The following is a 57,671-nucleotide window of genomic DNA, read 5'->3' on the forward strand; positions in this document are numbered from 1 at the left end:
CTTGCGATTGCTCGGCGTCGCCTTCCTCGCGCACCATAACGACACGCAGGCCCGTGCCAGATGTGGACACCTCAACATAGGTTTGATCCAGGGATATGATGTCTTGCGCCCACGGGTCGATGTGGCCCGTGGCTGGATTGCGGCAGTTGTCCAAGTCGGCAAATGTCAGCAGGCTGTCGGGGCGGGGCAGGTAACCGTAGCTGAGGCCCGTAACCCTGTCGTCATAGCAGGTTTCCATCCCCGCCACGTTTGCCATGCTGAGAATTTGCTGCACCTGTTGATAGGTGTAGCTGGCGGCGCTCTCTTTGGCATGGGGATACCGCACGGCGTTAAACATAGTCGGAAACTTGCCTCGCTTTGGCGAGATACGGCCATCGGCAAGGCGCTGTTCAAAGACGGTAAATATCAGCCAATTGCGCTCGTGTTGCGCTTGTTCCCAGATTGGCACGGTTGCTCTCATGCCGCCACCTCACACAGTATGCGCTGGCACAACAGGACAGCAGCGGCCCGTATGCCCGCCTCTGTCGGCCCCATTTCAGTCAGTACATGTCCGCTCGGGCGCAAATATGAGCTACCAGGTACCTGCACCAGAGCCTCAACTTGCACCTTCCACGAGACGCGCGGTATCGCTTCCCAGACGGTGACACGGATGGTGCCTGCGTAGCCTTCATTGGGGCGGTCGTTCACCCATTCGATTTTCATTTCGGTAATTCCTTTACGGTCGGGTCGCCTGCCGCTATCCTCAACCGCGTTCCAAAGCAGTCGATGATTTGACGGGCGGGGCGGCTGTTACAGGCCGCCCTGTTACGTTTGGGTGAGGTTGGGGTGAGGCATCACGCGGCCTCATCGGGCTGCAACCACGCGTCAATGTCACTGCGTCTGTAACGCACGTATCGGCCCTTTTGTATGAAACTCGGGCCAAAGTCCTTTTGCCGCCAGCGGGCAAGCGTAACTGGATGCTGGTCCAGCAGCTTTGCCGCCTCTTGTGTTGTTAGGAGTTCATCCATGTTGTCACCTGTTGATTTTGCGAATCGTGGTGACAACCCATGATGGGCATAAAAGGGCGTCTGTTTAGGGACAGACAATGCTTGTCCCTAAATTCTATTTTTGGTTGTCGCGGACCAATTTTTTTCGCGTTGCTGAATCTAGGTTCATTGCATCGGCCAGAAACGCGCCGTCATCATCATAGCCGTAGACGCCAGCCAACTGGGCCAATTGCTCGGGTGTTGCCGTCTTGAGCCTCGCAATCAGGCTCTTGCCGTTCGGCCCGTCGAGGCCAAAGACGGCCCAAGCGTCAGCCTTGCGGGCTTTGGCGGTTGAACGCTTGCGGGTGTTGCCGCTCTGCTGGGCGCGGCGGTTCAACTCACTTATTGCGGCCTGAGCCTTGGCGGCGCGTAACTCGGCGGCCTCTGGGGCAATGACATGTCCATTTCCCAGCCACCTATGCGCCGCCAGTTCTACCAATTCCAATTGGGCGAGAAAGTCGCCCTCGGCGGCCCAGTGTCGAAACGTTTCAATGCACTCGTAACACTGAAGGTGAAACGCGACGGCGGGGTTGTCATCGGCATAACGCAGGCTCTGGCGGTCGTTTGGGTCCAACCCAAGGGCTTTTATCTCTGGCACGGCCTCGGCGGCCAATGCGGTCAACACGGCCCGCGCATCCGATGCCAGAGCGTCGGCAGCCTCGTTCTCATCCTCGCCGCGCTGCGCCGCATACCAAGCGCGGTCCATATCAGGCACGAAGTGGCGCAAGCTGTCTAAGGCTGCTGTCATGTCATTAATCATCGTCTTCCGACTGTGCAAAGCTGTTTACCTTGGCTGTCACCGCCAAAACTAGCTCCAGTGCAAGGTCTACAGCGTGCAGTTCCGCGCACATTGCGTTATATGAATTTGCACTTATCAGCTTTGCTTCTGCTCGTTTCCAGCGCCCAGTGTTCTCTGAGGCAATTTCCAAAAATCGTGCATCACGTGCTCGGCGCAAAGCAGTATCACATAGTTGCCAGATTTGCCCCATTGAGTTCTCTAGGTCGCTCAATGATTTGGCGAGTCTGATTGGCTCAGTGAGACTGACGATGTCTGCAGCAGAAGGGTAGTCAAACTTGAAGTCCCGCTTGGTCCATTTCTCCTTTTCGAACGTATTCTTCAGGCTCTCTAACCAGTGAAGAGCGTCTGGAGCGTTCCCGGTTTTTAAGTGCTTGGCTACCAACTCAGCAGTCTGCTTTGAATTGGCGTATCGAAGTTTGACTGATATGTTTTCGTTCTCTTGGTCGATTATCACGATACCAATCCCTCTACATGCCCTTGCCAGCCGCGTAACACCTCGCCAGCCTCTTGGGCATAGTCGTATTGCTGATAGGCTTTATCAAGGTTCGTGCGCTGAACCTGATGCGCCAAGGCGGCCTCGCTGGCCTCGTATCCATAACCCTCGGCAGCGGCCCAAGTACGCATTGCTCGGCGCACGTCGTGCGGCTTTACCGTCGCATCAACGCCAGCCGCTTTGCGCCATGTAGGTAGAGCCTGCTTTAGCCGGGTCGTACCTCGCCCGAATACCGCGCCCTCTTGATTGAGAACGGGCCGTATCTGATCGTATGCCCAAGGTGTAAGAGGCGTCCAAAACTCGCGCTTGCCTTTCATTACATCGGCAGGCCAGACGATACCGTCTTGTCGAATCCAATCGCGCTGCAATTGCTGCAAGGCTCCTGTGCGAACACAGGTCATAAGAACGAGGCGGCCCGCAATAGCCGTAAGAGGCGTCAAAGTCTCGGCGGCGTTCCAGAGTGCCTTAATCTCATCCTCGGCCATAACTCGGGTGCGTGGCTTGGGTGTTGGTGCGGCTCTGCTGGCTTTGGGCAAAGTCACCTCTGTCAGCCCTCGGCTATCCGCCCAAGTCAGAAAGCTGTTGAGGGTGCGGAAAGTCAACGCGCCACTTGATGCGCTACGGTCGGTCGCGCGGTCCACAATCCGCATCAGGTCGGCGCGTGTTACATCACCTATTCTAATCTCGGCGGCGTCAGAATTGAGAACGTCGCGGCGCATCGCTCCAACGTAGCCCTCGCGGGTGCTGGCACTCCAAGCGTGCTTGGGACTGTCGAGCCATTGCGAGACAAGTTGGCCCAAGGTGTCGCCGTGTTTGGCCTTGGCCGTTGCTGTCTCGGCCTGCTGGCTGGGGTCGGCTCCTGTGCGTATCTCCAGCCGCATCTGGGCTGCCCTCTTGCGGGCCGCATCAACCGTCAACTCGCCCAGCTTGCCAATTGTCAGCCGCTTATACTTCCCAGTTCCGCGCACCTGATAATTGAGGAAAAGCGTCACGTCGCCATTGTTGGCTTTGCGTGCGCCAAAGCCCTTAACCTCAGTATCCCAGATTAGTTTTCCCGCTTCAGCATCCGCCAGATTGCGGGCGCTTAGTTTGATTGCCATGTCAGCACCACGTGTCAGTCACATGTCAGTATATGTGCGTTATCGGGGGCTAATGTAAATACCTCTATGTCATCAACTTCTATATAAAAACTTCTATATTCAATAGTTTATGCGGTAGATTCAATTATTTGCATGTCAGGTATGCGTTGACTACGAATCAAGGGGTCGGGGGTTCGAATCCTCCTCGGTCCGCCACTTGGTGATTTTCCCAAATCCTGATGAGACGCACTAGGTTGCATAAACCCCTGTGTTTTGTGGCTATAGCCACGCTGGTGGGTTTCGTTGGATTTTATCCGATCATACCAGTATACTTTCATTGAGTGGTATATTTTGTGGTATTTTCATGTCTGCGCTCAGCGGAAAGCTGACAAAGAAGCTGGTAGAGAATCTAGGTCCGGGTCGGCATGGCGACGGTTCTGGTTTGTACCTCGTTGTTGATCCATCAGGTGCACGGCGTTGGATCGTACGAGTTACGGTCAAGGGGCAGAAGAACCGTAAAGGCGCACCACTGAGAACGGATTTTGGTTTGGGTGGCGCTGATGTTGTCACTTTGAACCAGGCTCGAGAAAGAGCCCTCGAATATCGACGCATGGCAAAGTCCGGACTGAACCCTCGTTTTAACGCCCAGCGCGAAATCCCGACCTTCGAAGAGCTCAGCCGACAGGTCCACATCGACCGCCTGCCGACATGGAAGAATGCCAAACATGGACAGCAATGGCTCAACACCTTGCGCGACTACGCGTTCCCAAAGATCGGCCGTATGCCCGTGGACAGCATCGATCAGCCCGAAGTGCTGATGTGCCTGTCGCCAATCTGGACCGAGAAACACGAAACCGCAAAGCGACTGTCGCAGCGGATCAAGACGGTGCTCGATGTGGCAAAGTCCAAGGGCTTCCGCTCGGGCGAGAACCCGGTGACCGCGATCCGCGAAGGCAAAGTGCTGCCTACCGTCAAAGCCAAGGTGCAGCACCACCACGCTATGCCGTGGCAGGAGGTGCCCGCTTTCTATGCCGAGTTGCAGACCCGCTCGGCCATGGCCGCCAAGGCGCTGCAGTTCACCATTCTGACCGCTTGCCGGACTTCAGAGGTGCTGGAGATGAAATGGCCGGAGGTCGATGTGGATGCGCGCCTGTGGACCATACCTGCGGAGCGCATGAAAGGCGGGCAGGTCCATCGCGTGCCTCTCACCGGCGAAATGCTGGCCATTCTGGAGCCGCTGCGCGCATTGGCCTCTGACTATGTGTTTGAGGGCCAAAAGCGGCATCAGCCCCTGTCGAACATGTCCATGCTAATGCTGTTGCGCCGGATGCGGCAGGATGGCGTCACCGTGCATGGCTTCCGCAGTTCGTTCCGAGATTGGGCGGCGGAGGCTGCAAACGCGCCGCGCGAACTGGCAGAGGCGGCATTGGCACACCAGGTTGGATCAGATGTGGAGCGGGCTTACGCGCGGTCGGATTTGTTGGAGCGGCGGAGCGAGTTGATGGCGGCTTGGTCGCGCTTTTCAACAAATTTTGGGGTTTAGAGATGCGCATCCAAGTTTACTTCAGCTTGCGCTCTTTGCTCTTGCAGAGAATCTACCGGACCGACTTGAACTTAATTCGAAACGACAGCCAAGCTGCAAAACTAGTCTTTGAGTACGTGCATGCAATCGAGGTGCAGATTTGGGAGGAACGAGACGGCGATTTTATGAGTCTCGCTCAGGCGCAAGAGGCTTCGTTCAAAATCAGTCCACTTTTTGGTTTATCCGAGACAACCTTGAGAAAGTACATTTCGGAGTTGTGGAGACAGTCGAACATGGCAGATTGCCTCAAGATCGAAGTGGATAAGTTTGTGGATTACGATAGCCGACAGCTATGAAAAGCTAAATAAGAAAGGGTTTTTCCAAATTGGAAAAGTTCTCTATGAGTTGAATCAAATGTGTGAATATTGGGTGTCACCTTAAGAAAAACAAAAGGTGACCAATGACACAAGTTTTCGAAAAAGACCGCATCTACTTCCCAGAAGACCCCGAAATGCAATTACTGGGAAACCGCGAGAAGCTGGCTCAATGGCGCCACCGCATGTGCGGTCCGGCCTTTATCCGCATCGGTCGACGGATCGCCTATCACGGCGCCGATCTGAACGCCTGGCTGGCGGCCCGGCGCACCGATCCCAACAACGAGGCTGCATAATGAAAAACCCCAACTCCAAGCGCGGAGATGGGGCTTTTCCAGTGACATCAACTGCCACCCTAGCAAGTCAAGTTGATGCCACAGGATGCCCCGCGCCGACAAGACAAAACGAGCGCCTGTACTACTGGTCGCCCCTGAGCCATTCGGTTGAACGGGTGATCGTGCGGAAAGGACGGATCGAGCATGGTTGATATCTCCTTTTCCAAATCGAACAGTACCAGTCACGAAAAGGGTCCGGACACTGGCCCACTTACCCGAACCGATCATTGGGAAACTGCTGAGAACTACAGCGACGAGCTCTTTCGCCGTGGTGTCTACCGCGTCTCTGTCTGCCGGGATGGCATCCAATGGCTGTTTCAGCGCCAGAGACCCCAATTTCCGGCCGGGGGAGCGGCCTGGGATACGCTCGGGTATTGTGTGTCGAAATCCGGCCTGACCCGGCTCGTCCGGACGCATATCGGCTGTGACCTACCCGAACTGGATGCATTGCCCGCGCATTTCCAGCGGAGGTGTAGCGATGAGTAGGCGTCGATCTTCGAAGGGCAAACGGTCGGATGAGGGGCAATACATCCCTCTGTCCTACGCCATGATCAAATCTCCGGCATGGCGGGCGTTATCCGGACCTGCCGTGAAGCTCTGGTTGGAGCTTCACACCCGCTACCACGGTGGCAACAACGGCAAGGTTTTTCTGTCGATGAACGAGGCGGCGGAAACTCTCGGATTGGGGAAGGCCACGGTTCAGCGGGCTTTCGAGGATCTTCAGGACAAAGGCTTCATTGTGCTGGAGCAAGAAGGCAACTGGTATCACCGCCAAGCCCATGAGTGGCGATTGACGACCAAGCCGACACAGACCCGGTCCGGCAAGAAAGCCGCCACCAACGACTGGCGCTTATGGCAGCCCGAGAAAACAAAACGCGGTTCTGAGACGGACCCGTCAGCATCCTCAGTGGTTCCGTTTGAGAACCCAAAGACCTCCCCTGGTTCCAAATCAGAACCCGTCAGGCCAGTTTTTATCCGGTCCGTCGGTTCTGAAACGGAACACTAATACTAACCACTCCCTGTTACGCGAGGCGGACATGAGCAAGGCCCAGAAAGACAGTGGCAACGAACTTCGGACAATGAAATCCGAGCTTACCGATACGGAAACCAATGCGATTGCGGATTTGAAGGAGCGGAAGAAGTCACGCGTTCGGGCGCCGGACATCAAGTTGGACTTCGAGGAAGAAACGCGACGGCTCACGGTTGGGCACAAGGGAAAAGACCCAAAAGCGGCTTGTGCTTTGGCGATGCATGAGCTCGGCACCGTTGACTATCGGTTCTTCGAAGGTGTCATGGACCAGGTCGCAATTCTCGGACAACAGGACAGCTCTGTTTCTGAGACCGCATCCAACTTCGTTATGTCCGTTGTTGCCGGGGTAAGGCCCCAAGACGAGATTGAAGCCATGCTTGCGATCCAGATGGGCGCAATCCATCAGGCCACGATGATGATGGCACGCAGGCTCAATCACGTAAAAACTCTCCCGCAACAAGATTCAGCAGAACGGGCGCTCAACAAACTTGCGCGGACTTTCACCAGCCAGGTTGAAACCCTGAAAAGGTATCGATCCAAGGCAGATCAAACCGTGCGTGTTGAGCGCGTCGAGGTCAAAGAAGGCGGGCAGGCAATTGTTGGCAATGTTCAAAACGGGGGCAGGGTGAATGACAAAAAACGACGACAACCTCTTGGACCCCGCCAAAAGGCTGCGAAATGCGCCCAGATGTACTGCAACGGCAAAGTCCACAGGCCTGCGATGCCGTGCACCAGCCGTTCAACGCTGGAGTGTTTGCCGCATGCATGGGGCTAGAGGTGGGCATGTTGCTGGGCCAAGCCATCCTTCGTGGAAGCACGGAGACAGATCGCGAAAGGCCGAAGAAATGCGCAAGACGATCAATGCACTTATCCGCGCTGACAGGGCACTGCAGAAATTGATCGAGTGACCCGGCACGGCCTCGCAAGCAAGGCAAAGCAGTCGTTCGAGCGAAGTGCTTGGATGGCTGATTACGCAGTGTCGGGTTCTTTTGGCTGAAAATCGCAAAAACATGACCTCCAATCGAATGCAGAAATCCCAGCCTTTCCCTTAATCCTCATAGAAGCGAGACAAAGGGAACGTGAAGTTGGAATTCGTCATCGGCATTATCGTACTTGCCGGCGTGGTTCGCCTAGTCGCCGTTGTCGCGCGGCGTGACGATGTAATTGAGCCATTCGAACCCTCGACGCACAAGCCTAAGAAAACCCGTCCAAGCAGTCCCAATCGCAGCACCACACGACATACAAATCGCTTTGATGAGCGTGCTGCAACACACTTGCGAAAGCCGCGTATTATTTCCGGCTTGGCCTGGATTACGGATGGAGACACCATAACAATCCAAAAAACACAAATCCGCCTGTTTGGTATTGATGCACCGGAACTAACGCATCCGTATGGGCAAAAAGCCAAGTGGGCGCTGCACAAGCTATGCAAGGGGCAAACGATCCGAGCCGAAGTTACAGATGTAGATCATCACGGACGCACCGTCGCCAAATGTTATTTACCCGACGGCCGAGATCTTTCTGCGGAAATGGTCAAGATCGGCTTGGCAATTGACTGGCCAAAGTACTCCGGAAGAAAATACACGCATCTGGAAATGCCCAATGTCCGCAAAAGGCTCTTCCTCGCGGACGCCCGCCAAAAGGGTCACATGGACTTATGGTATCAGTATGAGGTTCGCCAGCGGAAGGGGTGAGTACATTCGTTGTACTCGCCATCCTTAAACCGTTCGACCCTTGCAAGATCACGCAACGAAGGTGTGCTTTGTCCGCACAGCAGACACTGATCGACTCACCCCGAATGACCGCTCTGCGGACTTTTCTGCCGTTCGAATTCTTTGACCCAAGGTCCGCTTTGTGCGCTTCGCGACCGAGCAAAAAGCATATGTTCGCTGCTGGGGTGAAGGTGTCTGGATTACGAAAGCGGTCATTGGCGGAGCGATTTTCGCGACATCCAACCGCTCACCCATTCCCTTTCATGGTCGCCGCAGACTTTTTCCTTTTGAACCGCTCTTTCATGAGCCGATCACCTTCCTGCGTTCCGTCATGCCAGGTGCCCATCCATTTATCGAAAGGCAGGGCTCCGTCGGCGTAATTCACCTCAAAATACTTGTGGTGCAGGTAATGTGCATAGGCATGCGTATTCATGGCGGTCCTGTCGCCCAGTTCGATCTTGTCGAACCCAATATGACCGATCACTGCCCCCGTTCCGCTGATCTGCAGATGATAGAGAATCAAGAGGGGATGAGAGGTCACGACCAGATGGATGAGCGTTCCGGACCAATACAGCAGATGCTCGAGCGGGTGCATCGACAGGGACGACCACGGACTTGGGTTGATTGAGTTGTGATGGACCGAGTGCACCCATTTGTAGAGGCGCGGCATATGGGTTAGCCGATGGACAAAATAGAAATGCGCCTCGTGCAGAAGCGGCAGAAGGAGCGCAAAGGCGGCAAGCCAGATCGGATTACTGCTCCATGCTCCCCATGGCCTGATGTTGTTTGCCCAAGCCCAGAGCAGGACCACCTCATAGGCAGTCCAGATGGGCAGACCGCTGAGGAATGTTCGCAATGCGTTGTCGATGCCCTGGTTGCGAAACCAGAAGACGTCGGACGGGTGGTCCGCCGGAAATCTCGCGTTGTATTTGAAGCGATTGCCCTGTCTGCGTTTGATGTAGAGGCGGAGCTCGAGCACACCGAAAAGTATCAGAATCAATGTGGCGTTCCGCAGGAGGAGAAAGCCAATCCAACCCATTTCAAAGGTTTGCAGGTTTTCTCGGCTCGGGGTGAGCCAGAGCCAGAAGACGGTGGCCAACGCGAAGAACAGAGCATTCCAGGGCAAGAGGTAGCCCGGTATCCATTTCAGAATGCGTGCAAGACTCCACGGTGTATCGAGCAGCGGGCCGACGATAAGCGGCGCATTGGGTCGCCAGTTTCCGCGCTTGTCTCGAGAGCCAAATTCCAGATCATCCATGGGGCCAGGCCTCACACGTTCTCGGAGGTGTAGATTTCAAAGCCAAGCGCGACGCGTTGCGCGCCGGCGTCTGCTCCGGCTTTCTTGGCCTTGATCAGCGTGGTGATCGTCTCGCGCGCAAAGGTTTCCATCGGGTGCGAAATCACCATCGTGAGCGTGCCGTCAATGAGGGCGGCGCGGGTCTCGTCGAAAAGCTCATAGCCGACTGCCACAAAGTCGTCCCGCGTCGAGGTATCGCGGAGTGCTGACAAGGCACCCGTGATGCCGCCCCCTGAAATGAACAGCCCACAGAGATCGGGATGTTCCTTGAGAAGCTTCTCTGTGAGTTCGCGCGCGGCGGCGGCAGACTCGTAGGTCGCAAGTGGTTCCAACAGTGTGAAGTCCGCATTGTGCTCGCGAAAGTAGGAGCGAAACCCGCTCTCATTCATTTCCTGATTTCGGTAGCGGAAGTTCCCAAGCAGGACTCCAATCTTCCCCGGGTCGCGTACAATTTTGTCAAAGGCCCAGGCGGCGGTCCGACCTACCTTCCAGTTGTCGAGGCCGATGAAGCTGACATTGCCTGTGGCGGAGAGCGGGGCAATGAGACTGGCGACGGGAACTCCGTTTGCCATGACCTTGTCGATGGCATCGGCGACGATGGGGTGTTGCGCGGCAACAAGGGCGACGGACTCGCAGGTTTCTCCCATGGCAATGAGCCGTTCCGCGACCCGCTCGGGCGAAAGGTCGTCAAGGTATTCCAGAGTGAGGTCTACGGTGTCTTGGCGCCCGGCCTCTGCAGTCATCACCTCGCCGAGGTTGGCATAAAACCGTCTCGATTGCTGTTGCAGAAGAATTCCGATTCTGTGTGTTTGGCGATGCGCGCTGACCGCATGTTGAATGGTTCCAACGCCATAAAAACCGATCTCCTGAGCCGCGCCCAGAACACGCTCGCGGGTCGGTGCACGGACCGACTCAGGCTGATTCAAGACCCGGTTCACCGTTGAGACGGAAACACCGGCGGCAGTGGCAAGATCCGGGATTGTAGGGCGTTTCACGAGGAGTTTCCATCTCATTTCGTTTCAAAAAGGACGTCTCATGAGCTGAAATGAGACGAAATGTGTAACATGATTTAGATATTCTTGATTTGATCCATGTCAAACTGTCAACAAAAAAAGAGTGAAATTGGCGGACCGCAGGTTGTGTCCGTTGCTCACAAGGGAGGGGACCACATGGACGATCTGGAATACGGAACCCGGGACAAGCGCGGCAACTGGACGCCGAACGCGACTCTTGAAATTGCCCCCTTCTGGCGCGGCAAGTGGGACCAGATGGGCCATTTCCTGAAGGACTACATCTGGCCATGGAACGCCTTCCACATGGCCACGGCGCTACTCTATTGGGTTTTCGTCATCCCCGATGTCGAAGTGATGAAAACGATCTCTTGGGGCTGGGCGCTCTATCTCTTCGCGGTCAACGCGATCGGGATCTTCCTGCTCTACGGCGCGATCGAGCTATTCTTTTACGTCAAGCGCAAGCAGGAAACCCGGTTCAAGTACAACGCCAAGTTCCCGTCCGAAAATCCGTCTGACGTCTTTTGGTTCAAGAGCCAGAACCTCGACAACTTCCTGCGGAGCTTCTTCGTCGGCATTCCGATCTGGACGGCGGTCGAAGTTGTTATGTTGTGGTGCTTCGCCAACGGCTACCACGTTTTTGGCTGGCTCGATTGGCAGGACAACTGGGTCTGGCTGATTGCGCTGACATTTCTTGTGCCTGCGATCCACGAGATCCACTTCTTCTGCATTCACCGGCTGATCCATACGCCAACGCTCTATAAGTGGATTCACTCGGTCCATCATAACTCGATCAACCCAAGCCCTTGGTCGTCCCTGTCGATGCACCCGGTCGAGCATCTGCTCTATTTCGGTGAAATCGTCTGGCACCTGATCATCCCGTCGAACCCGATCGTGATGATGTTTAACAGCCATGCTGTAGGCTATGGAGCGCTGAACGGGCATATCGGTTTCGACAAGCTTGAGATCACGGAAGATACGCCGCTCGATAGCCACGCCTACGCCCACTACCTGCATCATAAATATTTCGAAGTGAACTACGGCGCCGATGGCCTTGTGCCGCTCGATAAGTGGTTCGGCTATTGGCACGACGGCTCGAAAGAAGCCGACGAGGCGATGAAAGCCCGGTTCCGCGCCAAGAAAGAGCGGATGAAGGCGAAACAGGCACAAGCAACACTGGCTGAATGACTGTGTTCCGGGTGTGCAGAGGAGGCACGCCCGGCGACCTGTAGCCAAAAAACCGCCGCGACGTCGGCACCAAAGGGGAGGAGACCCAAATGAAACTGACCAAAGTCCTTGCAGTGACCGCTGCTGTTGCCATGAGCGCGACCTTCGCAGTCGCACAAGATGGCGGACCGAATATCTTTGTTGTCGGCGGCAAGCCCGACGATCCGTTCTGGTCGCGCGTCAAGCTCGGTGCCGAGCACGCGGGCAAGGTCGCCGAAATGCACGGCGGCTCGGTCACATGGCTTGGTCCGCAGAACTATGACAACCTCGGCCCGGATGCCGCGGAACTGATCCGTCAGGCCATCGACCAAGGCGCTGACGCCATTGTTGGCCCGAACTGGGTCCCTGAAGCCATGGACCCTGCTTTCCAGGCCGTCGTTGATGCGGACATCCCGCTGGTCATCTATAACGCCGGTGGCATCGAAGCTGCTGATCGTCTGGGCGCGATGAACTATGTCGGTGCCGTAGACTACAAATCCGGCGAGGCAGCTGGTATCTATCTTGCCGAAGCAGGTCAGACCAACGGTGCATGCGTGAACACGCTGCCGGGTGCGGCCAATATCGAAGCTTTCTGCAACGGCTTCAACGACGGTATGGCCTCTGCTGGCGGGACCAGCTCTGTTCTGCAACTGCCTGCGACCGCATTTGGCGACAGCACCGCAGTGGCACAGGCAGTGCGCGCGCACCTGCTGCAGAACCCTGACATCAACGCGCTGTTCGCGATTGGCGATCAGGATACCAACGCAGCAATCAGCGGCATCCAGCAGGCAGGCAAAGCGGGTGAAGTTCAAATCTGCGGAATGAACTTCAATGACTCGATCCTTGCTAACATCCAAGCCGGCACCCAGGCCTGCGCAATTGACCAGCAGGGCTACCAGCAAGGGTTCTTCGCAACGTCGATCCTGATCAACCACGTGCAGTACGGCACTACGATCCCAACCCGTGAGATTCTCACCGGCCCGGGCATCGTCGATTCCAGCAACGTTGATCTGGTGATCGCAGGCGTCGAAGCCGGCGCACGCTAATCCTCCCAAGTGGTCGCCCGGTCAAGGCTGGGCGGCCACACCAAACCTCAGAACCTCAGTCGTGGATCCCTACAGATGACGTCCCAGACACAAACCAGAGCAGCGCGCTTTTCGCTCGGCGCACTCGCCCGGCGCCCGGAGACCGGATCGCTGATCGGTTTCGTTGTCGTGTTCATATTTTTCGCTTCTCTTGGCGGTTCGGTTTTCATGGGCGCCCCCGGCTGGTCAAGCTGGCTGAACATAGCCGCCGAGGTGGGCATCATCGCCTTGCCGGTTGGGCTCTTGATGATTGCGGGTGAATTCGACATTTCGGTCGGTTCGATTGTTCCGGCATCGTCCATGATGACTGCGATGCTTGCCGGCCACTACGATCTGCCAGCGCTGGTTGCCATCTGCGGAGGTCTCGGCGTCGGTTTGCTGATCGGCTTCATCAACGGCCTACTGGTCACGCGCACAACCATTCCGTCGCTCATTGTGACCATCGGGGTCATGTTCGCGGTGATGGGGCTTACGCTTGGGTTTGCGGTGCTGATCAAGGGCTCGACCTCTGTGTCTTACGTGCCGGCACCTCTGGCAAAGACAATGCTCGGCCAGTTCATCAACTTCATGTTCAGCGTGACAATCTTCTGGTGGCTCGGGTTTGCGGCAGTCTTCTTCTACGTGCTGCACATTTCTCCCATCGGGAACTGGATCTTCGCCGTTGGTGGAGATCGGGAAAGCGCGCGCAATGCGGGTATTCCGACCGCCCGTGTCACCATCGGCCTATTCATGGCGTCGGGCTTTTGTGCGGCCTTCGTCGGTGTGGCCCAAGTCATGACCTACCAGCAGGCCCAGGTTGCCGGCGGTCAGGCGTTCATCTTCAACTCGATCATGTGCGTGGTGATTGGCGGGGTTCTCTTGACGGGTGGGGCAGGGTCCATCGTTGGCATTCTTCTGGGCACGATGACGTTTGCAGTCGTCAATCAGGGCGTCTTCTTTGCATCTCTCGATCCCAACGTCGGCTCGATCATCGTCGGTGCGCTGCTGCTGGCAGCGGTCCTGTCCAACGACACGTTCCGGGCACTCGCCCTGAGCGCCGCGGCGAAGAAAGGGTAAGGCAATGCTGACAGATCTTCTTCGACGCCCTGCTGCCGCATCCGTTCTCAGTTTGATCGGCGTGCTCGCGTTTTATGTGGTTGTCGGCGGGGTCGATCTCGGAACACTGTTCGGTGCGGCAAGCTGGGTCAACTATGCAGCCCGCATCGGCATCGTCGCGCTGCCGGTCGGTCTTCTGATGATCTCGGGTGAGATCGACATATCCATCGGCGCCATGATCCCCGCGGGTGCCATGACGACGGCGATCATTTCGGGGCATTACGAGCTGCCGATCATCTTCGGAATTTTAGGCGCAATTGGCGTGGGTGTGATCGTCGGCACCATCAACGGCGTTTTGGCGGTGCGGACGAATGTGCCGACGTTGATCATTACTCTGGCGACTTTGGTCGGCATGCAAGGCGTAGTGCTGGCTGGCTCAAAGCTGCTGACGGGCAGCGCGTCAGTACCTTTGACTGCCCCGGACTGGGCCAAGACGATCTTTGGCCAACTCATGTTTGGTGGCTCCCACCAGGTCGTCATTATCTGGTGGGTGATTTTTGCGGTCATCTTCTGGTTCATCCTGCATCAGAGCCGCTTTGGTAACTGGATTTTCGCAATTGGCGGCGACCGGGAGAGCGCGCGCAATGCAGGTATTCCAGTCGACCGTATGACCATCCTGCTGTTCATCGGAACAGCAACAAGTGCTTCTTTTGTCGGCATGTGCCACGCCATGCTGTTCAACTCGGCTCAGGTGTCGGGTGGCATGAATGACATCTTCAACATCATCGTCAGCGTTGTTGTCGGCGGTGTGCTTCTGACAGGGGGCTTTGGGTCCGTGCCCGGAATATTCGTCGGCACGTTGACCTTTGCCATCGTCAACAAGGGCATCGATTTCACCGCTATCGACCGCAACTGGTCGAACCTGATCATCGGGGTGATGCTGCTGGTGGCCGTCGGGATGAACGAAAGCTTCCGAAAACTCGCGCTGAGCGCCGTTACCGGCAAAGGCGGGAAATCCAAACAGAATGCGCCCCGAGGGGCAGCTAACGGGCAAAGTGCCTGAACCAAAATGTCGACCCGTCTGGAGGGACGGGCTTAATAGGGAGGAACTCGACATGAAACTAACCAAAACACTTGCAATGACAGCGACAGCTGTCTGCATGGCCACCGGCGCGTTCGCGCAGGATATCGCCGTGATCGCGGGCTCCATTGAAGATGCTTTCATGGACAAGATCCAGAAGGGCGTTGATGATGCGACCCACATGGTCGAAGCCAACGGCGGCTCTGTGCAGTATCTGCGCACGCAAAACTATGAAAACTTCGGCCCTGACCTTGTGACCCTGATCAACCAGGCTGTTGCACAGGGCGTTGACGGCATTGCGATCCCGGTCTGGGTTCCGGATGCTCAGATCCCCGCGCTTCAGGCTGCAGCTGACGAAGGCATCGTCATCATGCAGTACAATTCCGGCCTGCCGGTTAAGGATGACATCGGCGCTGTGAACTACTTCGGTTCTGACGAATACGCGGCCGGCTTCGGTGGCGGCAAGTATCTGGCTGAGAACGGCGCGACCCACATTCTGTGCCACATCCAGGTGCCCGGTGCGATCAACCTCGAAGAACGTTGCCGTGGTGTGACCGATGGAGCCACCGAAGCAGGTGCAACTGTGACCGTTCTGAACACGCCCGCAAACCTCGACGGTGACGTCACGGGTACTGCCGAGGCGCTGAAGGCGGAATTCATTGGTGATCCTTCGATTGACGCAATGGTGTCCTGTGCCGACTTCGGTGCAGCCGCGGGTGCCAATGCCGTCGAGCAGACCGGCCTCGACATTATGGTCTCTGCCTTTGACTTCTCCCCGGCATCGCTGGAGCGGATTCAGGCTGGTACCCAGACCATGGCCATCGACCAGCAGCCCTACCTACAGGGCTTCCTGGCCACGTCCATGCTGTTTGCGCATCTGAAGTTCGGCACCGAGATCTCTACGGATCCGGTCCTGACTGGCCCTGCAATCATCGATGCGTCCAACGTTGACGCAGTGATTGCTGGTGCGGCTCTGGGCGCACGTTAATCCAACGCGATCCTCGGCCGGTCAGATCGGCCGAGGATCATCCACTTTAAATTTGGGACATCGAAGCAATGGCTGACAGCACCACCAAACAAGACACAAAGGCGAACGGAGGCTTTTCATTCCTGAGCCTGTTCCGTCGTCCAGAGGCCGGTGCCGCCGCTGGTTTCGTCCTGATTTTCATTTTCTTTGCCTATTTCGGCGTGGATAAGAACTTTCTGACCGCGCTTGGGTCTTCGACCTGGCTCAACTTTGCGTCCAAGGTTGGGATCATTGCCATCCCAATCGGGTTTCTCATGATTGCAGGTGAGCTGGACATTTCAGTGGGCGCCATGATCCCCGCGGGAGGTATTGTTCTCGCCATGTCGGTTGAGATATTCGGCTTTAACATCTGGCTCGCTGTTTTGATGAGTTTTGCCGTGGCTGCTTTCATCGGCTGGGTCAACGGGATGCTTGTTACCCGGACACAAGTGCCGTCGCTGATCGTGACACTGGCGACTTTGTTCGTCGTGGCAGGTCTGAATGCATACATATCAAAGCAGATCGCTGGAACGACGCAGCACAGTTTGCCCGACGCCGGCGTCGTCTCAGAATTCCTGATGGGGGACTACCATTCCTTGATCTTGGGCGAGGGTGACGGTGCAATCACCATCTTTCGTAGTCTGCAAAGCTCCTTCTTCATCTGGATCGCAGTTGCAATCGCATGTTTCTACGTTTTGCACATTTCCCCTTGGGGCAATTGGATATTCGCTATGGGCGGTGACCAGGAAAGCGCGCGCAATGCCGGCATCCCTACCAACCGCCTAAAGATCGCTCTCTTCATGCTGTCAGCGATGGCTGCTGCCCTTGTCGGAATGACCGAGGCCGTCTTGGCGAACACTGCAAGTACAACGACTCAATTCGGGATGATCTTCAATACGATTATCTGCGTCGTGGTTGGCGGTGTTCTTTTGACAGGCGGTTTCGGTACCGTGACCGGTACGATCTTCGGGACACTCACCTTCGGCATCGTCTTCCAAGGGATCAACTTCACGGCCTTCGATAAAGACCTCAATATGCTGTTCATTGGAACGCTTCTGCTGGTGGCGGTCCTGATGAACGACACATTCCGAAACATCGCAACCAACGCGTCAACCACGAAGAAAAAGTAGAGGACCAAGTAGATGTCAGACAAAACACCTGTTCTGGAAATGAGAGGCGTCGACAAGAGCTTTGGGCCCATCGACGTTCTTCACGAAATCACTCTGAAAGTGAACGAAGGCGAAGTCCTTTGTCTGCTTGGCGATAACGGTGCCGGCAAGTCCACGCTGATCAAGACGCTGTCAGGCGTGCATGCACCCACCAATGGCGAGATGCGCATGGACGGCAAACCGGTCAGTTTCGCAAACCCGCGCGAGGCGCAGAGCATGGGCATCGCAACTGTGCACCAGTTCGGCGGAACCTATCCGTTGATGTCCATTGGCCGGAACTTCTTTGCCGGGGTTGAGCCCACCAAGGGTTTTGGTCCTTTTAAGGTGTTTGACCGCGCCAAAGCCAACCGGATCGCGGTCGAAGAGGTCCAGAAGATGGGCATCACCCGCATCACGGATGGTGACCGCCTTGTTGGCGGCCTCTCGGGTGGTGAACGCCAGTCCCTCGCGATTGCCCGCGCGGTGTATTTCGGGGCGCGCGTTCTGATTCTTGATGAGCCAACGGCGGCCCTTGGTGTGAAGCAAGCCGCTCACGTGCTGCGGATCGTGAACGAGGCCAAGCGGCGCGGTCTGGCGGTGATTTTCATCACGCACCAGGTCATGCACGCGATGGCGGTGGGCGATCACTTCGCGGTTCTGATCCGCGGTGCCATCGCCGCCGATTTCCGCAAGGGCGACAAGACCCGCGAGGAGATCGCTGACCTGATGGCCGGAGGGGAGTCCATGGCCGATCTCGAGGCGAACATCGAGGGCTACATGGAGACCCACGACGGCCACGTGCCCGAACCAGCACATTGATTATGGACCGGGCGCCAGGGCGTCCGGTTGCAGAGAAAACAACCTGACGGGCGGCATCGTAACCAGCCCGATATCTGTGGAGACTGACGTGACAACGAGAATAGCTGTAATCGGCGCGGGACTAATGGGTGCCGACCATGCCGGGATCGTGGCCCAGGACATGCCCGGTGCTGCGCTTCAGCTGGTGTGCGATATGGATGCGGGTCGCGCGCGGGCGGTCGCCGATACGCATGGGGCGGTTGATATCGCGACAGATCCCGAAGCGGCCATTTCGCGCGATGATGTGGACGCAGTGATTGTCGCCTCACCGGACGTCACCCATGCGCCACTCTCGAAAGCCTGCATTGCCGCCGGCAAGCGCGTGCTGTGCGAAAAGCCGCTGTCGCAGAACCCAGCCGAATGCATGGAGGTCATGGCCGCCGAAGAAGCGGCAGGCGCGCGCCATGTCATGCTGGGTTTCATGCGGCGCTACGATCAATCCTACGTCGAGATGCGCGCGGCGCTGCAAGACGGCACGCTTGGCCGCGCGTTGATGATGCACAATTTCCACCGCAACGTGGAAACGCCTGCCGCCGATTTCACCGGTGCCATGGCGATCACCAACTCGGCGCCCCACGAGTTCGACGTGGTCCGCCATGTGCTCGGCACCGAATACGCCAGCATCACCGCTCACCAGCCCAGGCGTTCTGACGACCGTGTCGCCCCCGTGGTGATGGTGCTCGAGACGACCGATGGCCAGCTTGTCACCATCGAGATCAACAACAATGCGGCCTATGGCTATGACGTGCGGGCCGAGCTTGTTGGCGAGGTGGGGAGCGTGGCGATGAATAATGTCGCCTACACGCGCACAGACATGAAACTCAGCAACGCCACCCGCTACGACGCCGATTGGCGCACGCGCTACCGCGAGGCCTATGTGCGCCAGAACCGCGATTTCCTGCGCTTCGTTGAAACCGGCGTCTTTCCCGAAACGGCCAGCGATTGCTGGGACGGATACTGCGCGGCGAAGGTTGCCGAGACGGGCGTAAAGGCACTGGAGACAGGCACCAAACAGGCGGTCGAGATGATCGCGAAACCGGAGTTCTACGCATGAAGCTGGGCTTTGTAACCGACAGTCTGGGTGGGATGTCTTTCACCGAGATGATGGACCACGCTGCACGTATGGGCGTGTCTGGTGTCGAGGTGAACACTTGCGGCTGGTCCACCGCGCCACATTGCAAAATGGACGACTTGCTCGGGAAGCCCGATGCTCAACAGGCGTTCAAGGCCGAGTTCGACCGGCGCGGCCTTGAGGTCATCAGCTTCAACGCCAACGGCAACCCGCTGCATCCGACCGATCCCAAACAGGGCGAAGACCTGAAAAAGACCATCCGTCTTGCGGGTGAGATGGAGGTGAAGACCGTCTGCACTATGTCGGGTCTGCCTGCGGGCTCGGCCAAGGACATGATGCCAAACTGGGTCGTGTCGTCCTGGCCACCTGAGACGCAAGAGATCCTGCGCTACCAGTGGGAAGAGAAACTGATCCCGTTCTGGACCGAGGTGGTCCAACTGGCCAAGGACAACGGCGTCGAGAAGATCGCACTCGAACTTCACGGCAACCAGTGTGTCTACAACGTTCCCTCCCTGAGAAGACTTCGCGAGGCGGTCGGGCCCATCATCGGGGCGAACCTCGACCCCTCGCATCTTTTCTGGATGGGGGCTGATCCGCTCATCGCCGCCGAAGCCCTTGGCGAAGCTGTTTACCATGTCCACGCCAAGGACACCTTCCTGAACGCCCCCGTGCAGGCCACCACAAGCCTGTTGGAGAACGGCTCGCTCATGGACATCCCGGCACGCAGTTGGTCCTACATCACGCTTGGTTTCGGTCATGGCGAGGAATGGTGGCGGCAGTTCTGCTACCGGCTGAAGATGGGCGGTTATGACGGTTGGCTGTCGATCGAGCACGAGGACGTCCTGCTCAACTCGCTCGAGGGGCTGGAAAAGTCCGTCGAGCTTTTGAAGGGCGTGATGCCCTCCGCACCTGCTGATTTTAAACCACAAGACATCTGAGGAGAGATGCCATGGCCGATTGGGTAGATGCCTGCGCCGCAGACGATATCGACGAAGAAGATGTAATCCGCTTCGATCATGGATCGCGGACTTTCATCATCGTGCGGGACCACGAGGACAATTACTACTGCACCGACGGGCTGTGCACCCATGAGGACGTGCATCTTTCTGACGGCCTCGTTGTCGAGGCGACGATCGAATGCCCTAAACATTCGTCGATCTTCGATTGCACCAATGGCGAAGTGGAAACGCCGCCCGCCTGCGAAAACCTGCACACCTATCCCACCAAGGTCGAAGGTGGCCGGGTGTTCGTGGAGATCTGATCGATGCCGTTCCAACTCGCCGCCTGCGCGGAAATGCTCTGGCAGGACAAGCCCATCCATTGGCGTGCAGCCCGACTGCACGAGATGGGCTTTGGCGTGGGACTTTGGAACTGGCCAGCCTGGGATCTGGACGCGCTGGAGAAGACAGGTGCTGTCTTCACGATCATGAACGGCTACCTCGAAGGGCGTCTGGCCGATGCGGAGGGGGCCGACGTGCTACTGAAATCTGCGCGGGAGACAGCGCAGGTTGGAAAGCGGTTGGGCGCACACCGGCTGAACTTGCACGGCACCGGCCTTGGCGACCTGGGGATCCCCATTCAGCAGATGGCCCATGTCGCACCCGGCATGTGGCTACGCGCTCGCGATACGCTGCACCGCATTTGCGATCTGGCTGAAGAGGAAGGTGTGACCTTCACGCTGGAAAACCTTAACCTGCGTGAACATCCCGGCTGCCCATTCAATTCGACGGCGGATGTACTGTCGCTGGTAGCCGCCGTGGACCGGCAGCAGTTACGCATCAATCTCGATCTCTACCACACCCAAATCGGTGAGGGCGACGTGATCCGCCACGCCAAGGCCTGCCTTCCGTGGATCGGTGAGATTCAGGTGGCCGACAATCCAGGCCGGTGCGAGCCGGGCACGGGTGAGATGAATTGGCCCATGATCGCGCGGGCTCTGGCTGACATGGGCTATGTCGGTCCGGTCGGAATGGAAGCCTTCGCAAAGGACAACCCGGAAGACGCATTGGCCTCCTTCCGGGCTGCGTTCACGGTGTAGATGATGGAGCGGATTGTCATCATCGGCGCAGGGGAGTGTGGCATCCGAGCTGCCTTCAGCTTACGCGAACAGGGCTTTTCCGGCACCGTCACGCTAGTGGGCGACGAGCCTGCGCTGCCTTATGAGCGACCGCCGCTTTCCAAGGGTAAAGACGGCGCATTGAAGCCGATCCGGCCAGAGGAAGCCTACGCCGAGGCGGGAATCGATCTTCTCAGGGGCATGCGTGTGGATCGTATCGACCCAGCGTCACGATGCGTCTTTCTTCAGTCAGGCGAGAGCCTGACCTATGATGCGCTCCTGCTCGCAACTGGGTCACGTGCGCGGCTCTTCCCGACGATGGAGGGATGCCTGACGCTGCGAACCGATGCGGACGCAGATGCGATTTTTCAGAGCGTGAAACCCGGATCGACGATGGGGATCATTGGTGGCGGGTTCATCGGGCTGGAACTTGCCGCGGTGGCCAGCGGGCTGGGCGCGGAGGTGACCGTCTTCGAGGCAAGTGATCGTCTTCTGGCCCGCGCTGTCCCTGCAAAAATCGCGGGTATGGTCGCCACCCGGCACCACGCCGAAGGCGTCACGATCCGCACGGGCGTTAACGTGTTAGCAGCGACTGGCTCGACGGTTTCGCTGTCGGACGGGGAGACCCTGATATTTGATCAGGTTGTTGCAGGCGTCGGGTCAGAGCCGAATACCGAACTGGCCGAAGCCGCCGGGCTGGACGTCGATAACGGCATCCATGTGGACCACAATTTCAGAACATCCGATCCGCACATCTTTGCAGCAGGGGATTGCTGCAATTTTGACTGGCGCGGCGCGCGCATTCGTCTGGAAAGTTGGAAAGCTGCACAGGACCAGGGCGCCTTTGTCGCGAGTGCGATGTTGGGCAACGCGGGCAGCTATGGAAGCGTGCCGTGGTTCTGGTCTGACCAGTACGATCTCACGCTGCAGGTCGCTGGGCTATTCGATCCGGCCCTGGCGATCACCCGGCGACCAACCGAGGACGGTCAGTGCATCGTCTTCCAATGCAACGCACAGGGGCAGCTTTTGGCGGCGGCTGGCATTGGACCGGGTAACAGCATCGCCAAGGACATTCGTATTTTCGAGAAACTGATCGAGCGCGGTGCGCCGCTCGACCCCGGCCTGCTGGCCGACGCCTCACAGAATATCAAACGGCTGCTTCGGGCAGCCTGAACGACAAGGAAGACAGCCATGTATCATAACCGCCCCCACGTCGAAGACATTCGCGCCATGAAGAAGCGCGGCGAGAAGATCTCCATGCTCTTCGTCACAACGCCCGAGGAAGCCGCTGCAGCCAATGCCGCCGGCATTCACATGCTGTCGATCGAGGGCAAGTTCTTCGACGCCGAGATGCGCGAAGCTGCCGGTGATTGCTTTGTGCAAGTTGGGCTCCCTTATGGCGGCTGGGGCCGTTTCGAGGGCCGCCCAATCGCCACCGGTGAGGACTACCTGCGCGCCGCGTTCCACTATGCCGGGATTGGTGGCGATGCGTACTATTGCTCGGCCAGCTACGACATACAGAAGCTGCTCTGTGACAATCACCTGCCCGTCGTCGGCCATATCGGTCTGATCCCGTCCTACATCACCTGGACTGGCTGGCGTGCAGTCGGAAAGACGGCGGATGAGGCCGAGGCACTCTGGCGGCACACCCAGATGCTGGAAAAGATCGGTGTCTTCGGGGCGGAACTGGAGGTCGTGCCAGATCGCGTTGCAAAGTTCCTGACGGAAAATTCGTCTCTCATCATGTTGGGTATGGGCGCGGGCAAATATGCCGATGCACAGTACCTCTTCACCGAGGATGTCTGCGGCTACGGCAAGAACCACAAGCCGCGCCACGGCAAGGTCTATCGCAACTTCGCGCCTGAATTTGAGCGCTTGCAAAACGAGCGCATCGCGGCGTTCAAAGAATACAAGGCCGATGTGGATAGTGGCGGATACCCCGCTGCCGAACACACCGTGCCGATCAAGGATGACGAGTTCGACGCCTTCATGAAAAAGGTGCAGGGCTGATGCTCAGGATCGGTTGCGTCGGCTACGGCACGGGCGGACAGCATTTTCACACGCCGTTCATCGCGGCGGCGGAGGGTTGCGCTTTGGCGGGGATCGTCGCGCGGGCTGAAGCAACGGTCGCCAAGGCGCGCGCCGACTGGCCCGATGTGCCGATCTTCCCGAGCCTGACCGCGATGATCGAGGCTGGCGTGTGCGACGCGGTGACGATCACTACACCGCCGCAGACGAGGCGGGAGCTGGTCCTCGAGGTGATCGCGGCCGGACTGCATGTGATCGCCGACAAACCCTTCGCACCAAATTACGACGCCGCAATGGAACTGGACGCGGCGGCGAAGGCTAAGGGCGTGACGCTGGGCGTCTACCAGAACCGCCGGTTCGATGCTGATCTACAGACCCTGAAAAAGATCATCGATGATGGTCGGATCGGCAAAGTCTGGCGGATCGAAAGCCGTATGGATCAGGATAGCGCCGAAACAATCGAACGGGGGCCGACAGGTGGACTTTTGCGAGACCTTGGCAGCCATGTCGTCGATCAGATGGTCTACCTTCTAGGACCTGTTGCGTCGGTCGATGCCCAACTTGATGCGTTCGATTTCCCGGAAGGCCTCACTGATGTCAGCTTTACCCTGACGCTACGCCACACAAGCGGTGCACACAGCCACGTTTCGGCCTGCAAGATGAACTTTATCGACGACCGTGAACTGCGCGCCATCGGTGATAAGGGCAGCTATGTGTCCAAGACCATCGACATTCAGGCGCAGGACATTTTTGCGGGCAAGCGGCCCGCTGATGATCTGGCGGCCTGGGGCTACGAGCCCGAGGCGAACTGGGGCACGCTGCGCACCGAAAAAGGTGCAGAGCGCATGCCGTCCGAACAGGGTCGTTATCACGACTATTACACGGCATTTGCAGCCGCTGTACGAGACGGCACCCCGCCTCCCGTGACCGCTGAGACCGGCGCACGCACCTTAGCCATTCTCGATGCCGCGCGCCAAAGCGCCGCCGAGGGTCGGTCCATCTCACTCTGACAGGCAAGAAAGACGAGCCACATGTTGAAAGTAGGACTACTAGGGGCAGGAAGAATTGCGGGCGTTCACGCCACCGCCATCTCAAGCCACACGGACAGCACGCTGGTTGCCGTTTCGGACTATGTCGCGACCAATGCCGAGACCTTGGCGGCGCAGTATGGCTGTGCCGTGCGCACGACGGAGGAGATCATCGCCGACGGCGAGATTGACGCTGTGCTGATCGCCACGTCGACCGACACCCATTCCGACCTGATCGAGGCCGCAACGGCTGCGGGCAAGGCGGTGCTTTGCGAAAAGCCGGTGGACCTCAGCCTAGAACGCGCGCGCGCATGTCAGGCTAACATCGCGGGCCACGGCCAGCCGGTGATGATCGGGTTCAATCGTCGGTTTGACCCAAGCTTTGGGGCGCTGAAGGCGGCGCTGGATGCGGGCGAGATCGGCAAGCCCGAGCTTCTGTCCATCACGTCGTTCGATCCGGCCCCGCCACCTGTGGCCTACATCAAGGTCTCGGGCGGGCTGTTCCGGGACATGATGATCCATGATTTCGACATGGCGAATTTCATCATGGGCGAAGCGCCTGTTTTGGTCATGGCAACCGCCTCCTCCATTGTCGATCCTGCGATAGGCGAGGCCGGAGATGTGGATACCGCCGTGGTCACGCTCACCTATGTCGACGGACGCATTGCCGTCATCAAGAACTCCCGCCGTGCGGTCTATGGCTATGACCAGCGGGTCGAACTGCTGGGGTCCGAAGGCCTTCTTCAGGCCCAGAACATGCTGGAAAATACCGTGGTCAAGTCGACAACTGCCGGCGTGACCGGGGCAAAGCCGACCTTCTTTTTCCTGGAACGCTACATGCCCGCTTATGCCGCCGAATGGGCCGCCTTCGTGGCGGCCATTACTGACAAGAGCCCCATGCCGGTGACCCTCGACGATGGTGTCGCGGCGCTTGCCATGGCCGAGGCGGCGACACGCTCGGCCAAGACCGGCGCACCGGTCGGCTTGGTCGATCTCTGACAGGCCAAACCAAAAACTGAAAACGAAGAAAGACTGATACGACATGAAGACCGGCCTCGCCCTTCGCGTTCGCTGCAAATCCCGCCGCGGGATCGTCTCGGCGATCTCGACCTTTCTGGCGGAGCAGGGATGCAACATCACCGACAGCGCGCAATTCGATGATGCCGAAACGGGATCCTTCTTTATGCGTGTCAGCTTCAGGTCGGAAGAGGGCAGTGGCCTCGACGATCTGACCGAGGCCTTCGCCCCCGTCCGCGACAACTTTGACATGGATGCCGAGTTCTTTGACGAGGCGACAAAGCGCAAGATAGTCATCATGGTGTCCCGCTTCGGGCATTGCCTGAACGATCTGCTGTATCGCTGGCGGATCGGGGCGCTGCCGATCGACATCGTGGCCGTGATCTCGAACCATATGGACTATCAGAAAGTCGTGATGAACCACGACATCCCGTTCCACTGCATCAAGGTCACCAATGAAAACAAGCCAGATGCAGAGGCGCGGATCATGCAGGTCGTCGAAGACACCGGCGCAGAGCTGATCGTGCTGGCCCGCTACATGCAGATCCTGTCCGATGCGATGTGCCGCAAGATGTCCGGGCGGATCATCAACATCCACCACTCGTTCCTGCCGTCGTTCAAGGGGGCCAATCCCTACAAGCAGGCCTTCGAGAAGGGTGTGAAGCTGATCGGGGCGACATCACATTACGTCACCGCCGATCTCGACGAAGGTCCGATCATCGAACAGGACACGATCCGTGTCACACACGCGCAATCGCCAGAGGATTACGTGTCGCTTGGGCGCGATGTCGAAGCGCAGGTCTTTGCGCGGGCCATCCATGCCCATGTGAACGGCAGGGTCTTCTTGAATGGAAACAAGACGGTGGTCTTTCCGCCGTCGCCGGGCTCCTACGCCTCGGAACGCATGGGTTAGGAGGCAGACATGTCCAAGACACTTGATCTTATCACAATCGGCCGGTCCTCGGTTGACCTCTACGGAGCGCAGATCGGCGGGCGTCTGGAGGATATGGGCTCGTTCGACAAGTATATCGGCGGATCGCCCACCAACATTGCCTGCGGGACGGCACGGCTGGGGCTGAAGTCAGCGGTGATTACAGGCGTCGGTGACGAACACATGGGGCGGTTTATCCGCGAGCAGCTGGAACGCGAAGGTGTGAATACAGCGGGCGTCAAGACTGACCCCGACCGGCTGACGGCGCTCGTTCTGTTGGGCATTCGAGATCAGGAACAATTCCCGCTCATTTTCTATCGCGAAAACTGCGCCGATATGGGGCTGACCGTTGATGACATCGATCCCGACTTCATAAAGAGCGCCCGTGCCATTGTGGCGACGGGTACGCATCTGAGCCACCCACAGGTCGAAGCGGCGATCATCAAGGCGCTGGAGATTGCGCGCGAGGCGGGTATGCAGACCGCACTCGACATCGACTACCGCCCGAACCTCTGGGGGGTTGCGGGGCACGGAGAAGGCGAAAGCCGTTTTGTCGAAAGCGCAGCGGTGACAGCAAAACTGCAATCAACGTTGCATCTGTTCGATTTGATCGTCGGCACCGAAGAGGAATTTCATATCGCGGGTGGGACAACCGACACCATCACGGCCTTACGGGCAGTGCGGGCGGTCTCAAAGGCTACTCTTGTCTGCAAGCGCGGCGCGGCAGGCGCGGCCGCCTTCACAGGCGGCATTCCTGACAGTCTCGATGACGGTCAGGCCGGGCCCGGGTTCCCGATCGAGGTGTTTAACGTGCTTGGGGCAGGGGATGGCTTCATGTCTGGCCTGCTCAAAGGCTGGCTCGATGGGGAGGATTGGCCGACAGCATTGAAATACGCCAACGCCTGCGGGGCGTTCGCTGTTAGCCGTCACGGCTGCACCCCGGCTTATCCCTCCTGGGAAGAGCTTCAGTTCTTCTTCCAGCGCGGTATCAAGCGTCCTGATCTGCGCAATGATGCAGAGCTCGAACAGGTGCACTGGGCGACCAACCGTGCGGGCGACTGGTCGTCGGTCAAGACATTTGCCTTTGACCACCGCCTCCAACTTGAAGAGATGGAGGGCTACACGCGCGAAAAAGGGTCTGCGTTCAAGGAATTGTGTCTCGACGCGGCTTTGAAGGTGCAAAACGGTCAGCCGGGTTACGGCATCCTTTGCGACAATCGCATCGGGCGATCCGCGCTTCACCGTGCCACTGGCTCAGGTCTTTGGATCGGTCGCCCGACCGAGCTTCCCGGATCGCGGCCAATCGACTTCGAGCCCGAACTGGGCGAAGATCTTGGTCGCCTGCGGGAATGGGCGCGGGAAAATGTCGTCAAACTACTGGTTTTCTGCCATCCCGATGATGACGAGAAGGCTGCGAAGATGCAGATCGCGCGGGTCAAGCGGCTGTTCACCGCAGCGCGGCGAAACGGGCTGGAGTTCTTGCTTGAAATCATTCCGTCGAAGGTTGGCCCGGTGGACGACACGACCTCGGCGACCTTGATCCAGACCTTTTATGACGCGGGCGTCTATCCTGACTGGTGGAAGCTGGAGCCGTTCAAGACAGACGCGGCCTGGGCCAATGCCACAGCCGCTATCGAGCGCAACGATCCGCGAACGCGCGGCATCGTGGTTCTGGGACTCGACGCCCCCGAGGCGGAACTGGCTGCCAGTTTCGCGCTGGCCGCTAAACAGCCTCTGGTCAAAGGCTTCGCCGTCGGCCGAACGATATTCGGTGACGCTGCCCGCGCTTGGCTGTCGGGCAAGATGACAGATGATGAGGCCATCTCCGAAATGACAGAGAACTACGCGCGCCTGTGCGGCATTTGGGACAAGGCCCGCAACCAAGCCACGGAGGACGCGGCATGACAACAACGATCCGACTGACCGCCGCGCAGGCGCTTGTTCGCTATCTTACGGCCCAACTGACCGAAAACGGTGAGCCGTACATCGCAGGTGTCTGGGCGATATTCGGTCATGGCAACGTGGCGGGACTGGGCGAGGCGCTTTATGCCTCGCGCGATGCGATCCCGACATACCGTGGCCATAACGAGCAAACCATGGCCCATGCCGCGATTGCCTATTCCAAGCAACTGGCGCGCCGCCGTGCCATGGCGGTGACGTCGTCCATCGGGCCGGGAGCCACGAACATGGTGACGGCCGCGGCGCTGGCCCATGTGAACCGCCTGCCGGTCCTGCTGTTGCCGGGCGATGTTTTTGCGAACCGCGGCCCGGACCCGGTGTTGCAACAGATCGAGGACTTCGGCGACGGGACGGTGAGCGCGAATGATGTCTTTAAGCCTGTCAGCCGGTATTTCGACCGGATCACCCGGCCCGAGCAACTTTTGACGGCCTTGCCGCGCGCCTTCCGCACACTGACCGATCCGGCGGAGTGCGGGCCGGTGACGCTGGCTTTCTGCCAAGACGTGCAGGCCGAGGCCTATGACTATCCTGTCAGCTTCTTCGAGCCGACGACCTGGCATCAGCGCCGCATCCGCCCAGATGCAGATGAACTCGCCCGCGCGGCCCGCGCGATCATGGCGGCAAAGCGCCCGGTGATCGTTGCTGGAGGAGGCGTACACTATTCTGGCGCAACCGACGCGCTCGCGGCGTTTGCCGAGGCGCACAACATGCCGGTGGCCGAGACCCAGGCCGGCAAGTCCGCGCTGCCCTGGGATCATCCGTTGAACCTTGGACCAATCGGCGTGACGGGTGGGGAACCTGCCAACGCCATCTGCGCGGAGGCCGATCTGATCCTCGGCATCGGCACGCGGTTCCAGGATTTCACGACTGGCTCTTGGGGGCTCTTCGCCAATCCAGCGCGCCGCATTATTAGCCTGAACGTGCAGGCCTATGATGCGATGAAACACGGCGCGCTTCCAGTGCTGGCAGATGCCAAGGTGGGTCTCGCTGATCTGTCATCAGAGCTTGAGGGACAGCCCTTTGACACCGATGCTACGTCGCTGAAATCCAGCTGGTTCGCGAAGGTTGATCCGATCACGGCGGCGCCGGATGCCTCAAGTAGCGAAGCGGTAGGCAATCAAAACAGCAATGCCCTTCCAACCGATATGCAGGTCATCGGGGCCGTCCAGCGTGCAGCGAACGAAAACACCGTCGCCATGTGCGCGGCGGGCACCATGCCGGGCGAGTTGCACAAGCTCTGGAAAGCGGGACGGCCAGGCTCATACCATATGGAATACGGGTTCTCCTGCATGGGCTACGAGATTGCCGGGGCCATGGGCATCAAGATGGCGCAGCCTGAGCGCGATGTAATCTGTTTCACCGGCGACGGCACCTATATGATGGCGAATTCCGAGATGGCGACGGCGGCCATGATGGGCATTTCCTTCACCGTCGTGGTAACAGACAACCGCGGCTACGGGTGCATCAACCGGCTGCAAATGGGCTGCGGCGGGGCGGAATTCAATAATCTGCTCGATCACGCGATTGGCGGTGAAAATTCCAACATCGACTTTGCCAAGCACGCTGAGGCGATGGGGGCCGTGGCCGTCAAGGTCTCGAGCATCGCGGAACTGGAAGAGGCGCTTGCAAAACGCGAGGGCATCAGCGGACCCTACGTGGTCGTCATTGATACCGATCCCTATCCCTCGACTGAACCGGGCGGCACTTGGTGGGACGTGGGCGTGCCGGAAGTCTCGGACCGGCCAGAAGTCAATGCGGCCTATACCGGCTACGTCGAGAACAAGAAAGCGCAGAGGGCAGACTAGTGACCGTCAAGATCGGTATCTCCCTGATAGCCTGGCAGAACGATGACTTGCCGGAGCTTACCGCGACCTTCACCACCGAAGGGGCGATGGAGGATGCCGCGCGCATTGGATATGCGGGCGTCGAGCGGGGTCGTCGAATGCCTGCCGACACCGAAGGGCTACGCGCCTATCTGGACCGGTATGGCGTGGCGCTGTGCGGCGGGTGGTGCTCAGGCAACCTGATGGTCAACGATCTTGCCACCGAGCAGGCCGCGATCCGCGAGCAGGTCGAACAATTCGCCGCACTCAGGGCCCCATGCATCGTCTATGCGGAGTGCTCAAATACCGTCCAAGGGGATCAGGGCACGCCCGTCTCGCGCCGGCCAAAGCTCTCTCGCGATGACATCATGGCCTATGGTGCCAAGCTGTCTGATCTGGCGAAATGGTCCGCAGACCAAGGGGTTGTTCTGTGCTACCATCACCACATGGGCGCCATGGTGCAGGACGCCGAAGACATCGACTGGCTGATGTCGGGCTCCTCCGAGGATCTGACTCTGCTTTTCGACACCGGTCACCTGCATTTTGCCGGGGCCGATCCCTTGGCGGTGCTGGAAAAATGGGGGCACCGGGTTCATCACGTCCACTTCAAGGATGTTCGCCAGCCGGTGCTGGACTGGGTGCGCACTGAGGACAAGAGTTTCTTGGATGGCGTTGCGGCGGGCGTCTATTCGGTGCCGGGCGACCCCGAAGGCTGCATCGATTTCCAGCGCATAACCGACAAGCTAAAGGCGATCGATTACTCCGGCTGGATTGTCGTCGAGGCCGAGCAGGATCCGGCCAAGGCGCCGCCCTTTGAGTATTCCAAGCTTGGATATGAACACATCATTGAAATCTGCGGCCGTTCTGGCCTGACTATAGGCTAGGGAGGCCCACATGCCCGATCTTCTTCGAAAACCCTTCGGCACACGTGGCAAGGTTCACCAGATCACCCCGGAAAGTGCGGGCTGGCGCTATGTTGGCTTCTCGCTCTATCACCTCAAAGCGGGAGATAGTGCAGCAGAGGCCACGGGCGATCGTGAGGTCATCCTCGTGATGGTCGAAGGCAAGGCTGCGATCACCGGCGCTGATCAGGCTTGGGGCGTTTTGGGCGAGCGGATGGACGTCTTTGAGAAAACCCCGCCACATTGCCTGTACCTGCCAAACGGCACCGAATGGGAAGCAAAGGCCGAAACCGATTGCGTTTTGGCTGTTTGTTCCGCGCCGGGGCAGGGGCGGCACCAGGCGCGGCGGATCGGTCCGGATGGCATCACCCTGACCGAACGGGGCAAGGGGACTAACACGCGCCGCATCAACAACATCGCCATGGAGAACGAGGACTACGCTGACAGCCTGCTGGTCACAGAGGTATTCACGCCGGCAGGTCACTGGTCCAGCTACCCGAGCCACCGTCACGACGAAGATGATTTTCCGCGCATCACGTATCTAGAAGAGACCTATTATCACCGCCTGAATCCGGCTTCTGGCTTCGGCATTCAGCGCGTCTACACCGACGATGGCGGGTTAGATGAGACGATGGCAGTCTCGGACGGTGACGTGGTCCTCGTCCCGCGAGGCCACCACCCCTGCGGCGCGCCCTACGGCTTCGAGATGTACTACTTGAACGTAATGGCCGGTCCTCTGCGCAAATGGCGGTTTGTGCCCGCGCCCGAGGTTGAATGGATCATGGAAAGCGATGGTTAGTGATCTGGAGGTGTGGTCACTAACCGCAACGCGGTGTGTGACTGTAGCCGAAAATGTGGCGCTCAGGGTCGGTTATGGGGCTGACTTTGCGATAGCCAATGGCAGCCATGTGCGGTTCTCGCCCGTTCACGTACTTTGCAGCATCCGTCAATTTGGGCTCGAAGCAGTCGTTTGCTGCACTTTGCGCGAGCGTCTGTTATATTACGTCTTACCGGTCGTTCTGTCATACTCGAACCTGAGGCTTTGGAGCGTCAAATTCTATGTTCAGTGTGGTATATTTGGTGGTATGGATCTTGTAGATAATGTTATTATTAATATTTAACACGTAGTTACGAAAAATATATAGTTGCTCCTCAGTCCGCCATTTGGTTAAGTGTCAGGCGACACAGAGTTCTGCTTCCAGCCACAGAACCTTGCCATTTTCGCCTCACTTCCTTCGTCCTGCATTCAGAATGAATTCGTTGATCCCGACTTTCGTTCGGGAAGTTCAGAGCTGATTTGCAGATCAGACGCAGAAGGCGCCTGTTCCTGTTGATCTGCCGCGTGGTGAACGCGGATGGGGCGCGCGGCACTTTTATTCGACAACAGTGGTGCGGCCCGCAGGCGCGGCCGGGGGCATGGAATTGTCTTACGGGATCATCATGCCCCAGGCGCTATCCGAAGGCGGTGAAGGTTCCGCATTCAATCTGCTTTGCCGCACAAAGCGGTTCCTTGCAGCGGACCTCGCGTTGTCGTCTTTGTTTTTGGAACGGAAGGATCATCGAGTTTGGCTCGGGCCTCAGGGCAGGTTTTCCTTGAAAAAGATGTCTAGTTTCAGCGGATCGGGGGGCGCTTGTGGTTCGGACAGGGTGCGGATGGCCCGATCTATCAGGACATCCGGGTCCTGGTCGAATACCGCATCCATTGTTCCGTCCAACAGGGCCTGGCGCGTGTCGGCGGTCAACCCGTGCCCGACGAACACGACATCTTCGCGGCCCTGTTCACGCAGCGCCCGCGCGATCCCGCTTGAGGACCCCCCGACATTGTAGATGCCGACCAGTTCCGGTTCCTGCTCAAGCAGCGATTTCGTGTGGCGGTAGTTTTCACCGGCGTCGTCATGACCCTCGCGTAATCCGATCAGGCGGAGCGCGGGAAACATCTCGTCAATTGCGCTCAGGAAGCCGGCCTCGCGATCGCTGTGGGCACGATAATTGCGGCTGCCTGCGACAAGCGCCACTGACCCCTCGCGCCGTCCCGCCAGCCGCCCGACAAGCCAACCGCCCGTCCGCCCGACCGCGTGGTTGTCAAGCCCGACATGGGCGACGCCCGACCGCTCGCCAAGGTTTGACACGATCGTAACCAGCCTGATGTGTCGTGCCGCGACTTCGGCGGCGGCCGCGCGCACCTCGGGGTGTTCGATGGCGAAAAATGCAATCCCATCCGCCCAGGAGGCGCATTTTCGCAGACCCTGCGCCAGGGCTCCGGCGTCAAAGCTTTCAATGAAATAACACCGAAATACGGGGTCGCCTGGCCCGGACTTCCCGACGCGGTCGCGTACCCGGTCCCCCAAAAGACGCAGGTAAGGGTTCATTCCGGCGGGCAGCAAAACGGCGATGTTCAGCCGTCGGACCGCGCCGATGCTGGCGGCTTCGTCCGCGCCGAGATAGCCGACTGCGCGTGCCGCCTCTAACACCCGGTGGCGCGTTCGCTGGGCCACGCCCTTGCGGCGGTTGATGACACGGTCCACTGTCGCCAGCGACACGCCCGCCCGCGCGGCGATGTCCACAAGAAGCGGCTTGTCCTGCTTGTCCGTCACGATCGTGAGACCTCAAAAACCATCAATTCAATTGTCTGGACCGATCATGCCTGACATTACTAAATTCGTCAAAGCCGCCGTGTTTGACGAGGGATCGCGTCGGTCGTCATTAAGTATACCTCAAAACACGTCATAGGCTCTGGGAGGAGAAAGATGAAGAAACCGTTCAGTCCAAACCGCCGCTCTGTCCTTGCCCTGGGGGGCGCGGCGCTTGCGGCGCCGTTTATCGGTCGCCCGGCATGGGCCGCGTCGACCCTGCGCTACGGTCACAATAACGAGGTCGCCTCGGTCGCCGGTGCGCAGGCCGATTGGTTCGCCGAGGCCTTGGGCCAGACATCCGGCGGCGAAATCGAAGTGCAAGTCTTTCCGAACTCGCAACTTGGTAAACTGCAAGAGCTTGCCGAGGCTGTGTCGCTTGGGACCATCGCGTTCTCGCATAACACTGCCGGTGCGCTCGGGTCGCTCTATCAGCCCTTTGCCGCGCTGGACACGCCCTATCTGTACCGCGACGTTGATCACCTGATGGCGGTGACGGATGTGGAAAGCCCGGTGATGCAAGAGCTGAACAAGGGCCTGATCCAAGCCGCAAATGTTCGCGTGATCTACGCGCATTACTTCGGGCGCCGCAATCTGACCTGCAACAAGGCGGTCATGGGCCCCACTGACCTGCAAGGCACCAAAATTCGCGCCGTGCCTTTCCCGATCTACACTACCGCTGTCGAAGGCATGGGCGCGGTTGCTGTTCCCGTCGACTGGTCCGAGGTGCCGACCGCATTGGCCACCGGCGTTGTTCAGGGGCAGGAAAACCCGGTCAACGTGGTTCTGAACGTCAAGCTTTACGAAGTACAGAGCCATCTGATGCTGACGGGTCATATGTCCAATGCCGAAGTCGTCGTCATGAACGAGGACGTATGGCAGGGCATGTCGGCAACCGAACAGGATGCCGTGCGCGAAGCCGCCAGCCTGACCCGCGAAAAGGCGACCAATGCCATTCTCGACAACGAAGCCGGTGAAACCCAGCAGCTGCGCGAATTGGGCATGACCGTGATCGGCGAAGAAGACGGGTTGGACATCGCGGGTTTCCGCGCTGGGGTGTCGCAACTGGTCGATGAGCGTTTCGGCGCAGAGTACGGGGACCTCTACGCCAAGATTGCGGCGGTTGGTTGATGCCGTCCGAGGTTTCAGCGTTGCGCGCCGCCATCGGGCGGGTGGCCGGGTTCGGGGTGGGGCTTGGTCTGACCCTGCTGGCCCTCATGGCCAGCCTTGTGGTCCTGCAGGTGGCTGCGCGCAACTTTCTGGACCTCGGGTTGCCCTGGGCCGATGAACTGGCCCGGTTTTCCGGGATCGGGCTGGTGTTTCTGACGGTACCGGCACTGGCCGGACGCCAGGTTCTGGTGTCGGTGACCCTGCTGCCTGACCTTCTGAAACCGTCGGTGGCCCGTTGGCTGGCCCTGCTGGCCGATATCGCCACGCTCGCGTTCGGCGTGTTGCTGCTGTGGAGCTTTGCCGAGTTCCTGCCCCGTGCCGGGAAATTCCTGACGCCCGCCATGCGCGTCCCGAACTGGTTCTATTACGCGCTCGCCCTGGCCGGATCGGCGTTCCTGACGCTGGTCGCCCTGGAGCGCATCGTGGCGACGCTGCGCGGTCATGCGCCGTCAGCACCCTATGGCGAGGCTTCTGAGTCCGAGGCGCTGGAGACCACATGACCGCCCTTCTTCTGACCATCTTTGTCCTCCTGCTGGTTGCGGGCGCGCCGATCGCGGTATGCCTTGGCCTGTCCTCGGCGATTGTGATCGTGACGCAGGGGCTGCCGGTCTCTGTGCTTGCGCAGCGCAGCCTGAATGCGCTGGACAGTTCGCCGCTTTTGGCTGTGCCCCTGTTTATCTTTGCCGCGTCGCTTTTGAATGCGACCGGGGTGACAACCCACCTGTTCGACCTTGTGCGCATGGTCCTTGGGCGCATTCGTGGCGCCGTGGCCCAGGTGTCGATTCTGGTGTCGCTGATATTCTCGGGTGTGTCCGGCGCGGCGCTTGCCGATATCGGGGCCCTGGGCAAGATTCAGATCGACCAGATGACCCGCCAGGGTTACAAGCCAGAATTCGCCTCGGGTCTTACGGTGGCGGCTGCAACGATCGGGCCGATCTTTCCGCCTTCGATCCCGATTATCATTTACGCCAGTGTCGCCAATGTTTCCGCCGTTCAGCTTTTGCTGGCCGGGATCGTCCCGGCGTTGCTGCTGACGCTGTTTTTGATGATCCAGGTTGCAATTGTTGCCCGCACCAAATCGCTGCCGCGCGATGACATCGCGGCACGTCCCGCAGATGTTGCGAAAAAGGCTGCCATTTCCTTTCCCGCGCTGCTGGCACCGGTATTGCTGATCGGGGGGCTGATGTCGGGGTATTTCGGGCCGACCGAGGTTGCAGGCGTCACCGTCGCCTATGCCATTGTGATCGGCATCTTCGTCTATCGCAGCCTGACCCTGCGTGGCCTTGTTGCGGCATTGCGGGACACCACCGTTGCCACTGCCAATATCCTGTTCGTTGTGGCGACTGCGGCTCTGTTTGCCTGGGTCCTGACGCTTGACCAGGTGCCGATGAAGGTCTCGGGCCTGCTTCTGGGCCTGTCCGAGAACCCGCTGGTACTGCTGTTGCTGGTGAACTTGCTGTTGCTGGTTGTCGGCATGATCCTGGAATCCATCGCGGCGATCCTCATTATCGCGCCCATCGTTGCACCGGCGCTGACCATGGCAGGAGTTGACCCGCTGCAGCTTGGGATCGTGTTCGTTCTGAACCTGATGATCGGGTTGCTGACGCCACCGGTGGGCATGTCCCTTTATATGATTACCATTATCACGAAGATGCCCATTACCCGCGTCATCGCCGGAGTAATGCCCTTTTTCCTTCCGCTACTTCTGAGCTTGCTGGTCGTAACCGCCGTTCCGGCTTTGTCCACTTGGCTCCCTAACATCTTGATGAATTGAGGTCCCCATGAGCAACCTTCTCGGTCCCATTCGCCAATTGGGTATCGTTGTGGACGATATCGAAGCGGGTATGAAACACTGGTCGAACGTCATGGGCGTGGGCCCCTGGTTTTATAACCCAAAGGTGCCGATCGTGGATTACACCTATGACGGTCAAAGCTATGAGCCGCATAATTCGGTCGCGCTGGCCAATTCCGGCGAGATGCAGGTCGAGCTGATCCAGACGCGCAATGACGTGCCGTCGATGTATCGCGACTATATGCAAAAGGGGCTGCGCGGGTTGCAGCATGTCGCCTTTTGGACGACCGAATTTGACGCTGATCTTGCCATGATGCGGGCGCGCGGCTTTACCGTGAAAATGTCGGGTTGCGTCGGTGAAAACGGACGCTTTGTCTATTTCGCGCAAGAACATCACCCCGGCACCTGTATCGAGTTGTCCGAGGTCATGGGCCCCAAGGGGCGCATGTTCGACATGATCCGGGCCGCATCCGTTGGCTGGGACGGCGCCGATCCTGTCCGGCCGTTCCCGGACCTGTCGGTTATCTGACATGGACCGCGTCACCGCAGATTACCTGCTGGAAACACCTTTTCCCCTGGCCGAGGTCGCCGCGATGATGGCGGGCGAACAATCCTGCGGCACCTTCGTCCGCGTCGCGGGCGAAACCGACGAACTGCGTGTGCGTTCAGCGGCCGAGGTTCTGAGTATTGAAGAACTGGGTGAAAGACCCGCGCCCGCGCTTGCCTCGGCCTATGTCGACCGCAAAGGCGCAGCCGGACCGGTCCGGCGCGCCCATGTGCGCATCGCCTTTCCCGTCGGCAACATCGGGCGCAACCTGCCGACCCTGGCGGCCACCGTGTCGGGTAACCTTTATGATATCGGTGAAATTACCGGGCTGAAGCTGCTGAATATTGAGGTGCCACCGGCATATCGGGCCCGGTATGCTCATCCTGTTCAGGGTATTGCGGGCACGCGCAGCAGCACAGGCGTTGCTGGCCGTCCGATCTTTGGCACCATTATCAAGCCCAATGTAGGCATGACGCCCGACGCCATCGCGGCGTTGGTTTCGGACCTTTGCGCTGCGGGTGTGGATTTTATCAAGGATGACGAAGTCTGTGCCAATCCTGACATCGCCCCGCTGGCCCAGCGGGTGCCGCGTGTCATGGATGCCATCAAACGGGCCGAGGATGTTTCGGGTCGTCGCGTTATGATGGCCTTCAATATCACCGACGAAGTGGATGCGATGCGCCGTAATGCTGACCTGGTGGCCGCGCATGGCGGAACCTGTGTCATGGCTTCGCTCAACTGGTGCGGCCTGTCGGGGATGGAAAGCCTGCGCAACCACACCGACCTGGCCATCCATGCACACCGCAACGGCTTTGGCGCCATGAGCCGCCACCCGGCCCTTGGAATGGCCTTTCCGGCCTACCAGGCGCTGTTCCGGCTGGCCGGTGTCGATCATATGCATGTTCACGGGATTGGCGGAAAATTTGTCGACAGCAAGGACGAGGTGACCGAGGCAGCGCGCGCCTGCCTTGACCCGTTGGCGCAGGGGGCGGATGACCGGGTCATGCCTGCGTTTTCCTCGGGTCAATGGGCGGGTACTCTGCCCTCGGCCATGGAGGCCGCACAAAGCGCGGATTTCATGTTCATGTGCGGCGGCGGTATCCTTGCCCACCCCGATGGTCCTGCGGCGGGCATCGCCTCGCTTCGCGACGCTTACGCGGCACTGGCCGCTGGCGAAGACCTGGCAACCGCAGGCAAACGCCACGCAGCACTTGGCCGCGCGCTTGGCTTTTTTGGCAGGCGCTGATGGGCGCGCGCATGGTTTTCATAGGCGACGATTTTACCGGAGCCTCTGACAGCCTGGCGTCCTATGCGCGCCGGGGACTGCGCACCCGGCTTGTCACCGGACATGCCGCGCCGCGTGACGGCCTGGACGTATTGGGCATTGCCACCGACCTCAGGTCGCTTGGCCCCGCGCAAGCAATTGCCGCGCTGCGCAATCTGTGGCCCATGATCCAGGCCGAAGACCCCGAGATCATACATTTCAAGGTCTGCTCGACCTTCGACAGCGCCCCTGAGGTCGGCTCGATCGGGGCCGTGGCGGGTGAAATCCGGGCAATGTTCCAGCCTGAAACGGTCGCGGTCCTGGGCGGACAACCAAGCCTGGGCCGGTATTGTGCCTTTGGCAATCTGTTTGCCCGGGGACCGGATGGGCAGGTGCATCGTATTGACCGCCACCCGGTCATGGCGCGCCACCCCGTGACCCCGATGGCCGAGGCCGATCTGGGGCGTCATCTGGCCGCGCAGGGGCTGGACCTGCCGGTGCGCATAACAGTGCCCGACCTGGCAGACCCGGCCCATGTGGCGGCCCGGCTTGGCGAAGGTCCCGCGTTGCTGGATACCATGTCGCCGCGTGACCAGGCCCGGATTTGCAACGCATTGGATCGCCTGACCGGGCGAAAGCTCATTCTTGGGGCCAGTTCGGTTGCCGAGACCTTGGGCGGTGACATCGTGGACCTGCCTGTGGTCCCGGCGGCATCGCGCAAAGGCGGGACGTTGATATTCGCCGGGTCCCGGTCTTCGGTCACGGCCGCGCAGGTTGCGGCGGCCAGCCGGTTGGGCCGCGTGGCCCTGTCGCCGGAAATTCTGTCCGATGCGGGCGCCGCGCGGCGGATTGCCGAAAGTGCGGGGCCGGAAGCCGATCTGATAATCCATCTGGACCCGCAAGCCGACTATGGCCACGACCCGGCCACGCTTGCCGATGCCTGCGCGGACTTCGTGCATGATTTCGTGGCCGCACGACCCGTGCGGGCGTTGGGGCTTGCTGGGGGCGACACATCCAGTCGCATCATTGCACGCCTTGCCTTTGATGCGCTTGAGTTCCATCGGGACCTTGGACAGGGCGCTTGTGTCTGCCGCGGGCGACACGCGGATCGCCGGTTCGACGGCCTGCCGATCATGCTGAAAGGCGGGCAGATGGGGGCCATTGATCTGTTCGACACTTTCGCAAGCCAAAGCCGGTAGCAACCGCGTGGGAAATCGCCGCGGCCATGTCTCATCAGGCCCGGCGGCGCACTCTGCCGGCCCCCCCCCGGGCTTTGGCCCTGGACCGTCCGGGCGCTTGCGGAAAGGCGCGCCCGCGCCGCGTAATGCGCAACGTCCAAGGGTGCCCAAATGGGGCACCGGTTCGGACTCAGTTGCCGCAACGACCCTGTCCAAAACCACCAATTCGCAACTTTGGTCCTGTGAGCGGCGCGATTTCGGTATATTTTCCCTGTTCAACAGGTAGCAATACAGCGCCAAACCCAATAACTAAGGCGCACGAGTCCATCAGGCAGAAAACAGATCCGTGTTCGACCTACCTGCGCAGCGCGCTTATCTCTCCGAAAAATATGACCTTGATCCGTCCCCCGAACTGGCGGCAAGCATGGGTGACATCTACGCGCGCATGGCGCGTGTGGTGACCCCGGCCGACTGGGCGATCTATGCGCCCTATGTCAAGGCGATCAATGATCTCAAGCGGCAGCGGAACGCGGTCATCCTGGGGCACAATTACATGACCCCCGAGATTTATCACGGGATATCGGATTTCGGCGGCGACAGCTTGCAGCTTGCCATCAAGGCGACAGAGGTTCAGGCCGATGTGATCGTGCAATGCGGCGTGCATTTCATGGCCGAGACCTCCAAGATCCTGAGCCCCGAAAAAACCGTTCTGATGCCCGATATGGAGGCCGGTTGTTCGCTGGCCGAATCCATCACCGCCGATGGCATTGCCGAGATGCGCCGCCGCTATCCCGGTGCTCCGGTCGTGACCTATGTAAACACCACGGCCGAGGTCAAGGCGGCCTCGGATATCTGTTGCACCTCGTCGAATGCGGCGCAGATCGTCGCGGCGCAGGACAGTGACACCGTCATCATGACCCCCGACCAGTATCTTGCGCAGAATGTTGCACGCGACGTGCCGCACAAGAACGTGGTCTGGTGGGAAGGGTCCTGTATCGTTCACGAGCAATACAGCGCCAGCGATTTGCGTGACTTCCGTGAATGGAACCCGGGCACGCGGCTGATTGCGCACCCGGAATGTCCGCCGGACGTTGTGGCCGAGGCCGATTATTCCGGCTCGACCAGCGGGATCATCAGCTATGTTACCGAGGAAAAGCCTGAAAAGGCGTTGCTGATCACCGAGTGCTCGATGGCGTCAAACATTGCCGACGCCTTGCCCGAGGTCGATTTTGTCGGCCCCTGCAACATGTGCCCCTATATGAAAAAGATCACGCTGGAAAAAGTGCTGTATGCGCTGGACACCATGACCGGCCAGGTCGAGGTCGACGCGCAGGTTGCCGACAAGGCCCGCCTGTCGGTGCAGCGGATGATCGACCTGTCGCGCAAGCTGGGTCTTTGATCGCGGCGATGCAAGGTGTTTCCACCTCTCGGGTCGTGATCGTCGGCGGTGGGTTGGCGGCGATTTACACCGCCCTCAAACTCGCGCCGCATCCCGTGGTCATGATTTCGCCCGAACCTTTGGGGGCGGGGGCAAGCTCGGCCTGGGCGCAGGGCGGTGTCGCTGCGGCGATGGCCCCGTCCGACAGTCCCGAAGCGCATGCCCAAGACACGATGCGGGCCGGGGCCGGGTCCGTTCTGGCCGAGGTTGCCGAGTTCGTTACCCGCGCGGCGCGGGATCACATCCTGGACCTGTCCGATCTGGGAACCGGGTTTGACCGTTCGGCCGATGGCGGGTTCGTGCAATCGCACGAGGCGGCCCATTCCGTGGCGCGGGTGGTGCGGGTCAAGGGCGATCAGGCCGGTGCCGAGATCATGCGCGCCCTGATGGCCGAGGTTCAGCGCACCCAGTCGATCCAGGTGATCGAGGGCGTTCAGGCCGTTGGCCTGCAAAGCGACGGAACCACAGTCAGCGGCGTGTTTCTGGCGCCCGCTGGGGCACCGGATGCGCCATCCGTTCTGCTGTGCGGGGCGGCGCATGTCCTGGCGACGGGCGGATCGGCCGGGCTTTATGCTCATACCACGAACCCGGCCCGGATACGGGGGCAGGGGATCGGCATGGCTGCCCGTGCCGGGGCACAGATCGCCGATGCCGAGTTCGTGCAATTCCACCCAACAGCCATTGATGTGGGCGAAGACCCTGCGCCGCTGGCCACAGAGGCCCTGCGCGGCGAGGGCGCGGTTCTGATCGACAAGACCGGCGCCCGTTTCATGCCCGCTATTCACCCCGACGCAGAACTGGCCCCGCGTGACATCGTTGCGCGTGCAGTGTTCTTGCGGACCCGCGACGGAGATGCGCCCGCCCTGGACACGCGGTCCGCCATAGGGGCTGAAATTGCCCGGCAGTTTCCCGCCGTGACACAGGCCTGCATGCGCAACGGGATTGATCCGGCTTTGCAGCCCATTCCGGTGGTTGCGGCGGCGCATTACCACATGGGGGGCGTTGAAACTGATCTTGCGGGCCGCAGTTCGCTAACGGGGCTGTGGGCTTGTGGCGAGGCCGCTTCGACCGGATTGCACGGTGCAAACCGGCTGGCATCGAACGGCTTGCTGGAAGCGTTGGTTTTTGCCCGGTCCTGTGCCCGCGACATAGCCGGAACAATCGCACAGGCCGCCACGGCGCCCGAGGTTGAAATTTCCCTTTCCCCACAGGGGGAAACCTCGCCGCTGCGGGCCGTACAGACCCTGCGCCAGATAATGACGGAACATGTCGGCGTGGTGCGTGATCGGGCCGGGCTGCAAACGGCGTTGCGCCAGATTGCCGGGCTGGAGGCCGAAAACCCAGGCCCCCGGACCTTTCTCAACATGACGGCAACCGCCACCCTGATCGCCGCTGCGGCGCTGCTTCGCGAAGAAAGCCGGGGCGCTCATTACCGGTCGGATTTCCCGAACCTCTATTCTGATCGCGGTCGCCGTTCGAGCCTGACACTGAACGCGGCGATGGCGGTTCGAGACACTATCGCAAAGGAACCCGCATGACCCATCCCGCCCTGCCAAACCTGATCCTCGAACCCCTGGTTCGGGCGGCGCTGATGGAGGATCTGGGCGCCAATGGTGATATCACGACCCTCACCGTCGTGCCGCCGGATGTGACCTATTCCGCACGTCTGAATGCGCGCGAGGATGCCGTGGTATCGGGCATGCAAATCGCCGAACTGGCCTTTCGGCTGGTTGACCCGACGCTAAAGGTGACCTGCCACGTCGCGGACGGGCAGCGGTGCCATGTCGGCCAGACCCTGATGGATATTCACGGCAATGCGGCGTCGATCCTGTCCGCTGAACGCGTTGCACTGAACTTTGCCGGACGGCTAAGCGGTGTGGCAACGGCAACGGCGGCGATGGTGCAACAGACGCAAGGGACCGACGCCCGGATCACCTGTACGCGCAAGACGACGCCGGGATTGCGTTTGGTCGAAAAGCAGGCCGTCCTGCATGGCGGGGGCTTCAATCATCGGTTCTCGTTGTCGGACGCCATTCTGATCAAGGACAACCATATCGCCGCCGCAGGCGGTGTCGCTGAGGTTCTGCGCGCCACCAAGGCCCGCGCATCGCACATGATGAAGGTCGAAATCGAGGTTGACCGGCTGGATCAACTGGCCGAGGTGCTGACGGTCGGCGGTGCGGATGTTGTTCTGCTGGACAATATGTCCAACGACACCCTGACGCAGGCGGTTGAAATGGTCAGCGGGCGATTGGTCACCGAGGCCTCGGGCAATGTCACGCGGGACAGTGTGGCGGCCATTGCGGCGACGGGCGTCGACTATATCTCGTCCGGGGCGTTGACCCATTCCTACCGGACTGTGGACCTGGGTCTCGACTTCTGACCGGGTGGGACCGGTTGGTGCGGTCTAGCCGTTTTCGCGAGGTGAGCCCAGCCAGCAGGGCGTGATCAACCCCTTTCCCTTGACCCAAACGGGCCCGCGTTCTTCGCATTGGAAATGGGGTTTGATGGTCTTGGCAAGCTGGGGAGTGATCTGAACGCGGCCGGGCTTGCCATTGCTTTCCATACGCGAGGCGATGTTGACGGTATTCCCCCAGACATCAAAGAACGGGCGGTCACCTCCGATAACCCCGGCAATGACCGGCCCTTGATGGATGCCGACACGCAAGGAAACTTTGGGGTCGAGGTCTTCCGAAACCCTGGCGACTGCGGCAACCATGTCCAGCCCCAACAGGGCCATTCGAACCGGGTGCGCGTCGGTGTCTGGCGCTGACGGGTCCAGGCCGCCCGCCACCATATAGCTGTCGCCGATGGTCTTGATCTTTTCCAACCCATGTTTCGCGACCAGCTTGTCAAATTCAGAAAACACCTGGTCCAACAGCGAAACGGTTGCGCGGGCCCCGTTGTCTGCCGCAAATTCCGAGAAACCGGAAAGATCGGCAAACAGGATTGTTGCGCTTTCATACCTGTCGGCGATCAACTGGCCGGGATGGGTTTTGATCCGTTCAACGATGCGATGGGGCAGTAAAGCGTCCAACAACTGTTCGGAAACCTCGAACTCGCGCTCCAGCGCCTCTTCATACCGTTCGACCGCCACATTGGCCGAATAGGACGTGAAATAAAGCGCGGAAACGATGCCGGCAATCAGCACCATGAACAAGACATCCTGGGGGCGTTTTGTCAGACCGTCCTCAAGCGGCAGGTGCCGCAGGTCCCAGACGGTGTCGCCGGGCGGGACATTCAGGGGAACGAACAGGGACACATAGACAAACAGTATCGCGCTGAACACCGTCACCGCCGTGATCCAGCGCCAATAGGCCGACCCCAGAAAATAAAACAGCAGGGGCGGCCCGACCAGAAGCAGCAGGTGGTCATCGCCATTTTTGCCCCAGCTCAGATCATGGGCCAGAAACACGAACAGCCAGACGGTGATATAGGCGACCTTGATTTCCAGGCCGAACCGATCCAGCGCGAGTGTCAGCAGGACGGCGACCCCCAGACCCAGATTGACGCAGGCCAGATAGCGCCAGTCAGGCCCCAGTTGAAACTGGTATATCGCCGTCAGGCCGAACCCGACCGCCGCAATCAGCGCGGCAATGTTGACGACGCGCATTTTGCGCCCGGTCTTCATGTCATCGACGGTTGGACCAAAATCCAAAATATGTCTCGGCAAAGCCCCGCGCCCCCTCGCGCCAACTCTGTCAGGTCTTACGATACCCTAGCCGGTTTCAGCGCCCGGCACCGGGATGCTGCTGGTTCGTGGTATCGCCAATTTTATATGGTCCGGTTTGAACCGGTTCCGGTAATGGGTCCTGCGACGCCGTGCCGGTGTCTGGTGCGCTTGGCAAAAGGATTTCGGGCGGGGCATCCTGAAACGCGGCAAGCTTGCCCTGCATGATCTTGGGTGATTTCCGTTCCAGGTAATAGGCGATGGTTTCCACCCGAATGCGAACCGAACCGGCGGGTTTGGTTTCGTCAAGGTCCTGAAACACGAAGAAAAGCGTTCCAAGCGATTCCGCGATTGCCTGAACCGGTGAATAGGTCGGCTGATCCATCCCGCATTCATAGCTGGAAAACCGGATGCAGCATGTGATCCACGGCATAAGAGAGCCATAGCGCGCCGCCCACAAAAGCTCGTTCGTGTTGGCGCTGTGCGAGGTTTTCCAGATGTCCGAGATGTCAAAAGGGTTGCGGATGCGCCCGGCCTGGATCAGGTCCTTGTACAGCCAGTCCAGAACCTGGCGGTGCAGAGGCAGATATTGCCCCCAAAGGATTGGATATCCAAAGGCCTGCAGCTCGTTTTCGATGGCGTGTCCAATGCCTGAATCCATGTGATAGGGACGGCCAAGCGCAAGAATGCAGGGCCGGTTGCCGGTGGCACAGGATGCCAGAACTTCAAGGCTCTGGTCGCGCATTTCGCTGTCAAAGTCGTGCAATGCACCATAGGCCCGATCGACTGCGCCCTGCATTTCGGCCGGGGTCAGACCGTCCAGAATATCCCTGAACGCGTTGAACAATTGCCGGGCCGCCAAGGCGGGCTCGGCCAGCGACACCGCGGGCGAAACATAGGTCACTCCCTTTTCGCCGAACGTATCCTTTTCGCGCTGGAACCCCGCTCGGGTGCTTTCGGGCCCGGCGATCACGCGCGGGCAGGCCATGTTTTCGCGGACATTTCCGCGAAGGAAGGAAGGCACCGTCAGGATGATCGGCGAAAAAAGGATGTCGATCGGGCGTTTGAGCCCATCCAGCAACTCGCCGTAATGTCCGATCATGCACTTTACCGGGTAACAGCAATCAACCGCCCCCCGGCCTTTGCCATATCTGAGCTGCTGTGCCTCGGATGTTTCCGACGAATAAACGATGTCGCGGCGGCCAATTCCAAGCTCGACAAAAAGCGTCGTCCAAAAGCGATGCGTCGACCATTGGTTCAGAACCCGGGGGATGCCGATCCGCAAGGCCCGCTTTTGCCCTGCCGCCCTAGCGGAAGGCGCCTTGGCGAACGCTTTCTGCAATATTGGGATGCGCATTCAGGTCCTCGTCGATTTGTTTTTTCCGTTCCTTCATCTCGGCCGCGTCCTCGATCAGACCCTTGGAACAGGAGTTTCCGGTAATGACACGCTGCCAGCCCTCGGACAGCGGCACCTTGCTTTTGGGGCGGCCCTTTCCGCCCGGCACCTGCACGTCGATAAAGGCGCGGCTGCAGTTCATTGCGCACCAATGGCAGGTGGTCTTCGCATTGGTCGTGCTGACGTAATCCAGGTCTTCAATCCGGTCGAACCCGACAAACCGGGATGCGCCGTTGTGCTTCCCGTGTTCGGCAGCCAGCAGCGCGGCCCCCAGCGCGCCTGCCTCGCCCGCATGGGGGTGAACGATGATCTCGGCGTCGGGTATCTTGTCTTTGATGAAATCGATCTGGGCTTTCACCACCGCAAGGTTTCGGTGCGTGCCGCCCTGCAGGATGAACTTTCGTCCCACGGATTTCAGGTTCTGAAACTGGCCCGCATAGACCCAGACATTCAATGGCAGCACGGCGGCCAGGCTGGCCATGATCTCTTCGGCAGACCAGCCCTTGCGCTGTTGGTTGACAATGTCGGACTGCAGGAACACCCCGCACCCCATCATCAGGCGCGGCATCCGCGTGGCGCCAAACGCCTTGTCCGCATAGTCTTCCAGGGCGATGTCGTAGCGTTCGGCCACGCCCTGCAAAAAGGCCCCGTTTCCGGATGAGCATTGCGAATTCAGCCTAAAATCGACAACCGCCTGTTGTCGAAGCAGCATGATTTTGACATCCGTTCCACCCACGTCGCAGATCGCATCCGCATCAGGGTCCACATGCAGCGCCGCCGAGGCATGGGCCACCGTTTCAACCACCGGGACATCGGCGCCCAAGATGTCTTTCAACAGGTCCTTGCCGTACCCGGTCAACCCCAAGGCGCCGACGCCCCCGACACCGGCCTCGCGCAACTGGCGGAATATCAGCTTTGCGTCCTCGATCGGGTTTCCCCGGCTGGGCTGATAGACCGAGGCCCGGATGGCCGCGTCAGCGTCGATCGCGATTGCCTTGACGGTGGTGCTGCCGAAATCGCACCCGACAAACAGCCGGTCATGGGTGCCCTGGCCGGGGGCTGCCGCCGACGGCTCGGCATAGGTGCGCAGAAATCCGGCCAGTTCATCCTTGCTGGCCAATCCCGTCTGTCCGGTATTGGCCTTTTCTTCGTGCTGGCCGGTTTCGACCCACCATTTCAGATCGTCCGTCCCTGAATAGGCTTGCGGTTTCCCGTCTTCGCGCCGGGCAATCTGAACGCAGCCCAGGCTGGCGTAATACAGCGCATCATCGGGGACCAGGATGACATCGCTGACCGAGGATTGCGCGGGCAGGGTGACATTGCGTTCATCCCACAGTGCGCCAAGGTGGTGTTCCCATGCCTGCCGCAACCCGTGGAAAAACATGTTCGGCCCGCCCAGCAAAAGAACCGACGGCATCGGCGTATTGCCTTTGGTCAGGGTGGCCAGGTTCTGGCGGACCACGGCATCGAACAGGCTGGCAATAATCTCTTCTTTCGGAACCCCGGCCTTGACCAGGCTATTGGCATCGGTTTCGGCGAATATCCCGCATTTCGCGCTGATGCGGTGCAGGGTCTGGTCGAAATAGGGCAGGCTCGCCAAGGCGTCGGGCGGGATTTCCAGCTTGCGCGCAGATTTTTCGATGAAGGTGCCGGTGCCGCCGCTACAGGCCGATTGCATATAGACCTGCTTGGCCTTGCCGGCAGGCGTTGGGGTGAAGAACAATGTCTTCATGTCCTCGCCACCGATTTCGGACACGAAATGAACCTCGGGGTGTACCGCCTCGACGGCGGCAGCTACGGCGACGACTTCCTGGATCGTGCGCCCGTTTACCCGCGCGGCCAGGGTCCCCGCGCCCGAGCCCGTAAACGTGGCCACGTCGCGCCCTGCGGTCAGGCCTGCCTCGTGTTCCATCCGGGTCAGCAGTTCGAGTGTCTTTTCGGCCTGTTTGGTCTTGTGCCGACCATAAGCCTTCCAGATGACGTGCCCATCCTGGACAACCACACCCTTCACCGTGGTCGAGCCGATATCTATCCCGGCATATTTCAAAGCGACGCATTCCCAAGCTCAAGCACCACGTTGGCGGCCGTACCCGCAGCCCCGCGATGCGGAACTTTCCAGAACGGAGCGTTCACCTCGGGCTGGTCAGAGGCGCGGCGCTTGACCTCGTCCAGCGTCAGGCCAGTGGCGGCCAGCGCGGCCTGGAATTCATCCTGCGCCCGCGTCTTGGCTTCGGTCAGGACCATCTGGCACCGGGACAGCGCGTGCACGTCGCTGTCCCCCTTAACCTCGATCGGGGCGTATAGCATGCCGGGATAAGCGCCCTGGACCGCGGCCATCGCGCCGATGCTCATGGTGTTGGGCAGGCAGGCATAGGGCGAGAGTTCGCAAACCATATGCGCCTTTTTGCGTGTATGCGCCCAGATCGCCTTGCCGATCAGCAGGTCGCCCTCGCCGCCATTGATCATGTTGTCAAAAAATGGCGCGGCCAGTTTGCGCAGTTCGTCCTGATCCGGCATCGGGCGCGGAATGCCCCCCAAAGCCTTGCGCATCTGGTCGTATTTGGCGCGAAAGACCCGCTGTCCAAGTTTGAGCATCGCAAGGTTTCGGCGGGCATTCCTGTTGATGCCAAGCCGCTGTTCCAGCTTTTGCCCGCCGTACCGCATCAGGTAATCGAACCAGACGACCATCGGCGCTGGCTGAACCTCGGCGCCTTCGGATTCCAGCCATGAATGCATGTTGTAATTCTGGACGCCCTCGGCTGTGGCCAGATAGAATTCACCGGTGATCTTGACCATGGGTTTCACCCGCAGGCGGTCCAGCTGGATGTCTTCGAAATACGCTCGGGCCCGGCGCATGGCCCCGGTGAACCGGCGGGTGAACAGGTGCCAGCCGACAGACCGCCATTTCGGCAGGGTTTTCGGGCGGCCCAGCATGGCGTCATAGATTTCGGCCACCGCCTTTTGGGCGGCCTTGTTTGTTGCGCCGGGCTGCACTTCGTAAGGGCGCAGCTGGTATTCCAGGTCCTGTATCGCGTCCGCCGCCATCATGCCCAGGGCCGTGCTGAGCAGCAGATGGATATCGGTCTGCAATCCGGCATCGCTTGCCTTGGACTGGTCGATTTCGTGCTGTTGCACGAGAAACAGCCGAAACGCCTCAAGCCCGAGGTTCTTCAGCGCCAGTTCATAGCTTTGGTGATATTGACCGAACCGGCAGGACCCGCAGGCCCCGGCCGTTACATAGACGTATTTCTCGGCAACCTCCTGGGGCCCGATCCGTTCGGCCTCTTGCTTGAGAAAGCTTGACAGGTTGCCCGTGGTGAAAGCGGTCGGGCAGCACTGCCCGACATCGGCCAGTTCGCGGCCCAGAAACAGGTCTTCTACTGTTACGTCGGGCAGGCGCTGGGCGTTGTATCCGGCGCTTTTGAACAGGCCTTCCAGCAGCTGTTCGGCACGCCAGGTTACACCCCCGAAAAGTAAGGTAACGTCCTTGCGTTGATCTGCCGTAAATGGCCGCGGTTCATAGGCCCTGTAGGTGTCGTTTACAATTCTATTCATTAAAATGGCCCCCGATGAACATAACATGTTTTTTCAATGCATGTAATTGTCTATATTATTAAATTGACTGCGCTTTATTGGTCGGCCCCTGAAATCCCGCATGCCGGCTGCCCCGCAGCGCGCCGATCTAACCGGTGCGATCCAGCGCTAGAATGGGGCGCGAAGGGGTCGGAAATCGTCTAAGACTTCAGGAAGCTTTCGGCGTTTGTCTTGAAGAATAAAGGCGCGAACGGCGCTAGTTTGGAATGGTCGAAAATGTCGTACCAGGCGTTCAGGTATTCGCGGGTTCTTCCGATCATTTCCGGCATGGACCAATCGGACCCGTAGCAGATCTTGTTCTGAATTGGATACGTCCCGTCTGCTGCCGATTGATCCTCGATCAGTCGGATCAAACGGTCACGAACGCGGTTGCGTTGCTGCGGATCGAACAGGCTCAGGATATGGCCCATGCCAAGATAGACATTCTGGTATTTCTGCGCCATGAGGACGGCGCGATAGGCAAAGGACTTTTGAAAATCGCCGTCGGTTTCAGCCGCCCAGCCATACCAATCAACGTCAAGCGCACCGCCACCATGGGCCAGAAACAACCGCAGGTCCGTGTGGCCGGAGTCTTCGATCGCCTGTCGCCAATGGTGCGGGTCTGCATAGATGCCATAGCCTTTGCGAACTTCGAACCCTTTCGGGTTGCAATGCGAAAACAGGCGCAGCTTTTTTTCCCCGAAATAGTCGATGATTTCCTTCATCGCCTTTTTCGCGTGTTTGTGGGGCGCCGGGTGTTCTGCGCGTTTGATGTATTCGCTGGCATCTTTGGGGTTGGGGTTGACCGGGGTTACATACCCCTTGGACTCAAAGGCCCGAAAGCCAAGCGGCGGATAGATCTTAAAGTTCTTGATGCCGTGCGTGTCCAGCGCGTAATCGACATTGCTTTGCCAATGTGAACCGCGAAACGGGTCGACGGCGGCAAAGGTGATCAGCTGGTCGCCTTTCTCGGTGGCCAGCTTTTCCATTCGGTCGATCTGTTTTTTGAACCGGATGTCGGGCCGATCCAGACCGTTGCCATAGCGGGCTTCATAGGCCCCGTTCATGTCCAATAGAATTCCGACATACTGGTCAGCGCCCTGAATGTTTGCCGGATTGGCGGACCGATAGTCCAGTTCAAGCGCCTTGTACCGGTTCCGTTCGGACAGGGCCATGATGACGAAGAAAACCAGCAACTTTCCGATACTGGGCAGATTGTCGGGATACAACCCGGCCCGCAGCAGAGCATCACCTGTGCCTTCATCGAACGGTTGATGGCCATGCATATGCACGGCCTCTTCGAAAAATTCGTTGCGGGTCAAAATCCGGGCGGCGCGGGCAAAGGCGGCGGCCAACAACGCATCAAGGGCGTCCACCGGCTGATCCTTGCCTTCAAAAACAGACCGTGTGCTGGGCGGGCCGTCATGGCGCAACCGGTTGCCGATGGGGCGGATTTCGCTGAGCTCGGGGTAGATTGCCTGCTGGATATCGTCGAGCGCGCTCAGCAGCAGGTCGAAAGTTTCTGTGTCTGCGTCCGAACGCGGCACCTGGGCATCGGCAACCATATTGCGTATCCGCCGGATGAGCACATGCATAAGAAGGTCAAGATCGCGCTCTTGCAGCGCATCCAGCATGTCTTGCTGGTCGTTTTTGGGGGCTGAATCAAAGTCGCTTTTGGCCGTCAGCGAAACGGCAAGGCGGGCCAGACCGCGGGCCAAGCGTGAGAAGAGTCCATAAGATCTGAAAATCCCGTGCAGCGGCAGGTAACGGGCCGTGAACAGGTGGATATGCATGTCGATAAAGTTGTGTTGGGTGGGCATTGGCGAACCTCCAAAATGGTGGCCTGGCTGCTGAAAACGGCTTTTGGTTCAATCGAAATCACCGGCCACACCGCGAAATGGGTGGCCGAACTGCCCGCAGTAAATCTACTATATTTTGGGAAAATCGCCAAACCTGACCCGGAAAGGTACGGGATTGGTCTTGTAAGGTGCTGAAAAGAAAAAGGCCCGCCATCAGGGGCGGGCCACAGTCTTCGCGAGTGGGATCAGTCGTAAAGGACTGCTGCGATCTTGGGATCGTCTATGTTGGACGCGTCATAATAGTAAAAGCCGGTGTCGATCAGCGGCGGAACCTCTTCGCCCTTCATTGCCGCCACAGCGGCCTTGACGGTTTCATACCCGATGCCGACCGGGTTCTGGGTGATCGCGCCTGCCATCAGGCCGCTTTTGATTGCGTCCTTCTGTGCCTTGCCGCTGTCATAGCCGATGATCACCAGACCCTCGGTGCCCAGCTCCTGTACGCCGTTCACCACGCCAATCGCCGAACCCTCGTTGGTGCCGAAGATGCCGTTCAGGTCCGGGTTCGCGGTCAGGATCGCCTTGGTCACCTCGGTCGACTTGAGGTGGTCGCCCTGGCCGTATTGAACGGTGACGACTTCGATGTCGGGGTATTTTTCTGCGATGCGGTTCACGAAACCGTCGCGGCGGTCGATCCCGGTGCGGCTTGTCTGGTCGTGCGCAACGACTGCAACCTTGCCTGTGCCACCGATCATTTCGGCCATCTTGTCAGCGGCCAGCCCTGCTGCGGCCAGGTTGTCGGTGGTTGCCGTGGAAACCGGAATATCGCTGTCCACGCCGCTGTCGAAGGCAATCACCGGGATACCGCTGTCATTGGCCTGTTTCAGCAAGGGGATTGCGGCCTGGCTGTCCAGGGCGGCAAAGCCGATTGCCTTGGGATTGTTGGCCAGGGCGGCGGCCAGCATGTCAATCTGGCGATCAACCATGGTTTCGTTGTCGGGGCCTTCGAACGTGATGGTGACACCGTATTCGTCCGCGGCCTGTTCCGCGCCGGATTTCACCGCCTGCCAGAACTGGTGCTGAAAGCCTTTGGAGACCAGCGGGATGTAGATTTCCTCTGCCGCGGCCATCGAGGCCGGCCCGGCCAGTGTGGCGGCGCTCAGCGCCCCCAGAATGAAACGACGTGAAAACATGTTTTTTCCTCCTCTGAAACTGTCATGTTCGTGGTCAGTTGCGTAAATTCATCCGGATTTCCTGCGCCGCGCCATATCGGCATAAACGGCCAGGATGATGATCGCTCCGGTGACGACCGTCTGCCATTCCTGCGCCACGGACAGAACGCGCAGGCCGTTGGTCAGGACCGCCATGATCAGCGCCCCGATCAGGGTGCCCAGGATCGTGCCCCGCCCGCCGGACAGGGATGTTCCGCCGATCACGACGGCTGCGATGGCTTCCAGCTCATAGCCAAGCCCCAGGGCGGGTTGCGCCGAGTTCAGCCGCGAGGCGATCAGAATGCCCGCGATCCCGCAAATCGCCCCGGCCAGCGCATAGATGCGCATTTTCCACATGTCGGTATTTACCCCCGACAACCGTACCGCTTCTTCATTGGATCCCAGCGCAAAGGTATAGCGCCCCAGGACCGTACGGCCCAGGATATACGAGGCCGAGATTGCCACCAGGAACAGGATCAGCACGCCGTTGGGGATCGGAAGGGCCGGAAAAACCTCTCCGATCAACGAGCCGCGAGAGATCTGGTCAAACCCCGGAGTGTCGTTGAAATAGATCGGCCGGGTACCGGAAATGACCAGCGACAGACCCTTGAGGATAAGCATCATCCCCAAGGTGGCGATAAAGGGCGGGATTTTCATCTTGGCAACGAAGGTGCCGGAACAAAGGCCGCAAAGGGCGCCCGCGGCAATGGCGGCGATGACCCCGATCAGCAGGGGCATCCCCAGATAGGTCAGAACCACGCCAGCAATCACCGCGCAAAAGGTCATCAGCGTGCCGACCGACAGGTCGATGCCGCCGGTGATGATCACCAGGGTTGCAGCCACGGCAAGTACCCCGTTGACGGATGTGGCCTGCAGGATTGCGATCATGTTCGAGGTCTGCATGAAATTGGGCGACGCGATGGAAAAGCCGATCAGCAGGGCGATCAGGCTGGCAAAGGCCAGAAGTTTTTGATAGGCGCCGCTTTCCGACAATCCGGCCAGCGGGCTTTTCTTTTCGATATCCGTTGCTGAGGTCATTGTTCTGTCCCTGTAACCTGCATCGCCGCCGCCCTTTGGGTGGCCAGATGCATGATGTCTTCCTGAGTGGTGTTCTTGCCGCCGGGCAAAATCCCGGTCAGCCGCCCTTCGCACATCACGGCGATCCGGTGGCTCAGGCGCATGATCTCGGGCAGTTCCGACGAAATCACGATGATCGTCTTGCCCTGTTCGGCCAGATCTTCGAGCAGCTTGTAGATTTCAGACTTGGCGCCGACGTCGATGCCGCGCGTGGGTTCGTCAAAGATCAGGATGTCGCAGTCGCGCAACAGCCACTTGGCGATGACCACTTTTTGCTGGTTGCCGCCCGACAGCAACCGGACTTCCTGCATGTCCGATGGGGTGCGAATGCCCAGCCTCGAGATGTAATCCTTGGCGTTGGTGGCCATGTCGGCATCGTTCAATACGCCGCCGGTTTGCGTGAACAGGTCCATCGAGGCCAGCGCGATATTGTCCTTGACGTTCATGCCGGTCGCAAGGCCGAAATGCTTGCGATCCTCGGACAGGTATCCAATGCCTGCACGCACGGCGTCCCTGGGCGACCTGATCCTGACGGGCTGTCCATGCACGCGAATGTCGCCGCTGTCTTTCGGGTCGGCGCCGAAGATGGCACGGGCGACCTCGGTCCGCCCGGCCCCCATCAGCCCGGCAAACCCGAGTATCTCGCCCTTTTGCACCGAAAAGCTGACATCGCGAATGTCGTGGCCGCGCGACAGGTTTGACACCTCGAGCGAGGTTTCGGCCCCGGTGAGGTCGGGAACATCCAGCGGTTCCTCGTTCACTTCGCGGCCGACCATCATCGCGATGATCCGGCTGATCGGTGTTTCTGCGGCGTCGACGGTGCCGACATATTCGCCGTCACGCATCACGGTCACGCGGTCCGCGATCTGCTTTAATTCGTCCATCTTGTGGCTGATATAGACGATGCCCACACCTTCGGCCTTGAGGCGGCGGATGATCACGAAAAGCTCGGCAATTTCGGCATCGTTCAGGGCCGCTGTGGGTTCGTCCATGATCAGGACCCGCGACCGGTAAGACAGGGCCTTGGCAATCTCGACCATCTGCTGCTTGGCAATTGTCAGGCTGCCGACGGGCACCTTGGGGTCCAGCGCTAGGTTCATCGATGCAAAGATTTCGGCCGTTTGCGCATTCAGCTGGGCATCGTCCAACCGCCCGAACCGTTTGCGGGGTTCCCTGCCGATAAAGATGTTCTGCGCGACGGTCAGATCGTTCATCAGGCTCAGTTCCTGGTGAATGATGCCGATGCCCAGGTCCTGCGCCTCACGCGGGGAAGTGGGGCTGGCTTCCTGCCCGTTGATCCTGAGCGTACCGCCGTCGCGTTGATAAATACCCGAAAGGATCTTCATCAGCGTGCTTTTCCCGGCGCCGTTCTCGCCCATCAGCGCGTGAACTTCGCCCGGAACAAGGTCAAACTGCACAGCCTTGAGCGCGTGAACGCCCGGAAAGTGCTTTTCGATCCCTGTCATTTCGACAAGCTTTGTCATGTCTCCTCCCAAGTGCCCTTCATCCGACGGGCCGCGTCCTGTTCACATCACCGCCCCGATTTGCCAGGGAACAAACTCGACCCCTCCAAAGCCGAGCTGTTCGCTCTTGGTCTTTTCACCCGAAGCGACGCGGATCAGGATTTCGAACAGTTCCTGCCCCTTGTCTTCGATGCTGACGCCCTGGGTGACGATGTCGCCGCAGTTCAGGTCCATGTCCTCGGACATGCGCGCATACATTTCGGAATTGGTCGCCAGTTTGATGCAAGGGGTGGGTTGATACCCCGAAACCGATCCGCGCCCCGTCGTGAAGACGATCAGGTTCGAGCCGGACGCGACCTGCCCCGTAACCGAACAGGGGTCAAAGCCGGGGCTGTCCATAAAGACAAACCCCTTTTTGTCGACGATCTGGCCGAATTCATAGACGTCCTGCATCGGGGCAGTGCCGCCCTTGGCGACAGCGCCCAGCGATTTTTCCAGAATGGTCGTCAAGCCGCCCCGCTTGTTGCCGGGGCTGGGGTTGTTGTCCATCTCGCCGCCGTTACGCTCGGTGTAGGCCTCCCACCAGCGGATGCGCTCGATCAGCTTTTCGCCAACCGCGACCGAGGTGGCCCGGCGGGTCAAAAGGTGCTCTGCGCCATAGACTTCCGAGGTTTCGGACAGAATCGTGGTGCCGCCATGCCGCACCAATAGATCGGATGCGTAACCAAGTGCCGGGTTGGCCGTTATTCCCGAATACCCGTCCGAGCCGCCGCATTGCATGCCGACCGTAATTTCGCTGATCGGTGCAGGTTTGCGGCTTGCTTGGTTGGCCAGTTCGGCGATGCCGCGCAGTTGGTCAAGGCCGCGTTCTATGGTCCGGCGAGTGCCGCCTTCGTTCTGGATGGTCATGTACCGCAGCGCACCGTCGGGGCGGATCGGTCGACCACCGACAAGATTGGCCACCTGCATGACTTCACACCCCAGTCCGATCAGCAGGATACCCCCGAAATTCGGATGCTGGGCATAGCCTGACAGCGTGCGAAACAGCGCGGCATAGCCTTCGTTTTCGCCCGACATGCCACATCCGGTTCCGTGTACGATCGGCACGATGCCGTCCACGTTGGGGAAAGCGTCCAGAACCCCCGATTTCTCGGCGGCTTCGGCGATGAAACGGGCGACCGAGCCCGAGCAATTCACCGTTGTCAGGATGCCGATATAGTTGCGGGTTCCAACCTTGCCGTCCGACCGGTGATAGCCCTGAAAGGTGCGGGAATGGTCAATCTCGTCCAGCGCGTCATTGGCTGTGGCGTGGGCATAATCCTGTTGGTGTTCGCCCATTCCCAGGTTGTGCACATGTACATGCGCGCCCGGCGAGATATCGGATTTGGCCTGGCCGATAATCTGCCCGTAGCGGATCACGTTGTCCCCCCCGGCAATCGGCGCGGTTGCGATCTTGTGTCCGCGGGCGATGGCCGCGGGCAGCGGGGCGGGAACGCCGTCGGGGCGCTCTCCGGCGGTCAGGTCCCGCAATGCGATCACCACATTGTCGTCCGGGTTCAGGCGCAGAGTGTCGCGCGTTGGTCCGTTCGGACCGGATGAATTCTGGTTTGCTTGCATTGCATTCTCGCTTGCCTGCCTCAAGGTGCTAAGGGCACGAACCCCACTTGTCAACTAACATGTTAGTATGATAGCCCGAGAATATGAGCAAGTATCAGGACATTGACGCAACCCTTCTGCCGGATATCGGCGCGTTTGAGGGGTCGCTGGCCCAGCGGGTCTATTTGGCCGTCAAGCATGCCATTCTGGCGCTGGACTTTCCGCCGGGGGCGATCCTCAGGAAAGCGCCCATTTGCGAACGGCTTGGCGTGTCGCGTGCGCCGGTTGCGGATGCAATTACGCGCCTGGGCGCCGAGGGGCTGGTGGATGTGGTGCCGCAATCGGGCACCCGCGTTTCCTTTTTGTCGGTGTCTGAAATCCGCGAAGGCGTCTTTTTGCGTGAGGCCCTGGAATTGGCGGCCGTCGCCAAGGTTGCCCGCGATCTGACGGAAGACCAGCGCAGGATGCTTAGCCGCAACATGCGGTTGCAGGCCCTGCTGATCGAAGACGGTGACGTGCCGGGGTTTTATCAGGCGGATGAAGAGTTTCACACGCTGCTGATGAAATTCACCGGCTTCCCCCATCTGGCGAATGTGGCGCAGACCGTGTCGCTGCAGGTCAGCCGGGCGCGGATGCTGCTGCTGCCGACGCCGGGGCGTGTGGCCGAAACGCTGGTCGAGCATCGGGCGATTTTCGATGCCGTGCTGGATCATGATGAAAAGGCGGCGCAGGATGCCATGCAGCGCCATCTGGGTCAGCTCATGCCGCGGATCGAGGCGTTGGAAAAGGAAAAGCCGGATCTGTTCAGCACCAGTTTCCAGCCAGAAAGCACCACCGGATGACCGCCGCCAGGACCGAACTTTTGAACCGCCGCACGGCCCGGCCCGTTGCCCTGACACGGATGGGGTTTGGCGGGGCGCCGCTGGGCAATCTTTACCGCAAGGTGTCGGATGAGGACG

General features: G+C 59.4%; 54 protein-coding genes (2 of these 54 running past the window's edge). 37 read left to right on the forward strand and 17 right to left on the reverse strand.

Annotated features, from left to right (window positions below; translation table 11 throughout):
- The 5 genes from ACXAG8_RS15825 to ACXAG8_RS15845 form a co-directional block, all read right to left on the reverse strand.
- Positions 1–460 carry the start of a DUF3987 domain-containing protein gene (locus ACXAG8_RS15825; RefSeq protein WP_475228491.1) on the reverse strand. It extends 2,054 nt beyond the left edge of the window, so only the first 460 of its 2,514 coding nucleotides appear in the window; it begins with the start codon at positions 458–460; the stop codon falls past the left edge of the window.
- Between the two features lie 373 nt (positions 461–833).
- Positions 834–1,007 (reverse strand): helix-turn-helix domain-containing protein, encoded by a 174-nt coding sequence (locus ACXAG8_RS15830; protein WP_475228498.1) that lies wholly within the window; start codon positions 1,005–1,007, stop codon positions 834–836.
- A 94-nt stretch (positions 1,008–1,101) separates the two neighbouring features.
- Positions 1,102–1,785, reverse strand: a complete 684-nt coding sequence (locus tag ACXAG8_RS15835; RefSeq protein WP_475228504.1) for a hypothetical protein — start codon at positions 1,783–1,785, stop codon at positions 1,102–1,104.
- A complete protein-coding gene (locus ACXAG8_RS15840; RefSeq protein ID WP_475228509.1) occupies positions 1,778–2,278 on the reverse strand; it encodes a hypothetical protein in 501 nt (166 codons plus the stop codon). Before ACXAG8_RS15840 ends, ACXAG8_RS15835 begins: the two co-directional genes overlap by 8 nt.
- The gene (locus ACXAG8_RS15845) at positions 2,275–3,417 is read right to left on the reverse strand and encodes a tyrosine-type recombinase/integrase (protein WP_475228514.1); all 1,143 of its coding nucleotides are present in this window, start codon (positions 3,415–3,417) and stop codon (positions 2,275–2,277) included. Before ACXAG8_RS15845 ends, ACXAG8_RS15840 begins: the two co-directional genes overlap by 4 nt.
- A 343-nt stretch (positions 3,418–3,760) precedes the next feature.
- Here ACXAG8_RS15845 and ACXAG8_RS15850 point away from each other — a divergent pair, with 343 nt between their 5' ends.
- From ACXAG8_RS15850 to ACXAG8_RS15875, 6 genes are all read left to right on the forward strand, one after another.
- Complete coding sequence (locus ACXAG8_RS15850) at positions 3,761–4,939, forward strand: tyrosine-type recombinase/integrase (protein WP_475228519.1); 1,179 nt, start codon at positions 3,761–3,763, stop codon at positions 4,937–4,939.
- Between the two features lie 2 nt (positions 4,940–4,941).
- Positions 4,942–5,274, forward strand: a complete 333-nt coding sequence (locus ACXAG8_RS15855; RefSeq protein WP_475228524.1) for a hypothetical protein — start codon at positions 4,942–4,944, stop codon at positions 5,272–5,274.
- Positions 5,275–5,378: 104 nt separating this feature from the next.
- Positions 5,379–5,588: a MerR family transcriptional regulator gene (locus tag ACXAG8_RS15860; protein ID WP_475228530.1), complete on the forward strand. Its 210-nt coding sequence runs from the start codon at positions 5,379–5,381 to the stop codon at positions 5,586–5,588.
- Positions 5,589–6,174: 586 nt separating this feature from the next.
- A complete protein-coding gene (locus ACXAG8_RS15865; RefSeq protein WP_475228533.1) occupies positions 6,175–6,633 on the forward strand; it encodes a helix-turn-helix domain-containing protein in 459 nt (152 codons plus the stop codon).
- Positions 6,634–6,664: 31 nt separating this feature from the next.
- Positions 6,665–7,432 (forward strand): hypothetical protein, encoded by a 768-nt coding sequence (locus ACXAG8_RS15870; protein WP_475228539.1) that lies wholly within the window; start codon positions 6,665–6,667, stop codon positions 7,430–7,432.
- A 310-nt stretch (positions 7,433–7,742) separates the two neighbouring features.
- Positions 7,743–8,351: a thermonuclease family protein gene (locus tag ACXAG8_RS15875; RefSeq protein WP_475228546.1), complete on the forward strand. Its 609-nt coding sequence runs from the start codon at positions 7,743–7,745 to the stop codon at positions 8,349–8,351.
- 265 nt (positions 8,352–8,616) lie between these two features.
- On the opposite strand, the gene ACXAG8_RS15880 is transcribed toward ACXAG8_RS15875, so the two are convergent.
- The gene (locus ACXAG8_RS15880; RefSeq protein WP_475228553.1) at positions 8,617–9,627 is read right to left on the reverse strand and encodes a sterol desaturase family protein; all 1,011 of its coding nucleotides are present in this window, start codon (positions 9,625–9,627) and stop codon (positions 8,617–8,619) included.
- 11 nt (positions 9,628–9,638) lie between these two features.
- Complete coding sequence (locus ACXAG8_RS15885; protein ID WP_475228557.1) at positions 9,639–10,679, reverse strand: LacI family DNA-binding transcriptional regulator; 1,041 nt, start codon at positions 10,677–10,679, stop codon at positions 9,639–9,641.
- A 156-nt stretch (positions 10,680–10,835) separates the two neighbouring features.
- Here ACXAG8_RS15885 and ACXAG8_RS15890 point away from each other — a divergent pair, with 156 nt between their 5' ends.
- The 20 genes from ACXAG8_RS15890 (at position 10,836) to iolB (ending at position 31,710) form a co-directional block, all read left to right on the forward strand.
- Positions 10,836–11,864 (forward strand): sterol desaturase family protein, encoded by a 1,029-nt coding sequence (locus ACXAG8_RS15890; RefSeq protein WP_475228560.1) that lies wholly within the window; start codon positions 10,836–10,838, stop codon positions 11,862–11,864.
- A gap of 89 nt (positions 11,865–11,953) precedes the next feature.
- Positions 11,954–12,928 (forward strand): substrate-binding domain-containing protein, encoded by a 975-nt coding sequence (locus ACXAG8_RS15895; RefSeq protein ID WP_475228564.1) that lies wholly within the window; start codon positions 11,954–11,956, stop codon positions 12,926–12,928.
- 75 nt (positions 12,929–13,003) lie between these two features.
- Entirely contained in the window at positions 13,004–14,023 is a 1,020-nt protein-coding gene (locus ACXAG8_RS15900; protein ID WP_475228569.1) for an ABC transporter permease, read from the forward strand.
- Between the two features lie 4 nt (positions 14,024–14,027).
- A complete protein-coding gene (locus tag ACXAG8_RS15905) occupies positions 14,028–15,065 on the forward strand; it encodes an ABC transporter permease (RefSeq protein ID WP_475228573.1) in 1,038 nt (345 codons plus the stop codon).
- A gap of 52 nt (positions 15,066–15,117) precedes the next feature.
- A complete protein-coding gene (locus ACXAG8_RS15910; protein ID WP_475228581.1) occupies positions 15,118–16,071 on the forward strand; it encodes a substrate-binding domain-containing protein in 954 nt (317 codons plus the stop codon).
- 68 nt (positions 16,072–16,139) lie between these two features.
- Positions 16,140–17,219, forward strand: a complete 1,080-nt coding sequence (locus tag ACXAG8_RS15915; protein WP_475228585.1) for an ABC transporter permease — start codon at positions 16,140–16,142, stop codon at positions 17,217–17,219.
- 12 nt (positions 17,220–17,231) lie between these two features.
- Complete coding sequence (locus ACXAG8_RS15920) at positions 17,232–18,056, forward strand: ATP-binding cassette domain-containing protein (protein ID WP_475228590.1); 825 nt, start codon at positions 17,232–17,234, stop codon at positions 18,054–18,056.
- An 88-nt stretch (positions 18,057–18,144) separates the two neighbouring features.
- Positions 18,145–19,149: a Gfo/Idh/MocA family oxidoreductase gene (locus ACXAG8_RS15925; RefSeq protein WP_475228596.1), complete on the forward strand. Its 1,005-nt coding sequence runs from the start codon at positions 18,145–18,147 to the stop codon at positions 19,147–19,149.
- The gene (locus tag ACXAG8_RS15930; protein ID WP_475228599.1) at positions 19,146–20,105 is read left to right on the forward strand and encodes a sugar phosphate isomerase/epimerase family protein; all 960 of its coding nucleotides are present in this window, start codon (positions 19,146–19,148) and stop codon (positions 20,103–20,105) included. The genes ACXAG8_RS15925 and ACXAG8_RS15930 overlap by 4 nt, the downstream gene beginning before the upstream one ends.
- An 11-nt stretch (positions 20,106–20,116) precedes the next feature.
- Entirely contained in the window at positions 20,117–20,428 is a 312-nt protein-coding gene (locus ACXAG8_RS15935) for a MocE family 2Fe-2S type ferredoxin (RefSeq protein ID WP_475228602.1), read from the forward strand.
- 3 nt (positions 20,429–20,431) lie between these two features.
- Positions 20,432–21,205: a TIM barrel protein gene (locus tag ACXAG8_RS15940; RefSeq protein WP_475228605.1), complete on the forward strand. Its 774-nt coding sequence runs from the start codon at positions 20,432–20,434 to the stop codon at positions 21,203–21,205.
- On the forward strand, positions 21,206–22,396 hold the full coding sequence (locus tag ACXAG8_RS15945; RefSeq protein WP_475228607.1) for an NAD(P)/FAD-dependent oxidoreductase: 1,191 nt from the start codon (positions 21,206–21,208) through the stop codon (positions 22,394–22,396). It begins immediately after the preceding gene.
- An 18-nt stretch (positions 22,397–22,414) separates the two neighbouring features.
- Complete coding sequence (locus ACXAG8_RS15950) at positions 22,415–23,233, forward strand: 3-methyl-2-oxobutanoate hydroxymethyltransferase (RefSeq protein ID WP_475228611.1); 819 nt, start codon at positions 22,415–22,417, stop codon at positions 23,231–23,233.
- A complete protein-coding gene (locus ACXAG8_RS15955) occupies positions 23,233–24,261 on the forward strand; it encodes a Gfo/Idh/MocA family protein (RefSeq protein ID WP_475228617.1) in 1,029 nt (342 codons plus the stop codon). The genes ACXAG8_RS15950 and ACXAG8_RS15955 overlap by 1 nt, the downstream gene beginning before the upstream one ends.
- A 21-nt stretch (positions 24,262–24,282) precedes the next feature.
- A complete protein-coding gene (gene iolG, locus ACXAG8_RS15960) occupies positions 24,283–25,278 on the forward strand; it encodes an inositol 2-dehydrogenase (protein WP_475228622.1) in 996 nt (331 codons plus the stop codon).
- A gap of 43 nt (positions 25,279–25,321) precedes the next feature.
- Entirely contained in the window at positions 25,322–26,209 is an 888-nt protein-coding gene (purU, locus tag ACXAG8_RS15965; protein WP_475228628.1) for a formyltetrahydrofolate deformylase, read from the forward strand.
- A gap of 9 nt (positions 26,210–26,218) precedes the next feature.
- Positions 26,219–28,132, forward strand: coding sequence for a bifunctional 5-dehydro-2-deoxygluconokinase/5-dehydro-2-deoxyphosphogluconate aldolase (locus ACXAG8_RS15970; RefSeq protein WP_475228631.1), 1,914 nt, complete (start codon positions 26,219–26,221; stop codon positions 28,130–28,132).
- Complete coding sequence (gene iolD, locus ACXAG8_RS15975; RefSeq protein WP_475228635.1) at positions 28,129–29,991, forward strand: 3D-(3,5/4)-trihydroxycyclohexane-1,2-dione acylhydrolase (decyclizing); 1,863 nt, start codon at positions 28,129–28,131, stop codon at positions 29,989–29,991. The genes ACXAG8_RS15970 and iolD overlap by 4 nt, the downstream gene beginning before the upstream one ends.
- Positions 29,991–30,893: a myo-inosose-2 dehydratase gene (gene iolE / locus ACXAG8_RS15980; RefSeq protein ID WP_475228640.1), complete on the forward strand. Its 903-nt coding sequence runs from the start codon at positions 29,991–29,993 to the stop codon at positions 30,891–30,893. The genes iolD and iolE overlap by 1 nt, the downstream gene beginning before the upstream one ends.
- Positions 30,894–30,903: 10 nt before the next feature.
- The gene (gene iolB / locus ACXAG8_RS15985) at positions 30,904–31,710 is read left to right on the forward strand and encodes a 5-deoxy-glucuronate isomerase (protein WP_475228645.1); all 807 of its coding nucleotides are present in this window, start codon (positions 30,904–30,906) and stop codon (positions 31,708–31,710) included.
- A gap of 778 nt (positions 31,711–32,488) precedes the next feature.
- Here the strand turns inward: iolB and ACXAG8_RS15990 are convergent.
- Complete coding sequence (locus ACXAG8_RS15990) at positions 32,489–33,505, reverse strand: LacI family DNA-binding transcriptional regulator (protein ID WP_475228650.1); 1,017 nt, start codon at positions 33,503–33,505, stop codon at positions 32,489–32,491.
- Between the two features lie 153 nt (positions 33,506–33,658).
- Between ACXAG8_RS15990 and ACXAG8_RS15995 the strand changes: the two genes are divergently transcribed.
- The 9 genes from ACXAG8_RS15995 to nadC all read left to right on the forward strand — a co-directional run bounded on the left by ACXAG8_RS15995 (position 33,659) and on the right by nadC (position 43,313).
- Entirely contained in the window at positions 33,659–34,672 is a 1,014-nt protein-coding gene (locus ACXAG8_RS15995) for a TRAP transporter substrate-binding protein (RefSeq protein WP_475228653.1), read from the forward strand.
- Positions 34,672–35,211 (forward strand): TRAP transporter small permease, encoded by a 540-nt coding sequence (locus ACXAG8_RS16000; protein ID WP_475228655.1) that lies wholly within the window; start codon positions 34,672–34,674, stop codon positions 35,209–35,211. Before ACXAG8_RS15995 ends, ACXAG8_RS16000 begins: the two co-directional genes overlap by 1 nt.
- The gene (locus ACXAG8_RS16005) at positions 35,208–36,485 is read left to right on the forward strand and encodes a TRAP transporter large permease (RefSeq protein ID WP_475228660.1); all 1,278 of its coding nucleotides are present in this window, start codon (positions 35,208–35,210) and stop codon (positions 36,483–36,485) included. The genes ACXAG8_RS16000 and ACXAG8_RS16005 overlap by 4 nt, the downstream gene beginning before the upstream one ends.
- 7 nt (positions 36,486–36,492) lie before the next feature.
- Entirely contained in the window at positions 36,493–37,032 is a 540-nt protein-coding gene (locus tag ACXAG8_RS16010) for a VOC family protein (RefSeq protein ID WP_475228665.1), read from the forward strand.
- A 1-nt stretch (position 37,033) separates the two neighbouring features.
- Positions 37,034–38,296 carry a RuBisCO large subunit C-terminal-like domain-containing protein gene (locus ACXAG8_RS16015; protein ID WP_475228667.1) on the forward strand — a complete coding sequence of 421 codons (1,263 nt, stop codon included), beginning with the start codon at positions 37,034–37,036 and terminating at the stop codon, positions 38,294–38,296.
- A complete protein-coding gene (locus tag ACXAG8_RS16020) occupies positions 38,296–39,513 on the forward strand; it encodes a four-carbon acid sugar kinase family protein (protein WP_475228671.1) in 1,218 nt (405 codons plus the stop codon). Before ACXAG8_RS16015 ends, ACXAG8_RS16020 begins: the two co-directional genes overlap by 1 nt.
- 325 nt (positions 39,514–39,838) lie before the next feature.
- A complete protein-coding gene (gene nadA / locus ACXAG8_RS16025; protein WP_475228673.1) occupies positions 39,839–40,891 on the forward strand; it encodes a quinolinate synthase NadA in 1,053 nt (350 codons plus the stop codon).
- A gap of 8 nt (positions 40,892–40,899) precedes the next feature.
- A complete protein-coding gene (locus ACXAG8_RS16030) occupies positions 40,900–42,468 on the forward strand; it encodes an L-aspartate oxidase (protein ID WP_475228676.1) in 1,569 nt (522 codons plus the stop codon).
- Positions 42,465–43,313: a carboxylating nicotinate-nucleotide diphosphorylase gene (nadC, locus tag ACXAG8_RS16035; RefSeq protein ID WP_475228684.1), complete on the forward strand. Its 849-nt coding sequence runs from the start codon at positions 42,465–42,467 to the stop codon at positions 43,311–43,313. Before ACXAG8_RS16030 ends, nadC begins: the two co-directional genes overlap by 4 nt.
- A 24-nt stretch (positions 43,314–43,337) precedes the next feature.
- Here the strand turns inward: nadC and ACXAG8_RS16040 are convergent, their stop codons facing one another.
- The 9 genes from ACXAG8_RS16040 to ACXAG8_RS16080 all read right to left on the reverse strand — a co-directional run bounded on the left by ACXAG8_RS16040 (position 43,338) and on the right by ACXAG8_RS16080 (position 56,733).
- Positions 43,338–44,561 carry an adenylate/guanylate cyclase domain-containing protein gene (locus tag ACXAG8_RS16040; protein ID WP_475228692.1) on the reverse strand — a complete coding sequence of 408 codons (1,224 nt, stop codon included), beginning with the start codon at positions 44,559–44,561 and terminating at the stop codon, positions 43,338–43,340.
- Positions 44,562–44,658: 97 nt separating this feature from the next.
- Positions 44,659–45,957 (reverse strand): acyl-CoA dehydratase activase-related protein, encoded by a 1,299-nt coding sequence (locus ACXAG8_RS16045; protein WP_475228698.1) that lies wholly within the window; start codon positions 45,955–45,957, stop codon positions 44,659–44,661.
- Positions 45,908–48,043, reverse strand: coding sequence for a BadF/BadG/BcrA/BcrD ATPase family protein (locus ACXAG8_RS16050; protein WP_475228703.1), 2,136 nt, complete (start codon positions 48,041–48,043; stop codon positions 45,908–45,910). The genes ACXAG8_RS16045 and ACXAG8_RS16050 overlap by 50 nt, the downstream gene beginning before the upstream one ends.
- The gene (locus tag ACXAG8_RS16055; protein ID WP_475228709.1) at positions 48,040–49,551 is read right to left on the reverse strand and encodes a hypothetical protein; all 1,512 of its coding nucleotides are present in this window, start codon (positions 49,549–49,551) and stop codon (positions 48,040–48,042) included. The genes ACXAG8_RS16050 and ACXAG8_RS16055 overlap by 4 nt, the downstream gene beginning before the upstream one ends.
- Before the next feature lie 179 nt (positions 49,552–49,730).
- Positions 49,731–51,389: an amidohydrolase family protein gene (locus ACXAG8_RS16060; RefSeq protein WP_475228713.1), complete on the reverse strand. Its 1,659-nt coding sequence runs from the start codon at positions 51,387–51,389 to the stop codon at positions 49,731–49,733.
- A 224-nt stretch (positions 51,390–51,613) separates the two neighbouring features.
- Entirely contained in the window at positions 51,614–52,558 is a 945-nt protein-coding gene (locus ACXAG8_RS16065; protein WP_475228720.1) for a substrate-binding domain-containing protein, read from the reverse strand.
- Between the two features lie 48 nt (positions 52,559–52,606).
- Positions 52,607–53,614 (reverse strand): ABC transporter permease, encoded by a 1,008-nt coding sequence (locus tag ACXAG8_RS16070; protein ID WP_475228727.1) that lies wholly within the window; start codon positions 53,612–53,614, stop codon positions 52,607–52,609.
- Positions 53,611–55,137 carry a sugar ABC transporter ATP-binding protein gene (locus tag ACXAG8_RS16075; protein WP_475228733.1) on the reverse strand — a complete coding sequence of 509 codons (1,527 nt, stop codon included), beginning with the start codon at positions 55,135–55,137 and terminating at the stop codon, positions 53,611–53,613. Before ACXAG8_RS16075 ends, ACXAG8_RS16070 begins: the two co-directional genes overlap by 4 nt.
- Before the next feature lie 42 nt (positions 55,138–55,179).
- Complete coding sequence (locus tag ACXAG8_RS16080; RefSeq protein ID WP_475228739.1) at positions 55,180–56,733, reverse strand: UxaA family hydrolase; 1,554 nt, start codon at positions 56,731–56,733, stop codon at positions 55,180–55,182.
- Positions 56,734–56,816: 83 nt separating this feature from the next.
- On the opposite strand from ACXAG8_RS16080, the gene ACXAG8_RS16085 reads away from it, so the two are divergent.
- Positions 56,817–57,554 (forward strand): GntR family transcriptional regulator, encoded by a 738-nt coding sequence (locus tag ACXAG8_RS16085; RefSeq protein ID WP_475228746.1) that lies wholly within the window; start codon positions 56,817–56,819, stop codon positions 57,552–57,554.
- A protein-coding gene (locus ACXAG8_RS16090; RefSeq protein ID WP_475228753.1) for an aldo/keto reductase crosses the window boundary here: on the forward strand, positions 57,551–57,671 show its 5' end (the start). It continues 932 nt past the right edge of the window; the window shows 121 of its 1,053 coding nt (coding positions 1–121); its start codon is at positions 57,551–57,553; its stop codon lies off the right edge, out of view. The genes ACXAG8_RS16085 and ACXAG8_RS16090 overlap by 4 nt, the downstream gene beginning before the upstream one ends.

Source organism: Ruegeria sp. ABD4_443 (assembly GCF_056160865.1).

Excerpts from the sequence above, each read along its gene's own strand:
- ACXAG8_RS15830 (WP_475228498.1), bottom strand. The coding sequence starts at position 1,007 with ATGGATGAACTCCTAACAACACAAGAGGCGGCAAAGCTGCTGGACCAG.
- ACXAG8_RS15835 (WP_475228504.1), bottom strand. The coding sequence starts at position 1,785 with ATGATTAATGACATGACAGCAGCCTTAGACAGCTTGCGCCACTTCGTG.
- ACXAG8_RS15845 (WP_475228514.1), bottom strand. The coding sequence starts at position 3,417 with ATGGCAATCAAACTAAGCGCCCGCAATCTGGCGGATGCTGAAGCGGGA.
- ACXAG8_RS15850 (WP_475228519.1), top strand. The coding sequence starts at position 3,761 with ATGTCTGCGCTCAGCGGAAAGCTGACAAAGAAGCTGGTAGAGAATCTA.
- ACXAG8_RS15855 (WP_475228524.1), top strand. The coding sequence starts at position 4,942 with ATGCGCATCCAAGTTTACTTCAGCTTGCGCTCTTTGCTCTTGCAGAGA.
- ACXAG8_RS15860 (WP_475228530.1), top strand. The coding sequence starts at position 5,379 with ATGACACAAGTTTTCGAAAAAGACCGCATCTACTTCCCAGAAGACCCC.
- ACXAG8_RS15865 (WP_475228533.1), top strand. The coding sequence starts at position 6,175 with ATGATCAAATCTCCGGCATGGCGGGCGTTATCCGGACCTGCCGTGAAG.
- ACXAG8_RS15870 (WP_475228539.1), top strand. The coding sequence starts at position 6,665 with ATGAGCAAGGCCCAGAAAGACAGTGGCAACGAACTTCGGACAATGAAA.
- ACXAG8_RS15880 (WP_475228553.1), bottom strand. The coding sequence starts at position 9,627 with ATGGATGATCTGGAATTTGGCTCTCGAGACAAGCGCGGAAACTGGCGA.
- ACXAG8_RS15885 (WP_475228557.1), bottom strand. The coding sequence starts at position 10,679 with ATGAGATGGAAACTCCTCGTGAAACGCCCTACAATCCCGGATCTTGCC.
- ACXAG8_RS15890 (WP_475228560.1), top strand. The coding sequence starts at position 10,836 with ATGGACGATCTGGAATACGGAACCCGGGACAAGCGCGGCAACTGGACG.
- ACXAG8_RS15895 (WP_475228564.1), top strand. The coding sequence starts at position 11,954 with ATGAAACTGACCAAAGTCCTTGCAGTGACCGCTGCTGTTGCCATGAGC.
- ACXAG8_RS15900 (WP_475228569.1), top strand. The coding sequence starts at position 13,004 with ATGACGTCCCAGACACAAACCAGAGCAGCGCGCTTTTCGCTCGGCGCA.
- ACXAG8_RS15905 (WP_475228573.1), top strand. The coding sequence starts at position 14,028 with ATGCTGACAGATCTTCTTCGACGCCCTGCTGCCGCATCCGTTCTCAGT.
- ACXAG8_RS15910 (WP_475228581.1), top strand. The coding sequence starts at position 15,118 with ATGAAACTAACCAAAACACTTGCAATGACAGCGACAGCTGTCTGCATG.
- ACXAG8_RS15915 (WP_475228585.1), top strand. The coding sequence starts at position 16,140 with ATGGCTGACAGCACCACCAAACAAGACACAAAGGCGAACGGAGGCTTT.
- ACXAG8_RS15920 (WP_475228590.1), top strand. The coding sequence starts at position 17,232 with ATGTCAGACAAAACACCTGTTCTGGAAATGAGAGGCGTCGACAAGAGC.
- ACXAG8_RS15930 (WP_475228599.1), top strand. The coding sequence starts at position 19,146 with ATGAAGCTGGGCTTTGTAACCGACAGTCTGGGTGGGATGTCTTTCACC.
- ACXAG8_RS15935 (WP_475228602.1), top strand. The coding sequence starts at position 20,117 with ATGGCCGATTGGGTAGATGCCTGCGCCGCAGACGATATCGACGAAGAA.
- ACXAG8_RS15940 (WP_475228605.1), top strand. The coding sequence starts at position 20,432 with ATGCCGTTCCAACTCGCCGCCTGCGCGGAAATGCTCTGGCAGGACAAG.
- ACXAG8_RS15945 (WP_475228607.1), top strand. The coding sequence starts at position 21,206 with ATGATGGAGCGGATTGTCATCATCGGCGCAGGGGAGTGTGGCATCCGA.
- ACXAG8_RS15950 (WP_475228611.1), top strand. The coding sequence starts at position 22,415 with ATGTATCATAACCGCCCCCACGTCGAAGACATTCGCGCCATGAAGAAG.
- ACXAG8_RS15955 (WP_475228617.1), top strand. The coding sequence starts at position 23,233 with ATGCTCAGGATCGGTTGCGTCGGCTACGGCACGGGCGGACAGCATTTT.
- iolG (WP_475228622.1), top strand. The coding sequence starts at position 24,283 with ATGTTGAAAGTAGGACTACTAGGGGCAGGAAGAATTGCGGGCGTTCAC.
- purU (WP_475228628.1), top strand. The coding sequence starts at position 25,322 with ATGAAGACCGGCCTCGCCCTTCGCGTTCGCTGCAAATCCCGCCGCGGG.
- ACXAG8_RS15970 (WP_475228631.1), top strand. The coding sequence starts at position 26,219 with ATGTCCAAGACACTTGATCTTATCACAATCGGCCGGTCCTCGGTTGAC.
- iolD (WP_475228635.1), top strand. The coding sequence starts at position 28,129 with ATGACAACAACGATCCGACTGACCGCCGCGCAGGCGCTTGTTCGCTAT.
- iolB (WP_475228645.1), top strand. The coding sequence starts at position 30,904 with ATGCCCGATCTTCTTCGAAAACCCTTCGGCACACGTGGCAAGGTTCAC.
- ACXAG8_RS15995 (WP_475228653.1), top strand. The coding sequence starts at position 33,659 with ATGAAGAAACCGTTCAGTCCAAACCGCCGCTCTGTCCTTGCCCTGGGG.
- ACXAG8_RS16000 (WP_475228655.1), top strand. The coding sequence starts at position 34,672 with ATGCCGTCCGAGGTTTCAGCGTTGCGCGCCGCCATCGGGCGGGTGGCC.
- ACXAG8_RS16005 (WP_475228660.1), top strand. The coding sequence starts at position 35,208 with ATGACCGCCCTTCTTCTGACCATCTTTGTCCTCCTGCTGGTTGCGGGC.
- ACXAG8_RS16010 (WP_475228665.1), top strand. The coding sequence starts at position 36,493 with ATGAGCAACCTTCTCGGTCCCATTCGCCAATTGGGTATCGTTGTGGAC.
- ACXAG8_RS16015 (WP_475228667.1), top strand. The coding sequence starts at position 37,034 with ATGGACCGCGTCACCGCAGATTACCTGCTGGAAACACCTTTTCCCCTG.
- ACXAG8_RS16020 (WP_475228671.1), top strand. The coding sequence starts at position 38,296 with ATGGGCGCGCGCATGGTTTTCATAGGCGACGATTTTACCGGAGCCTCT.
- ACXAG8_RS16030 (WP_475228676.1), top strand. The coding sequence starts at position 40,900 with ATGCAAGGTGTTTCCACCTCTCGGGTCGTGATCGTCGGCGGTGGGTTG.
- nadC (WP_475228684.1), top strand. The coding sequence starts at position 42,465 with ATGACCCATCCCGCCCTGCCAAACCTGATCCTCGAACCCCTGGTTCGG.
- ACXAG8_RS16040 (WP_475228692.1), bottom strand. The coding sequence starts at position 44,561 with ATGAAGACCGGGCGCAAAATGCGCGTCGTCAACATTGCCGCGCTGATT.
- ACXAG8_RS16045 (WP_475228698.1), bottom strand. The coding sequence starts at position 45,957 with ATGCGCATCCCAATATTGCAGAAAGCGTTCGCCAAGGCGCCTTCCGCT.
- ACXAG8_RS16055 (WP_475228709.1), bottom strand. The coding sequence starts at position 49,551 with ATGAATAGAATTGTAAACGACACCTACAGGGCCTATGAACCGCGGCCA.
- ACXAG8_RS16060 (WP_475228713.1), bottom strand. The coding sequence starts at position 51,389 with ATGCCCACCCAACACAACTTTATCGACATGCATATCCACCTGTTCACG.
- ACXAG8_RS16065 (WP_475228720.1), bottom strand. The coding sequence starts at position 52,558 with ATGTTTTCACGTCGTTTCATTCTGGGGGCGCTGAGCGCCGCCACACTG.
- ACXAG8_RS16070 (WP_475228727.1), bottom strand. The coding sequence starts at position 53,614 with ATGACCTCAGCAACGGATATCGAAAAGAAAAGCCCGCTGGCCGGATTG.
- ACXAG8_RS16075 (WP_475228733.1), bottom strand. The coding sequence starts at position 55,137 with ATGACAAAGCTTGTCGAAATGACAGGGATCGAAAAGCACTTTCCGGGC.
- ACXAG8_RS16080 (WP_475228739.1), bottom strand. The coding sequence starts at position 56,733 with ATGCAAGCAAACCAGAATTCATCCGGTCCGAACGGACCAACGCGCGAC.
- ACXAG8_RS16085 (WP_475228746.1), top strand. The coding sequence starts at position 56,817 with ATGAGCAAGTATCAGGACATTGACGCAACCCTTCTGCCGGATATCGGC.